The organism is Haladaptatus pallidirubidus (assembly GCF_020700235.1).
GTDB lineage: Archaea > Halobacteriota > Halobacteria > Halobacteriales > Haladaptataceae > Haladaptatus > Haladaptatus pallidirubidus.
The window spans coordinates 401,015-458,685 of the sequence record NZ_CP085307.1 but is presented as its reverse complement, the minus strand read 5'-3'; the positions used below and the strand labels follow the sequence as shown (position 1 = coordinate 458,685).

Below are 57,671 nucleotides of genomic sequence, written 5' to 3'. Positions count from 1 at the left end.
TCCTTGATGGGATGGAACTCGAGTACATTTACTCGCCGGATGCGCTTCAGGGAACCATTGCTTGGAATCCCGAACGAATCATGGAAGCAGCCTCATGCGAACACTGCACCGTCCTCATCCACGATTCTCTTCCCGATGGAGACCGGTGTGGCCTCGGTATCGTTGACGACCGAGCTGGCATTTGTTGTCATGATGCCGAAACTGGTGCGCTCCGGGCGATCATCGATACAGACGCTCCGAAGGCCCGCGAGTGGGCTATCTCCGCGTTTGAGCGCGTCCGTCGGGATGCCAAGCCAGTCGATTCGGACTTGTTCGAGGCGCTCGTCTCCTCAGATCTCACCTCGTAGGATGTTCATTTAGTCTGTCTTAGTACCAATTTTTCACACAGCGAAATATTTCACAAGACAGTTACATATATTTGGCAAGCATAATAGACATTGAGTAGCATGGCCACTGAAAAACAGATACAGAACGCATGGAACGAGATCAAACAGGGCTTCGTTGTTCCCCTCGTTTCCCCGAAAAGGGGCTTAACAGATGTAGGCCTCCAACACACGGGCTTCCATTTGAGGGTGAGGAGTGAAGGCCATTGAAACGAAGAGAAGACATGACTGACAGTTACAACACTATCGTTATCGGCGGGGGCCAGGCCGGACTGGCTACCGGTTACTTCCTGCAGAAAGAGGGACGCGATTTCATTATTCTCGACGCAGGTAAGCGAATTGGTGATGTCTGGCGGAACCGTTGGGATTCGCTTCGCTTGTTTACCCCTGCTCGCTACAGCGGACTCCCGGGAATGCCCTTCCCAGCCCCACCCCACATTTTCCCTACCAAAGACGAGATGGGCGACTACCTGGAAGCGTACGCAGAATATTTCGAGTTGCCGGTTCATCTAGACGTACGGGTAGACCACCTCACAAAGGAGGGGGAACGGTTTCTGGTGAATGCAGGCAATCGACATTTCGTGGCCGAAAACGTCGTCGTTGCCATGGCAACGCATCAAATCCCCACAACACCTGACTTTGCCGATGAGCTGGATCCCGACATCGTTCAGTTGCATTCCAGCGACTACCGTAATCCCTCTCAGCTGCAGGATGGTGGCGTCCTCGTCGTGGGAGCGGGTAACTCCGGGGCCGAAATCAGTCTGGAGGCCGCACACGAGCACACTACATGGTTGTCAGGACGGGACGTCGGGCGCATCCCATTCCACATCGAGTCGGTTGTCGGACGGCACCTCGGTGTCCCGTTTGTGCTGCGTTTCCTCTTTCATCGCGTGCTGACAGTGGACTCGCCCATCGGCCGCAAGATGAGACCAAAGTTTATCTCCCAGGGTACCATACTGGTGCGAACCAAACCCGCGGACTTGGCTGAGGCCGGTATCGAACGGGTTCCGAGAACAGTTGGCGTACAAGATGGCCTACCCACGGTCGGGGATGATCGTGTTCTGGAAGCGGCGAACGTGATCTGGGCCACAGGATATCGTTCTGATTTCTCGTGGATCGACCTCCCGATCTTCGAGGGAGATGAACCGGTAGAGCCAAACCACTATCGCGGCATCGTCGCTGACGAACCAGGGGTGTATTTCGTCGGGCTATTATTCCTCTATGCGGCATCATCAGAAATACTCTGTGGAGTTGGAAGGGATGCGAAACACGTAGTCGAGCACATCGCATCCCGGCCGCCTCACGGATCGAGATCATCCCAGATCCGTACGTAGTTGATCTCTGGAAGAGACAAATACTGCGATGGCGTGACTGGCTCTTATCCACTCACGCTCATTGATATGTAGTGATTGTTGAAATTCAAACGCTTTAGAAACGTTTCCGACAAGTAGCTGTGTGCGCTTGCAGAAAGCGTGCTGCGAACGTGGTGTGGACGCGTGTACCCCATTGCTTCTCCCGTTATGTCGTCTAGTGTGACAACGTACTGGTGCTCAGCGGGGTTGTCGTGGCTCTCATTGGCGACTTCGACCAGTCGGGGCTCTTCGATGGCGACGGAGAACTGTTCGGCCTGTGCGCGTTTCTGTACCCTCGCGGCGGCTTTACGGGCGATGAATTGTTCAATTGTTTTCTAATGACGAACGGTATAGAGGCTCGCTTAGCGGTTCACGAGTTTGTAGGGATCGGCTCCTTCGGGCAGCGGGCTCTCGTATTCGTGGTCGGCTGACCGCTCTTCGAACTCCGCGCGTGCCTGCTGGCGGAGTTCAGGATCTTCGAGCAGATCTGCGAGTGTTGCCGCGATCGTCTTTGCGGCGAACTCCATCCCAACGGTTCCCAAATCCCTTCCAGCCGCCACGGCTTGCCAGGAGTGAGCAGGCGTCCCGACAGGCCATGTCGCAGCCCTGAACCGGCCGAGCGGGACATTCCACGAGACGTCGCCTGAGTCCGTCGAATAGGAGCCAGTCTGTCCCTCGTCGGGCGCATTGATGGGCCGGGTAAACATCGCCACCTCACGAGCAGCCTCGCGCTCAGACTCGGGGATGTACTGCAGGGAATCCTCTACGTCACCAAGGGTTTCGCGGAGCTCCGCGGCGAATTTTTCCCGCTCGTCGTCAAGCGGGAAATCGGCATACTCCATGTTCTTACGGATTGCGTCGGCGAGGGTGTGGTTCGGCAGGACGCCATACATTCCGGAGGTTTTCGTCGCGGTAAGGTCAGTTCGACTCATCTGGGCAGCTGCCGCAGCGATGTCGCAGACCCATTCGGAGATGCGCTCGACCTCCACTCGCTCTGGCGCGCGCACGAGGTACTCCACACTTGCCTCGCCCGGGACGACGTTGGCTGCGGAGCCGCCGTTGTGGATGACGTAGTGGATGCGTGCGGCGTCGGATATGTGCTCGCGCATAAACTCCACGCCCGTGTTCAGAAGCTGTACCGCATCGAGCGCGGATCGCCCGGATTCAGGTGAGGCCGCGGCGTGAGAGGTCTCTCCTTGAAAAGTAAAGTCGAACGCGTCGACAGCGAGACAAGACCCCTTTCCGGGCGCGTTGTACCAGCCGGGATGCCATGAGATGACCGCGTCCACATCGTCGAAGGCGCCGTTGCGAACCATATACATCTTACCACCACCGGCCTCCTCAGCTGGCGTGCCGAAGAAGACAATCGACCCAGACAGGTCACCGCGATCTATCGAACGCTTGATGGCGATAGCTGCGGCGAGGCTGCCAACGCCGAAAAGGTTGTGCCCACATCCGTGGCCAGGTGCATTCACCTCGACCGGTTCGCGTTCAGCTTTCGCTTGCTGGCTCATCCCCGGCAGAGCGTCGAATTCTCCCATAGTACCGACGACGGGGGTCCCCTCTCCGTATCTGGCAACGAAGGCGGTCTCAATGCCGCCAACACCAGCCGTCACTTCGAACCCTTCCTCGCGTAGGGCAGATTGGAGCCGTTCGCTTGATTCGGACTCTTGTAGCGCCACCTCAGGGTTCTCCCAGATATCTCGTGCGATTAACTTCAATCGACCGCGTTCGGCCTCGATGGTGTCGAACAGCGTCTGCTTCAGAGATTCGGGCTCTCGTTCCGACATGTGTTACTATTCACAGAGGACGGCAAAAGAGTTCGCGCACCGGCAGTCGGGGACATCCAGTGAGAACGGGGTTTTCAGCTACGATACGCTCTGATACGGGCTGATACGCAAAAATTAGAAACGTGGGGGCCGTTTTTTCGTAACGATTCTCGACAGGCCAACAAAACTCATTTACAAAACCCACACTAATGGGCAGTAACGAGCGCCGAGCGCTCTATACAGCACTATGCAAGGACAAAATCAACAGCAGGCATACGATCGAGGCACGTCAATTTTCTCCCCGGACGGTCGACTTTACCAAGTTGAATACGCTCGCGAAGCCGTCAAACGGGGCAGTGCCAGTATCGGCATTCAGACGAACGATGGTGTGGTGCTCGCAGCCGAAATCAATACCCGATCACCGCTGATGGAATCATCGTCGGTCGAAAAGCTCCATAAGACCGACACGCACATTGGTATTGCATCTGCGGGCCATGCTGCTGACGCTCGCCGACTAGTAGACAAAGCACGTCAACACGCACAAGTTGAGCAATGGCGCTATGATCAACCAATTGATGTCGATACGCTCACCACCGCAGTCTGTGACGATATTCAAGAACATACACAGCAAGGTGGCACACGGCCATTCGGTGTTGGCCTTCTTATTGGTGGGATCGACGAAGACGAACCGCGGTTATTCGAAGTAACTCCGGCAGGGACAGCATCCGAATGGAGGGCAACTGCAATTGGTGCGAAGAGTGATGACCTGAAAGCTACTCTCGAAGAGCGGTATGGAACCGATCTATCGCTTGACGATGGCATTCGTGCCGTTCTTCAGGCTCTTGAAAGCGTGGCTGAAGATGAATTTTTAGCAACGGACGTCAGTGTTGCAACCATCGACACCGATTCAAACCAGTACGAGATGGTAAATGAAGAAACAGTTGCAGAACACCTCAGTGACCCTTCAACGTCCGGTGAGTGAGCACAGGTAGTAGGTCATTCTGGAGATATAATACTCTCTCAAGGCTTCTACCTCGGGTTTCGGACACCCATGTAAGAGAAGCTTCTCGGAGGCTGTTTTGATTAGTATGGGATACTAACCAGGGTACGCGCTCAATATCCGACCAAGAGTGAGGATAAAGACTCGAGAAGAACGCAGCAATCCGCGGAAATCTTCCCCGTATCTATCCTTGATCGCGAGAACGACCTAGTGGTGTTCAGTGGGGTTCTCGTGACTTTCATTGGTGAGTTTAGTCAGGGTCGCGGTCTGCGATCAGATCAGTCTCCATACGGGCCTTTATCGCCACCGAAGCCTGTTTCCATCATTTCACATTCGCCATTTGAATTGATGAGGAGTCTTCCCTGATACCCGCAGGTTCCGTTATTATTGTACTTACACCGCGTGCATCGGCATTCCAGCGATTTCGCTGAGTCTCGGTTTGCCATGTAGACTGTTACCATTCCTATTCGTTTGACTTTTGTCCTTCTCAGGGTACGATACTCATATCCGAATCATCCGTACTCTTTCCGACCGGCGCTCTTGAGGTTCTCGTGAGCGTGTCTTGTATTGGGTGTATGAATATCTTGTGCAGAAATGCTGTTCCAGCGATTGTGCTTCCGTTCTTATCGAACCCCCCACCATCTATATGTTTGTGAGAACTGTGATAACCAGAGAAAAACTTGCGTTCGCCTTCGGCATGATGTACCTGTGGATCGTAATGATCCTTCTCGGAGCGATCGTATTCGAGACGTTCATCGTCTATCCAAACATCTTCCATACCGTTCCGGAATCGTTCCAAACAAGTATGGACTTCATGGCGGTCGCCGGTCCGAGTGATTTCTTCCCACCCGTGGGAATGCTTGCGGTTGTTACTGGAATCGGTGCCGTGAGCTTGAGCTGGCGCGAGAAGAGCGTTCGTTATTGGCTCCTAGCAAGTGTACTACTCCTGATTATAGCGTTATTCATACTGTCGGTGTTCTTCTTCTGGCCACGGAATACCATCATGTTCGAGGAAGGAGTAGCCGAACATTCGGTTGCAGTTCTAAAACAAACTGCATGGGAGTTCCAAATGGGACACTGGATTCGACTTGGGACGAGTATTGCAACGTCCGCTTTGGCGTTCATCGGGGTGTTGAAGTTGTACAAGCGCGTAATTGTATCCCGACGAATGGAGCCCCCTGCGTAGTCGAAATCGGCTTTTATACGAATATTTCGGCAGCCACGGGGTGCCGAGTTCGTAGAGATGATGACGGTGAATTATCGGTAGTAGATTCAAATCTGGACAATTGTCCTTCGTCAACACCTTCCGAAGTTGTCGTGCTGTTTGCTTTTTCACCCCGACTGATACGGTGATATTGAGAATGAGTCCCTTCCACAGAATGACGATCTCCATTCGATCACTGATCGCCCGAACTAACACAGAAGACCCCGCTTCCTTGAAACCCACCAGTTGGGCGTCTACTGCAAACGGTGGGAGTGACCAACAGCGTTATCTAGTGTTAGATGTTACCATCTAACATAGAGTTAAATAATATCAAATATAGTGGATATTCATGGATGACGAAGACAAGAATCAGGATGCAGAAGATGAGGTGGACGTAGAGGTACCAGAGGAGGGCAAACGTTCGCATAGATTCGGTCTGGGATTTGGCCTGCAACCACTAACGGATTTACTCGGCAGTTTGATCGAGATAAACGTCCGCGATTTACCGCCCCCGGAGAGCGCAACTGACCGAACGACGAGTAACGAGCAGAATAGAAAACAGCACCGTATTGAAGCGAACCGACGTCGGAAACACAGCTATCTGAAACGTACTTCGACAGCCAAACGATGCCGGATCGACGCCCGCATCACCGATGACGTGTTACTCGTTGTTGCTGATCTCCTGGGTGTGACCGAGGACGAACTCTCTGTCGGTATCGGCCGAAGTGCGAATAAACTCCTCATTTGCCGAGAGAAAGGTGTTGTTGGGCAGGTTGAACTCCCATGGGAGTCGCCTGAGGTGACGCACGCTCGGTTCAACAACGGCGTACTCGAAATGCACGTTCGGCCCGAGGAAGTTTGACCTACCAGGGTTAGTTATATTCTCATCTGTCAGTAACATCGACATTCGTGAATATTCGACTGTAGATTATAAAACATCAGTTGAGGATACGCTGACCTGGAAAGTCGAGACGCATACTGAACAGCTCACGAGCGACGACGAGGAGTCTGCCGATACAAATAGGCTGCCCGGACCTCGATTTTGGGGGTTTTTGATGGTAATTTGGCGATAATCGAACGCCCAAAAACACCGTGTAGTTGCACATCGTACATGCGCTATGCTGTCTGTGACCATCGACGACGCCACCATTCCTATTCTCGGTCTGGGAACCGCCCCGATGACTGGCCGAAAATGCCGTGTGGCCGTCAAGCAGGCGCTAGAGTTGGGCTACCGGCACGTAGATACCGCACAGATGTACGGTAACGAAGACGCCGTCGGAGCGGGTATCGCGGCTGCTGCTGTCGATCGTGCAGATGTTTTCGTGACGACGAAACTCAACCGCAGCAATTTGGCATCCGAAAAAGCGCTCTCGTCGGTCGAGGCAAGTCTTGACCGGCTTAACATGGCGTATATCGATCTATTGTTGATTCACGCGCCGAGTAACCGCACTCCAATCGCAGAGACTATCGAGGCGATGAACGACCTGCAAGAGCGTAGTCTCGTGCACCATATCGGCGTCAGTAACTTTTCGGTCAAGCAAACAAAGGCCGCGATAGAGGCGTCGGCGACGCCGCTCGTCACGAACCAAGTGAAGTACAATCCATACAATCGCCAAGACGAACTGCTCGAGTTCTGTATCGACCGGGATGTGAGTCTCACCGCATACACACCGCTGGCAAAAGGCCGTGTTGCGAACGACGAGACGCTTGTCGCTATCGGCGAACGGTACGGCAAGACCGGCGCACAAGTCGCGTTACGATGGCTGCTTCAACAGTCGAATGTTATCGCAATTCCCAAAGCCTCGAGTGCCGAGCACCTGCAGGAAAATCTCGACGTCTTTGACTTCGAACTCACTGACGAAGAGATGGATGCGGTCTTTGCCGTCGAAGGTGGGTTGGTTGATCGTTTCCGAGGATTGTTCCGGGGGTGACGTCCATGCATGGCCTGAACGTCCCTCTATTGCGTTTAGAAGAACGAGTGAGTATACACTCATCTGAATCGATGCGGGATGATTTTTTACAAATAATATACTGTTTGCTACAAATACAAATTGGGTAGAAAAAGGAGAACGTTAGTACAGATGAGGAAATTTCCCAGCCGTCGCTCAAACGACGTACCATGTTGCGCAACCTAGCCGCGGGAGCAATTGCTACGATGGGAGTTCGCGGATCCGCGTCTCTTTCGCCCGCAAAGTGTGACCGATGAGCGAGCACTCTCCGGAGAAGACGACCGTCTGCAGTCGATTCGCAATGCGGTGTTCGCCGGTGAGGAGCACGCGTACCGAACAACATATCGACGATGTGCAGTCGACATTCGACCGCAGACCTGCCGATATTGAATCAGGCCTCGACGTCGACAATGTTGCCCTATTTCAGCTTCGGAAGGAGCCGGAAACCGATCGCCAATTATTTCTCGTCATGTTCTGTGTCGCGGACATACTCTCCCGGGAGAGGGGACGACACACTGGCACGGTTCGTCGGAAACGTGATCGATATATCCACAGATCGGTTGTCCGATCGAGTTTGTTGGGTTTTCTCGAGGCATAATTACCATATATTGGATTATATAATATATACATTTTCGAATTTTATCGAGGTATGTCAGACGTTCGTCTAACGACAGTCGGTGAACTCACATATATTACAAATGGTATTGCCATCCTAATACCAGTTGCGCCAGCAGCAATCGTACCAGCACCGATAAGGAATGGTGGCAATTGTTAGATGGCATGCAGCGGAATCAATGAGAACGCATTCTTTTCGAATTCACCGAAGGAAAGGGGGGAATATCAGTAGTTTGGTGACCTACATACCCTATACTGGACAACGATAGTTCATAAATTTAAGAAATAGGGCTATTTTGCTGGGGCACATAACAATGATGGACACAGAATATGTTCCGGGCTAAGATTTATTTCGATTTACAAAAGGACTGCATTTTGAGCGAAATCACATCACTAAGCGATCAGCCGTTTAATGTCACACAGGAAGAAGTCCGGGATGACTATTTTATCACTTTCGTAATTGAAGCGGGTGAGGAACAAACATTACTTAAAGAAAAGCTGGTTGCATCAGAACAAGTAAAATCGGTTGAAGCGCTTGATGAAAGTCGATTACTCGTGACGAAAAAATCGTGTGGAGCGCTTCCAATCATCCGCCAGAACCATGGGATGCTAGATGGGATGGATAAAGTCAACGGTAGTCAGCGGATCTTTGATATCGTCGTATTCCGACGTGAAGACTTGAAAAGGATAATTGCGGAACTCTCCGAAATTGGTTCAGTAAGTCTCGGTAAATTATCTCCGTTTGAATCTCAATCACGACTACTTTCTTCTAGACAAGCAGAAGTCATCGAACTTGCTTTGGTGTCGGGATATTTTGATTGGCCTCGAAAAATCGAAGCACAGGATTTAGCTTCGGAGCTAGATATTGCGCATCCCACGTTCCTCGAGCATCTCCGGAAAGCAGAAAAAAAGTTGTTAATTGATGCACTCGAAAAGAAGACACAATCTGCTACTGCTCCAGCGGAGCGGAAGTTTATACTCAATAATAGTATTTAATGACCCTACGTGTGTAGGGACAAAGTAGACTCTCCTCACATATGTTAGTATAGGTCATGGCAACTAGGAACATGGGTCGGCGAAGGTTTCTCCGACTAACCACCGCTGGAACTGCTGTGGGGCTAACGGGATGTTCAAGTATTCTTTCAGGAAGCAATAACAATAGTGATGGAAAAGGAAAAACGATTTCCTATCTTAGTGACCGCGGCGATTCGAAACAAGTCATCAACGAAATCATCGGTGAGTTCGAAAAGAATCATGACTATAAAGTGAACGTTACGTATACATCAAAAGGGACATCAACAGATCAGCAATTACAGAAAATGGTGGCCGCCGGCAACCCACCAGATCTTATTTTTGATACTTCTGCCGATGCATACCGATATCAAAGAGACGGTGATTTGGCAGCAATTTCGAATGTTGTCCAAGATAGTGAACTCCCAGACCCAGTCAATGTGGATGGGGAATCATACTTTGCACCGACAATGGTCGAGCCCTTGATGTTCTGGTATCGAAACGATCTCTATAGTTCGAATCCAGAATCCTGGTCTAAGTGGGAGACGGAGGCGAAACAGGTCTCTCAATCTCATAACATCAAAGGGTTTGTTACTCAATCTGGACAGACAAATAACGCAGACACGCAGATCACACAATATCTGTGGCAAAATGATGTAGAGATCTATAACGGTCCATCTGATAACATCCAAGTCACCATCGACGACGGTGCTAATCGGCGGAAGGCAGTCGAAACCTACCAGTGGCTGAAAACGATGAGCCAATACTCCCCCAACGGTAGTGGATGGGAATGGGGAGATGCAATTGAGGCGCTCCAGCAGGAAAATGCAGCAGCAATAGCAAGCGTCGGCGGGCTACCAATCTTAACCATTGCTGAGAATCGCCCAGACTTAGTCGAGAAATTGTCCCCATCACCGTACCCACATCCAGAGGGCACAAAGCGGAGCAAGTGGTGGGCGTATATGGAAGGACACGTCGTTCGGAATGATGGAAAGGCAACCGAGGGTGCAAAGGCCTTTGCCGACTTTTTCTCAAAGTCGGATAAGTTCATGGATTTCGTCCTTTCGGCACCGCTGTTTCAGTTCCCCCCCACGCGGAAGGGACTAAACAGCGAAGCGGTCAAGAACAACGAGACGATTCAGAACCACCCAGCGGTGATGAAACTCGTAAAAGAGAATTGGGACTCGTTCTCGACGATCTTGGCGACCGGAAAGGACGGGGCACCAAATATCGTCGCGGCTGATGCATACGGTCAACAGTTGCTCGGACAATCGGCTGACCAACTTCTTGTTGGTGGAAAGTCTCCCGAACAGACGGTGGATTGGGTCGCAAAGCAGCTACGGGGGTTGAAGAATTAATGAGTATGGAAATACGAACTGTCCAAACTCGACGGTTTTTCGGCGGACGTCGGTTCTTACTGTTAGTCTGCTTTCTACCGCTTGTAATATTTTTCACCGTTGTTTGGGTGCTCCCGATACTCTATGCACTCAATATGAGTCTCTTCTCCAATCCCACACAGGAGGCTGCGTTTGTTGGGCTCGCCAACTATACTGAATTATTATCGAGTCCTGACTTTTGGTCATTTCTCTGGAATAGCGTTGTCTATGCCCTTTCCACGACAATTCTTAGTCTCTTAGTCGGACTTGGGCTCGCACTTGTCGTAAATCAGCGAATAAAAGGTCGAAGTATACTACGAACGATGATGATATTTCCCTATTTGATCCCAACACTAGTGGTGATCTTCCTATGGAAATTCATCCTCGATCCAAATGTGGGAATCCTCAATCAGGTTCTCGTCGATGCTGGGCTCCTTGCCCAGCCAATTGGATTTTTCTCGTCTCTCAAGTGGGCGATGGCAGGAGTTGTTGTGACGAGTGTCTGGAAATTTGGCTCATTCTCGTTTTTCATTCTTCTTGCCCGCCTTCAGGCAATTGATCCCGATTTGTACGAACGAGCGCGAGTTGAAGGTGCCACTACGTGGCAAGCGTTCCGTGATATCACGTTCCCGCATCTGAGGGGTGCGATTCTTATCATACTCCTCGTCCGTGGGATATGGATGTTCAACAAATTCGATATTATTTGGCTCTCAACAAACGGAGGGCCACTAAATACAACAACAACCCTCCCAATCCGGGTTTACCAGCTCGCCTTCAACGAGGTAAACTTCGGTGGTGCAACAGCACTAGCTGGAATAATGTTTTTCCTCCTCGCGATTGTCGCAACCGTTTACTTTCGAGTGTTCAATCCGAGTGAGGAGGTGGGTGCGTAATGGCTACCAGCTCGAAGGGCGCGGGAAGCTTTGTTTCTCAGAAGAGACAACAGCAGATCAAACGAGTTGGAGTCTATACTACAGCAATTCTCGTTTCTATCTTCGTCACAATTCCGGTCTACATCATGCTCTTGTTAGCGTTCCAACCACCTGAAGTGGTATTCTCTGGAGGACAAGTGAATTTGATCCCACAGATACTGTCATTCCAGAACTTCAACGAGTTGCTAACCACGACAAAGACAGTTCGATATATGACCAACAGTATCATCGTCACTGGAAGCTCAATGGTTCTCTCGACAAGTATTGCTGTCACGGCCGGATATGGGCTTACTCGGTTCGATTTCCGTGGTAAGAGCCTCACTGCACGTGCGGTTCTTTTCTCGTATATGTTCAGCCCAATCGTACTCGCCATCCCGTTGTACGTGCTTTTCTACACGGCAGGACTGTTGAATAGCTATTTCGCACTCACGCTCTCGTTGACAGCGATTTCAACGCCCTTTGCGATTTGGTTGATGTGGCAGTACTTCCAAACCATTCCGATTTCGCTCGAAGAGTCGGCATGGGTTCGGGGAGCAAGTCGGTGGCGCACGGTTCGAGATGTTGTCTTGCCGGTGGCTCGGCCGGGCTACATTTCAGCCGCGATTTTTTCGTTCGCAGTCGCGTGGAATGACTTCACGATGGCTCGAGTCGTGATGAGTAGCGACAATATGTACACGATTACAGTCGGCGCAAGCTTGTTCCTTGATCGGGTATCTGTCGGCTGGAGCGAGACAATGGCCGTCTCGTTTCTGATGTGCATTCCACCCTTCCTAATCGCATTGTTCCTTCAAAACTACCTGCTCCAGGGGTTCAGCGTTGGAGGTCTTGAGTAATATGGCAAAATCAATCCACCTTACAGACGTACGCAAAGTGTTCAAATCCGGCGGTAAAGAGTTCGAAGCAATTGACAACCTCTCCCTCGATATCCCGGCAGGATCCTTTACGACTATCGTTGGGCCCTCCGGCTGTGGGAAGACGACAACACTCCGAATGCTTGCAGGGTTAGAGACGCCAACAAGTGGACAAATCCACTTCGGGGAGGAGGAGGTGACCAATCTCAGGCCACAGGAGCGAAATATTGCAATGGTTTTCCAAAGCATTGCACTTTACCCACATATGAGTGTTCGTGAAAACATTGGCTACGGATTGAAGATCGCAGGAGTTTCACAAGCCAAGCGCAACGAATCAATCGAAGAGGCCGCCCGAACGCTGCAAATCACGGATCAGCTTGACAAAAAACCAGCTGAGCTCTCTGGTGGTCAACAGCAGCGTGTCGCCCTCGGAAGCGCCTTCGTTCAGAACCCTGACGTGCTTCTCTTAGACGAGCCGATGAGTGATCTCGATGCTAAACTAAAAGCAGAGTTGCGAGTCGAAGTTCAGCGACTCCACCAAGAACTCGATACGACTATTGTCTATGTCACGCACGATCAAACGGAAGCGATGACGATGAGTGATAACGTCGTCTTGCTTAATGAGGGTTCCCTTGAGCAGTTCGATCCACCGAAAACCCTGTTCGATTATCCGACGTCAGAATACGTTGCCCGATTTATTGGGACACCGTCGACGAATGTTCTTGAATGCCGGATAGAAATCATCGATGGGGTACCCGCGGTCACAGGTCATGGACTAGAAATCCCATTACCAAACCAGGATCTATCCGCGTTTACTGGTGACGATATCAAGATCGGGATTAGACCACAGTATCTTTCGCTTGGAACTGGTGACCACTCAGTCGAGGCGACAGTTGAGGTTGTCGAGCCCCTTGGAACGGAGTCTGTAGTTCATGCTCGTACGCTCGATGATACACGATTAGATATTGTTTCTGCTGCCGCCGATGATCTCGCACCTGGGGAGTCGATTGCAGCATCATTCGACAAGGATCATCTTTATTTCTTCGATGCGGACGGAGCAACGCAACTGTTCGGTGAAGAGCTTACTGAAAACCAATCACAAGCACAATGGGGGTCAGAACAATGACAACCGATAACTTGCCACTTTCTGATATTACCGTCCTTGAGCTGGGCCATATCGTTGCAGGCCCCTTCTGTACGCTCACACTCGCCGATCTCGGTGCAGAAGTGATCAAAATCGAAAACCCAAATGGAGGTGATGCTGTGCGTGATTCAAGCCCGACTGGAAATAGCTCGTTCAACTACGTCAACCGTGATAAAAAGAGTCTAACACTGAATCTGAAGGCCGATCGCGGGCATGCCGTATTTATCGACCTCGTTAAGGAAGCAGACGTTATTGTTGAGAATTTCGGGCCGGGCACGACTGATCGACTAAACATCGGCTATGCTGATTTGAAAGAGCACAATGAACAGCTCATCTACTGTTCGATTAAAGGTTTTAATCCAGGACCGTACGAGGACTATCCAGCACTTGACCCGGTTGCAGAGGCAATGAGTGGCTTAATGAGTACGACAGGTAATCCCGGACAGCCACCCGTCCGTGCCGGAACAAGTATTGCTGACATGGCTGCATCGCTGTATGGCGTAATCTCTATCCTTAGTGCGCTTCGACAGCGGGATACAACAGCCTCGGGACAGCATATCACGGTTCCTCTGTTCGAAAGTACGGTTGCGCTGATGGGCTATTGGTTAGCATATACACAAGCCTATGACGATATCCCGGATTCTCTCGGTGCAGGGCACCCGAATTGGTCGCCGTATGACGTTTTCAAAACCCAGGACGAGAAGTGGGTTTTCGTGGGGCCGTCGTCAGAACGTCAGTGGAAACGGCTTTGCACGGAATTTGACCTTCCATTTGATGATGATGAACGATTCGCTACAATCGAGGATCGACGGCAAAATGACGACGAACTAGTAACATTACTTCAGGCCGAATTTCAACAGTTCGACCGAAAAGAGCTTGTTTCTCGACTCCGTGATGTGAGCGTTCCGGTAGCACCGGTGCAGAACCTCCAAGAGGTTGTCGACGATCCTCATCTAAACATGACTGATGCACTTACAGAAATAAACACTGTAGAAGGGAACGAAACAGCGATTCAAGTACCTCGATTTCCGGCGCAAAGCACTGGATTTCAGCAGGGAAAAAATCGAGACCCTCCACAGTTAGGAGAAAATACGATCGCGATTCTCACCGAGTTCGGATATTCAGCAGAAACAATCGAACAACTGGCGTCAGATCAGATTATCTGACATCCTTCGCGAGTGCAACAGCCTCTTTGAGGTGAAGATCTTTATTTTGATTTTCGAGTTCGCTAAGAAGGAGCTCGATTCGATTGTCAGTCGGATCCAGATTTGCTCGTTCTAGTAATTTCTTCGCTGCCCCTGTTCCCGTTGATGGCCCAAATAGCAAGTGTCGTTGCCCGCCGAAATCTGCAGGGTCAAACGGTTCGAATGTGGCTGGAGTATCTAGCATCGCAGCCGTATGGAGGCCAGATTCGTGTTCGAATACTCCCTTCCCAAGTATTGGTTTCTGTGGTGCAATGTCCTCGTCAAGGATATCAAGAATCGATTCGAGTGCGGGAATCAATTGACCTTCGTCGACACCGAGCGCGGTAAAATCGGCTTCCCGAGATTGGGCGATAACAAACTCTTCGAGGGCAGTGTTTCCTGCTCGTTCTCCAACACCAGCAACAGACACGTCGATTTTACCAACTCCATAGTTGCTCGCTGCAAGTGCATTTGCCGTCGCTAAGCCCAAGTCATCATGAAAGTGAACTCCGATTTGGGATAAGTCAGTAGCGAGGTCAGTGAGCGTTTCTTCGACCATCCTCGGAGTTTGCGATCCGACGGTATCGGCGATTGTAACGTAGTCTGCATTTACACGACTAATTATTTCGTTCAAGAAACCGGTCTCTGTTCGAAATCCATCCATTGCGGAGAAATGTACCTCACGTCCAGTTTCGTGAGCGTAATCTAGGGAGGCATCGATACGTGAGAGTAGTTCTTCTCTATCCACACCAAGGATATGAGAGCGCTGTAGATCACTCGTTGGAGCGAATAAGTCAATAACATCAACTCCCGCATCTGCTGCTGCATCGATATCCTTTTGAATTGCACGCGCAATACCAGTCGTTTTTGCCGTAATATCAAGATCGGCACAGACTTCCTTTGTCTGGGAGTCAGCGACAGGAAACCCAAGCTGGATATATTCTATACCCAATTCTGACAGATTTTCTGCTACAGCTATTTTTTGCTCGGTGGTGTACGTATATCCGGACCGTTGCTCACCTTCACGGAGTGTAATGTCTAACAGTTCCATAGAATATGATGTCGGAGAGACCGTATAGACTTTCCGAGAAATAGATGTTTCACTGTACATTTTGTTAGCAACTCGGGGAATAACGAGAGAAGAACCTCATTCACCATGTTATCAATTGGAATATCTCGATGAAGAAGGGATTTAGCGCCTGTATTCAGTTAAAGTAGTGCTGTTTATTTAACGATTGTCCTTATAGTTAAACGGCATCTATTTGACACTGTGTTTAATTCGAAATTCGTAAGCGATTATCAATCGAGAAATCCGCGAAGCAACGTCCGTCGCGTGGTATTGCGCATGTTTGAACATTTGACGTGACATAAATGAAAAGAGTGAGACGGAATTAGGCTGGCGATTCCTTCCGACCCGTGCGCACGCATTCTTAGAACCGGAAGCCACCGAGGCCGTAACCGGAAGCCACCGAGGCCGTCATAGTCACAGCCTTCTGATTCGACATTGTCTCCGTCCAATGGGAACGCCGTCAGCGTACCGTTATCAGTCGCGGTTTCGACAGCAGCCATGTGCTTACAGAAGGCGGAGCGGTGGACATAGTGCAGACACGTGCAGGCCATCAACTTGCCGGTCACGTCGTCGAAGGAGACGACGTACTGGTGGTCTGTGGGATTCTCGTGGCTCTCATTGGTGACTTCTACGAGTCCGGGGGCATCGACGGTGAAGGAGAATTGCTCCCACGGTGCGCGTTTCTGTGCTGTCTCGGCAGCTTCACGGGTTGCAGCGGGTTCGTACGCAGAAGATTTGAGGAACCAGCTGGAGCGATTCACAGTAGGAGTAGAACGTTTGAACGAAATATTCAAATATTCAGATAGCGAATATCTTCATACGGGAAGGTGATTGTACCTATAATTCGCCCCGTAGTGAATTGGTCAACGAAAGGCACTAAATGGCCACTTCAGACAGATAGGCAAGGAAGGTACAGGCACGAATAACATCCATGCCCACATTTACCGAAGAAAAGAAAAAGCAAGTCCGTGAATCGCTTCGTAACACAGGATATGAGCTGTTTGCTCAGTACGGTATACGAAAGACGACAATTTCAGAACTCACAGAAGCCGCAGGAATCGGCACTGGGACATTCTACCAATACTATGACTCCAAAGAAGAACTATACGTAGACATCCTCGAAGAGTACAACAAGGAACTAATTCCTCGATTACTCCAAAATTCCGTTGAGGCCTATGACGACCCAGAAATGGCCATAGCAGCGTTACTCGAAGAGACTCTAGACGAGTTTGAATCGAATCCACTTCTCAAGCAAATCATTATCGAGGATGAAGTAAGTTACATACGTAATCAGATCTCTGCTGAGGAAATCTCAGAGAGGAGAAATAGTACAATAGAAGTCTTCCTTCCATACATTGAACACTGGTACGACGAAGGGAAAGTCGTAGGGACGGATCCAGAAAGTATTGCACATTCGATTCGAGCGGTTGCTCGCATTGCTCACCAAAAAGAGCAAATCGGAGAGGAACGATATCCCAAAGTTCGAGATACCCTTATCGCTGCCGTTGCTGCGGGACTAACACGCGACAGTGATGTGACGGAGAAGTCCGATGACTAACCGTGGAAAAATCCGCTCCAGTACCCCGTACGTTATTTCCTTGAGTGACTCGGAAGCGACTACGCATGACCTTGTCGGTGGGAAGGGAGCGAATCTTGCACAACTCGTTGCAGCAGGGGTTCCAGTCCCGGAAGGGTTCTGTGTGACCACTCATGTGTTTCGAGAGCTTATCGACGATGAGCAAACTAGAGAGTTGATCGATGAGATTTCGGAACTCGATCTGGAAGATAGCGCGGCAGTTTCCGACAAAGGGGCTGCCCTTCGTCATCGAATCGAAGAACTCAACATCTCTACGGAAATTCGAGAAGAGATAGAGAGTGCCCTTAGCAAGATTGGAAATGGATCCGAAATAACATACGCTGTCCGTTCAAGTGCAACAGCTGAAGATCTCCCAGACGCGTCATTCGCCGGCCAACAAGAAACCTCACTGAACGTTCAAGGAGTGGAGGATATCGTTGACAGTATCCGATCTTGTATGGCAAGTTTGTTCACTGACCGTGCGATTGCGTACCGAACCAAGAATCAGATACCACATGACGATGTTGCCCTTGCAGTCGTCGTCCAGCGGATGATCAACCCAGAAGTATCCGGCATCCTCTTCACCGCTGATCCAATGACCGGAAATCGTTATACTACTACTATCGAGGCTGGACTCGGTCTTGGTGAGGCATTCGTCTCGGGTGAGGCAACCACCGATTCGATCCGTGTAGACACACAAACTGAAGAGATCCTTGATTACGAAATAGGTGATCAGCAAATCGCGATATATCCACATCCAGAGAGTGGAACAGAGACAATTGAACTGCCACTATCCAAGCGAACAACTCGTGTACTGACTGACGAGCAGGTTCGGACTCTAGTGGCAGTGGGGAAAGAAATTAGTAATCTATTCGAGTCGCCACAGGACATCGAGTGGTGTCTCGAAGACGGAGAGGTGTACGTCGTCCAATCTCGTCCAATTACTTCACTGTTTCCCGTTCCGTCGCCCGGACCAAAAGATGATCAGCTTCACGTCTATGTCAGTTTGGGGCATGCGCAGGCGTTCGCCGAAGCGATGCCTCCTCTGGTTCGGGATATCTGGATGGCATATACGCAGACGACATTCGAGGAGTTCGGATTTGGAAGTGACACGCAGTGGGCAGCAGAGGCAGGTGGCCGAGTTTACATGGATGTCACGAAGCTACTACAGATTAGAGCGCTTCAGGATCTCCTCCCGAAGCAATTGGCTGCAACAAGTGAACCGATGGGAGCAGCACTCGAAGATATTGTACATCGACGTGGTAACGAGTTTTTCACAAAGCGGTCAGCAACTGAGAAATTAGCTGCAATTCCTGGACTCGCTACTGCAGCATGGACAGGAACGAAAACGAGTCGACCACTCCTCATAGCGATGGCAAGTGGTTTCCTTGGGGCCTTCATTGGTACACCGGCTCCACCGGAGAGTGAGGAAGCCAAATGGAAAGCATGGGGAATGAATATCGCTACACAGGTGCGTGCTCCCGACAACCTTGCAGAACGCTCTCATGCTATTTTCAATCTTCTTGACGAGGCAATCAAATTCCCGTCGACAGGTCCGTTGTTAGCTGCAATAACGGCAGGAATCTGGTTGGAGCAAAGATTCCCAAATAACGCTGAAGATGTCAGCGCTATCGAGAGAGGCTTTCCACACGAATTGGTGACGCGGATTAATCTTGGACTTGGTGACCTTGCAGACATCGCTCGCGACAATCCAGCGGTTGCCGATGCACTGCAACGAGATGCGTCTCTCGAAGAACTCAAATCCGTGGAAGGGGGTGAGAATTTCATAGCCGCACTGGATAAGTATCTTGACGAGTTCGGACATCGTGCGACAGGTGAAATCGATATCAGTCGTCCACGCTGGAGTGAAGACCCATCTGGGTTGCTCGCGACAGTTCGTGCAAACCTCGAATACGGGGAAAAAGAAGAACACCGTGAACACATCCGAGAATTGGAAAGTGAGGCTTCGGAGGCAGCAAAACGACTTGAGGAACTAGCCGATCATGGAGTTCTCGGGTCGGTTCGAAAACGACTGATTCGCCAACTCATTCGAACCTATCGCGGCTACATTCAGACTCGTGAGTATCCAAAACAAGGTTCGGCGTATATGTTTGCTTCATGGCGTGATACCTTGTGTGATGTTGGTGAGCAATTTGTCTCAGAAGGTAAGCTAGCTGATCCGGACGATGTCTGGTTCCTTCGAAAAGAGGAATTGTTCGCTGCGCTTGAGGGTGGTTCAATAGACGTCAACGTCAAGGACCGACGTGCAGAATTTGAGCGCTATGCATCGATGGACGCACCACCGGTATTGACGAGTGAAGGTGAAGCTCCGAGCGGACATATCAAGCGCACAGATGTGCCCGATGGGGCTCTTGTTGGAACCGGCGTTTCAGGCGGTATTGTTGAAGGAGTAGCTCGAGTAGTTCGAGATCCTGCAGAAGAAACGTTTAAAAAAGGAGAAATTCTCATCGCGCCGTCCTCCGACCCTGGTTGGACGCCGCTGTTCCTGAACGCAGCAGGAATGGTCGTGGAAGTCGGTGGCCAGATGAGTCACGGGGCTCTCGTTGCACGCGAATATGGCCTGCCGGCAGTTGTTTCGGTTCCCGAAGCTACACGTCGTATCGAAACTGGTCAACGAGTTCGAGTCAATGGAACGGATGGGTTTGTTGAGCTGTTAAAGTGAACCGCTAAACTGGCGATGTTTCATCCGCACTCATCGGCCTTCATTTATTATATTCGCATGAGTGATATCAGGAGATACTACATCAGTTCAGTGGTCTGCGAGTGGCTAAGCGGCTTGATCAGAGTAGCCACACCGTCTATATGACGAGCTTTGTCAGGAATACAGTGGGCCATGTCGTTATGGTGATTATCTCTGCGTTGCTCATCGTCCTATTCGGTGGCGGTGGTAGTGCAAATCAGTTCAGTATTGTCCCAATGAGGCTGTCCGAACGTGGATTCACCATAGCGCCCATGAATGGAAGACTGGCGGCTATTGATCTGACTGATATGCGGGTTCGACTGTAACGGTTTCATTTAGTTCTTCTTCCATTGCTGGCTCGTGGCAATGGCAAGCCCATTCCGATAGAATACGAATATAGTTCGATAGAAGCATGAAATGAAAAATCGCCTGGCACTGATCGCTGTAAATTTCCCAACTCAACAACTATCCCTAATGTTTTTTGTTGTATGACCCGACTAGGGGGTGGAATGCCATTAATAGAAACCGAAGGAGTAAATGTCATACCGGAATCGGAACGAACACGAGGGTTTTGGCAAATTTTCACCATTTGGGCAGGTTTCAGCATCGTTATTACCAACTTTCTGCTTGGATCGTTGACCGTCGGAGCAGGGTTGTGGATTGGTATCGCGGCCGTAGTCATGAGCATCCTACTGGTCGGAATTATCGTCTATTATGGAACGTATATCGCCTCCGAAGAAGGAACCGCAGGAACAACAGCCATGCGCGCAGCGTTTGGTGTCAACGGTCGTGCGATCCCCTCGTTGGCAGTTGTACTAGCTACGGTCGGTTGGTTTGGTGTTCAGACCGGCATCGTCGCGGCAAGTACCCAAGGAATTCTCACCAATTTCGGTATCACCTTCCCGTATATGTTTGAAATACTCGCGCTCGTTCTTGGGCTGCTGATGGCGTCAGTCGCGATTTTCGGGTATGAGTGGATCGAGATACTGAACAAAATTGCAGTGCCCATCATGACCGTTTTGCTCGCACTTGTGGTGTATCAAATACTCACGCAGTATGGTCTCAATCTTGCAGGTAGTGGGGGGAGTGGAATGTCATTCTGGGCGGCACTGAATATTTTCCCTGCGGCAACGGCAGCGTTCTTTATCGTTGCGATGGACTACGGTCGCTATGGCACGCCTGTTGATCCGAAGCAACCGTCGTGGGGCGCGACACTTGCGTGGATCATTTTTGGGATCGCATTAGCGGTTATCGGCATCCTGGCAGCGATCGCGGCAGGTGATTGGAACCCGGTGAATATCATGGTCAAACTCGGGCTTGGGTGGGTTGGACTGATACTTCTCATCGCCGGTTCGTGGACAACAAACGTAACCAACGTATACGTCGGTGGAATCGCTCTCTCTCAACTAACGGGGATGAAACGTGTGACTATGACGATGCTCACAGGTGCCATCGGAACAATACTGGCAATCATGGGCATCTTTAGTTTTGGTGGGATTGATGCCTTCTTGGGAGCACTGACGATCACACTCGTTCCGACAACCGGCGTGATGCTCGTTCACTATTATCTGTTTGAACACGGGATCGATGACCAAGCACTGTTCCAACATGGCGGAAAATACTGGTACCTATCTGGCTGGCATCCTGCTGCCATCATTGCGTGGTTTGTTGGTGCGATCTATGCAATCTGGGCAAACGGGTGGATCCCAGGTTTCGCAGGCGCACCTTATCTCGTTCCAGCGCTCACGAGTGCGGTCGTTGCTGGCATCATATATTATAGCCTTAAGAATCCTGTCGAGGAATGGATTCGTAATCGATCTCCGACTAGCACTCGAACGGCTGATTAAACGAGAAATAATCCCCTTTATCTGTCTCTGTCAATCAGTTTGCCGCTGGGCTCGCTTGCGATCAAGTGCAGAACCAATTTACCAGCAACGATTATGCAAAAGCGGAACGAGAATACTAGTATGGAGTTCGGGGTATATCTCAATCAGTATGGTGATCGTCGAACTGACTTTTCGTTCGAGGAGATGATAGAACAAACAACCGAACTCGAAACACTTGGTTTTGACACCGCAGCAGTCGGCGAACGCCATTTCTATGACGATGGTTTCTATGACGTCTTTTCCTGTCTCACAGCTATGGCTGCTCGAGTCGATCAAATCGATTTGATGGCGAACATCATCATTCTCCCCATCTATCATCCGATCCATCTCGCCGAGCGCATCAGCGCCATCGATCAGCTGATGAACGGGAGAACTCGATGGGGTGTGTCCCTCGGGTATCGCGAAAGCGAACTCGTGAATTTTGGTGTCCCAATGGATCAGCGTGTTCCGCGGTTTATCGAAGGGCTGGAGATTCTCAAGCGACTGCTGGAAGGAGAGCGCTTTGATTACAATGGAGAGCACTACCAGTTCGAAGACGTCTTTGTTCGGCCTGCGCCCGTGCAGAATCCTCGTCCGAAATTTTGGGGTGGTGGGAATGCCACCGTCGCGATCAAGCGGGCGGCCTATCGCTGTGACGGGTTCACTGCCGCAGTAACCATTCCAGAGGAACTCGAGCGCGATATTCAATTGTATCGTGAGTCACTGGAAGATTTCGGCAAGAATCCTGATGAAGGTGACGTCACAATTATGGTCGATGGCTATGTTGGTGAGACGACCGAAGCTGCCTACGATGCGGTCGATCCATATCTACTTGATCTCACTGAAAAATACATCAAATGGGGGAATCCGGAATTCACGGGACGGCCGGACTTCGATGACATTGAAGAACAAACAATGATCGGAACGGCCGACGAAGTAGCCAAGATGGTTGCGACATACCGAGATATTGGCGTCGACCATTTGATCTTTCGGACACAGTTCCCGGGAATGGATGGGCAAACAGGGATGGACAGTGTTCGTCGGTTTGCAGACGAGATCCTCCCGCGATTTCAGTCGTAGACGGACGATCAGTGACTATCCACCCTTGTTTCTGGATTGTGGCCGTCAAACACCGAACGTGCGCAGGCTCATCGATACAGTTCAGTAGCGTTGGCAACCCAATCGAGATTTCGTTCCGGCAACAGCCCGTAATTGTAGAACGATATCCGTGGAACGTCCTCGTCAGCCAGCACATCAACCATTTCCGCCACCGTTTTAGGATCATGAATGGCCGGATGTCCAGGAAGTATTCCGACATGCAACTCCGCATCAGGGGAGAGAGTGCGCGCCGTTCGAAGCTCGTCAAGAACGGCCGTCGTTGAGGACTCGTAGGCGGTAATCGTGATAAAATCGAGGTGAGACGACAGTTTCGAAAGATCCGCCCCCTGCATCCATGTGTCTGCGACAGAGATCAGGCCAGCATAGTAGCCGAGATCGGCATCGACAATTGCACGAAATTCCGCAAACAAATCTGCAAGGGTGTCAGTTCGAACAGCAGTGTATTTGATGACGTTTGGGTGTGCACAGAACCAGCTGGCGAGATCAAAATCGGCGGGAAGTGTCCCCTCGGCAATCGCGTCAATGGTCGCGACGCAAGTTTCTCGAGCAGCTTCGGTGTCGACACCGGCACTCGTTGCGATTGCTTGGCAGTGATCGCAAAAGCAAAGTCCGAAGAGGAATTCTCCGAGATGGCCGAGATCCGTATGAAATTTGTCGTGATGCCAGCCGAAGCCACGGCCATGAAAGTAGTCGAACGATTCGAGTTCGATCCGCTCGAAGGAGGCTCGCTCATCGAGATCGGCTAAGAGCGAGCGAAGATATTCCTGCACATTAGGATTTGACGGGCAGAGCCCGAATGCTAGTGAATCACCGTGTGGTGTCTGCAATGTCGCATCTGGATACTCCAAGCCGAGTCGTGAGTTGTGACACCCGACTGTCCAAGAATTGAGCGTCAGATCCGTTGTTGTGATCGCATCACCGATTGTTTCCAGCCAATCGTTTCCATTCATCCCTTCATATGGAACCGGCGTGAGCCGACCGTAGCCGTCGTTTGGCTGGAAATAAGAACTGGCACGGGCGAAGAGCGTACGACGCTTTGGGTTATGGGGTAGGAACGCCTGTACGTGGTGGTAGTTGGTCGCCAGATTGACCTCGCTAACACCGATCGTCTCTAAACGGTCTGCAACGTTTTCGACACCCTCGTCGAGCAGGTCCCAGGGGTAACACCAGGCTGCAAACTCCATAGACCAGCTTCAACGATCTGCGTATTGAAACTGTCCTGCAACACGAGTGTCGATCATCCGGCATAAAAATACTCTCTCGGGTGATTCTGGCGCACGAGTTTTCAAGGATCCTCTCGTATAGAGTAATGGTACCTATGCGCATCGAACGAGTAACTATCCATCAGTATAATATCCCCCTCGAAGAGCCGTTTGTGACCGCGCTTAATCCGATTCCCGAACTAGAGCGTGTACTCGTTGAGGTTGAAACCGACGTGGGAATTACTGGGCTGGGTGAGGCAGCGCCCGCCTATGAGGTGACTGGTGAAACCCAACGATCGACCGCAGCTGTGATCGAGGATATCCTGGCACCGCTCGTTCTCGATACGAACCCACTCGACATTGAACGGATCGTGGGTGATATGGAGGCCCTCGTTGACGGCTCGCGAACAGCTCATGCCGGGATCGAACTTGCACTCCAAGACATCCGGGGGAAAGCTGCCGAAATGCCGTTGTACCGGTTGCTCGGTGGGAATGCCACGGAATCGGTGATTAACGTGCCCAAGGTACTGTCGATAAAAGATCCAGGCGAGATGGCAGAGGATGCGGTCGATGCTGTCGAAGCTGGATACAAGCAGATAAAAATCAAGGTAGGCGACAAGCCGGAAACTGATGTCAAACGGGTAGAGAAAATTGCCACAGCAGTGCCGGAATCTGTGAGTCTCAAAGCGGACGCCAACCAGGGGTGGGGTGATGCAAAAACGGCGCTCCGAGCACTTCAGGGAATCTCAGACTATCTCGACGTGATTGAGCAACCAGTTGCCAAGGAGAACGTCGAAGACCTCGTCACACTCCGTAATCGTGTCGATATCCCAGTAATGCCAGATGAGTCCGTCAAAACTGCGAGCGACTGTCTCGATCTCGTGAACCGTGGTGCTGGGGACATCTACAATATCAAGTTGATGAAGACTGGCGGCATAGGAGAAGCAATTAGGCTGAATACCGTCGCAGAAGCCGATAACCGACCTACCCAGCTCGGGTCGATGGTCGAAGGAGGTGTCGGTACTGCTGCCGGAGTACACTTTTGTCTCGCCTTTGAGAACGTTATTTGGAACGAAATGGTCGGACCGTTCATGACGACAGCAAACGTAACTGACCTCGATTTTACGGTTCCGGAAATCAGCGTTGAGGGCCCTGGACTCGGGATTGAAATCGATCGCGACAAACTTGATGAACTACGGACCGATTGCACAGTCATTGGGAGGCAATAAGCATGACAGGAAATCGATTGGCCGACCGTATGTCCGCAGTCGAACAATCACCGATTCGGCAGATGTTCGATCTCGCCAAACGAGCAGAGGCGGCCGGTCGTGACGATCTCGTTCACCTCGAAATTGGCGAACCAGACTTCGATACTCCTTCCCACATTACTCAGGCAGCCTTTGACGCAGCGACCGCTGGTGCGACTCATTATACCTCGAATGCTGGACTCCCAGAGCTACGCAAAGCAATCGCCCAAACGACCGATTCGACCCACGGCTTCACGGTTGACCCAACCACGGAGGTCCTCGTTACAACCGGCGGGATGGAAGCACTCGCGCTTGCGATGCTCGTGACGGTCAATCCGGGAGATGAAGTTCTCCTTCCGACACCCTCATGGCCAAATCACCGAACACAAGCAATTCTGGCCGGTGCAACGCCGATTGAAGTGGCACTCGATCCCGATGATGGATTTACACTCGATCCCGAACGCGTAATTGATTCGATGACTGATCGGACCGCAGCGGTGATGTTAGCGACACCATCGAATCCCACGGGCCGGGTGTTCGATCCAGACGCCGTTCGAACGGTAGCCGATGCCGCAGCAGAACGAGATGCGTATGTAATTGCCGATGAAGTGTACAGCCGATTACTGTATGGTGAGTACCAGACAGGGATCGCGGGCTATGTTGATTCTCCGGATCACGTTCTGACTGTCGAATCTTGCTCGAAAACGTTTGCAATGACCGGTTGGCGTGTTGGATGGCTGTTGGGTCCCGAAGATGTGGTTTCTGCAGCAACCATACTGCGAGAGAGCACGACTGCCTGCACGTCAACCATCTCCCAACACGCCGCGATTGCGGCACTCACCGGTCCGATGGACGAGGTAGAAGCAATGCAACTGGCATTCGAAGAGCGGCGTGACTCTGTAGTCGATCGTATAGCGGATATTGACGGGGTTTCATGTCCACCACCTGAAGGTGCCTTCTATGTATTCATTGACGTAGGCGATTTCGGCGAATCGAGTCTCTCAATGGCGAAACAAATCCTTGAGGACTACGGGGTGGTCACTGCACCAGGGTCAGGGTTCGGGGGAGCTGGTGAGGGACAACTGCGGTTGAGCTTCGCGAACAACTTGTCTCGAATCGAAGAAGGGCTGGATCGTATCGAAGCATTCGCGGCCGATAATCGGTGATGGTGAACGAATTTGACCAGTTGTTAATCGTGATCGAATTGAGGAGAGAAACAATCATCTCGTTATCAAAGTGGGTTCGAACAGATGGTCAGGAAAGGAGCTGAGTGAGTGCTCCCCGGTATGTTTCGGCAGTCGCTGTGAGATCCGCGATCTGAACCGACTCATCGACAGTATGGGCGTCGTGTTCGATGCTGCCGGGTCCGAATAAGACAGTTGGTATTCCCGCGTCGTGGATGAGAAAACGGGCATCGGTCGCCGCGTTAAATCCAACTGCGTCAGCAGAGACACCGTCTGTTTGCGCTGCGCGGCGCAGCGCATCGACGAGCGGATGATCTGGAGAGATTTCGGCCGCACGGGCAAAGACAGTGCGATCAACCTGGACAGACACTGGCTTGTTATCGAAAATAACTCCATCGAGAAGTTCCTGGAGGCGGTGGTCGAAGCGGTTCGGATCAGTCTTTCCGGGATGGAATCGCCAGTCAACCGTCGCAGTCGCCATGTCTGGAACTACATTCGGAGCGATACCGCCCTCAATTTCGGTGACCGTTATAGTCTCTGGAGCCAATGATGGATGATGCTCTTCTCCACGAAGGCGATCATCTAACGTCTCAATACGATCTAACACATGGTTCAGACCTGTAATAGCGTTAATCGCATCGTCTGGACGACCGGAGTGACCGCTTTCGCCACGCACCGTTAGGTTGTAGCGAGCAACCCCTTTTTGCGCAGTACAGATCTGAAGGTTCGTTGGTTCGCCGATGATGGCAGCATCAGCATCGATACCTCGATTAACGAGTGTTTGCATTCCCGCTCCGTTTGTTTCTTCGTCAACGACAAACGCGATTATCACTTGACCCGGATCGTCAGTCGTTTCGTAGTACGCTTCGGTTGCGAGTATCTTCGCTGCGAGCGCTCCTTTCATATCAGCGGCGCCGCGGCCGACGAGACGCCCATCACGGACTATGGGCTCATATGGATTAGCGCTCCAGTCGGCCGCATGTGCTGGAACGACGTCGGTATGTCCGGCCAAGAGAACGGAACCGTTTGTGGGATTTCCCACACGAGCGACGACGTTTGGTCGCCTGGGGGCGACCTCGTAGAACTCAATATCGAATGGTACTGGAGACGATTGTAGACGTGTTTTTAGATAATCGCCGACACCGTGCTCGTTGCCCGGGGGATTCTCGCTCTCTTGTCTAATCAGATCGCTCGTGAGTTCGATGATTTTCTCATTCATTGGTTGGGTTATGGTCTCGCGCGTTGATCGTATTGCACCCTTTCGTCGACGGCTACTGGTCTGTGTAGACTGCGTAAAGCAACAAAAGAAATAGAATCGGCATTATGTGGCACTTCGGTCATCCCTTTGCATTTCGACTGATTACTATTAGTGATTCTCGATAGAATTCGGATCCTTCACTGTTTGGTCGCTTCTGAAGTGGGTTTGTAGCCCATCATAGGGTGGTGAGGTTCCCCCACGTGAGGACACTGCCAGGCGTTATACGGATGATTGGGCGCTCTTCTAACGCATGAGTCGCATACTGCGCATACTTCTGCCGTAATGAGGTAACCGCCGGAGCATGGTCTGATTCGCTCGGGAGAAGGTGGGTCGCAGTACCACGGATTTGAACCCAACCGAGTTTCGACCAATCTTCGGTATAATGATCGATGAGAAGATTCACGCGGGGGTTTTCATTGATATCTCGGCTGCGTTGCAGTGTTACTGCCGAGCGCTTCTTTGGCTTCTCATCAATAGGTGTGACAATTGTCTCGTCCAGCAGGGCAAAACAAACAGGTACTGAATGTGGTCGGCCGTCGCTGTCGGCCGTTGCCAATCGCCCAATCCGTGCGTGGGTGATATAGTCGCGCTGTTCCTTGTCGAACATACGAAATTTACGGCTGCGGGCAACAAGAGAGTGCTGTCGGTGTAATGATGTGGTACCTTCCTGCAACAACTGGTTTAGACGCTTTTCTCTGGGAAACACATCGCTAGTTCCTATTCTCGACGCGAAGTGGCCATTGCGCTCGCCAGAGTTGTGTTGTTCGAGGTTACAGACTGTCTTCGAGCACTGATAGCGTAGAATTCGACTACTACAATCTTCGCAGACGAGCCACCAGTTCGTCGATTTGAACCGCTCGCAGTGCCGCGTTGTGTCGAGGGTGTCGGTTCAACGCTGGAGCGCTCGCCGTAGTTCGCATCGCCGAACTCGTGGGACTGCCATGCGTTAATCAATTCGTGGCGAACGGTTTCGCTGCATTGTTCCCAGCCCTGCGAGTCGTAGCCATCCCTGGTGAGCGAGATCGTAATCTCGTCTATTACATGGATGTAAAAGAATACCGCTCAGGCCAGCGGGAGAACACTCGAAAAGACGAGCACAGCAATGATACCAGTCACGGAAATGACCGTTGTGAGTGCAGTCCACGTCTTCAACGTTTCCGCTTGTGTAAGTCCTCCAATTTCTTTGACTAACCAAAACCCAGAATCGTTGTACCAGGAACAAATGTTTCCACCAGCACCGATCGCCATCACTAGATATGCTGGGTGGACAGTGAGCTGTCCCGTCAGTGGAGCCATAATTCCTGCCGTGGTAAGCATGGCAGCTGTCGCCGACCCCTGTGCAATGCGGACAATAGCGGCGATGAGCCAAGCTGTCATCAACAAGCCAATCCCAATTCCCTCGAGACTGCTCGCGATGTAAGAACCGATTCCGGAGGCAGCGAGCAAGGCGCCGAACGCCCCACCCATCGCAGTAATTGCGGCAATGTTTCCACCACTTTTCAGCGCTTCGGTGAGCTCTTCCTCCCAGAGTGAACGCGAGAGGTCGGACCATCGGAGGTAGGTAAGCGCAGCTGCGATTGCTGCAATGGTCAATGCAACATTTTTGTCTCCGATGAATGCGACTACCGGCTGCAAACTCGAAAGTGCTGGAGCCGTTGATTGGAAGGTGTCAACAACAGTGTATGAACTGACCAGCACGATCGCGAGAATGATCGGAGCAGCTGATTCAAGCACTCCCGGAAGCATCTTCGTATCGCGATTCGCACGTTCTTCGAGTTCACTCGTCGTTGTCCCCATCGCATCGCGCAGCGGGATAGTGATTCGGCTATTGATCCAGCGCCCGTAGACAAGACCACCCATGATAGCCGCCGGAAGCGCCACCATAACGCCGACGAGCATGGTCATTCCAAGGTTGACACCAATCTCGCTCGCGACGGCTAACGGTCCAGGTGTTGGTGGAATGAAGACGTGGGCTGTCGCAGCACCAGCACCAACAACGACGAGATACAACGCGTAGTTCTTCCCTCTCCGAGCACGCATCGAGCGCGCAAGTGGCGCCAGAAGGTAAAACACACTGTCGAAGAACACCGGAATTGCAAGAACAGTACTACTACTCCATAGTGCAATGTCAGAATTGTCTTTGCCAACTGCTGATTGGAATGTACGGACAATGCGCTGAGCAGATCCACTTTCCAGCATCGACTTTCCGATAACAGCGGCCATCAGAATCGGAATACCGATTCCCGCCATTCCATCTCCAAATGCAGTGGCTGTCTTTGTTGCAGCGTCACCAAAAGTGAAGTCCGCAACAAATACTGCATTGAGGAGCCCGACTCCGAACGCAGCGATTGCTAACCCGATAAACGCCGGGAGATCCCAGACAACCAATAGGAGGATGACTAAGATCAGTCCGACGGCGAACGTCAGGAGTGGACTGTGTGCAAATTCAATTGCCATGTGTTACACGGCGTGATCCTTATTGTATATTGAAAACCTTTTCCTTTTACTGAGGGAATTCAGTAAATACATCCAAAATTAGCCATATATACTGTACTTTAATGTAGTTTAAACTGTTATATATGGAACATACACTAATTTTATTATTCCCGATGATACCAATGATATATGGAACATGCACTCGCCGTGATTGAACCAACGGACGCGGCAAAGGAGCTTGTAACTGAAGCAGGTATTATTGCAGAATCTCTAGACGCTACTCTACTCCTCACACATGTAACCACTGGGAAGGAGTATAGTGCTCGTCGTGAAGCTATGGAATCGCTCATGAGTAGCTCTGCAAACTATACCGCTGACGATGCTCAGGAGGGAGCGGAGCAATTTGCAAGTGATATGGGTAGTGAACTCCTCACAGATCGTGACGTCGAATATGAAGTGAGAGGATATCTTGGGAATAAGGCTACAAAAATCCTCGACGCTGCAGAGGAGTACGATTGTGACCACATCTTTCTTGCAGGCCGCCAGCGCTCACCAACCGGAAAAGCCCTATTTGGCGATGCAACCCAGAGGGTTATCCTTGATTTTGATGGGCCCGTTACCGTGGTTACTGATTAACGCGTAAATAGCCTACTTTCACGCTTCGTACAGTTTCGAGATTGATCAACGTTCTCTGCAATACAGATGTTAGGTTGATTGATTGCAGAGCGAAGCAAAATTCACTCGTAGATATTTTCTAGTGGACGTCTGCCAGGATGAGGAGAACGCTGAGTCGACTCACATCACGATACTTGCGACCATCCATGTGAGTAGGAGAATGGCTCCCCACAGGAGTAACTGAAATAGCAGAAACAGTCGAATTTTGAATGCTGACTAACTTGGTCCTATGTTATCAATACTTATTACTCAGCGGATATTTGTCATTTCGAATCACACCAATCGTAGACAGGTACTACTGCTGGAATCCCCTTGAAAGGGAAGCCCTGCTGTTTACGACGGGGAGGATTTCACGCAGTCACTTGGTCGGCAAGACTATCGACATCCTCGAGATTATCGGCCATTAAAACCAACCGGAGTCGAGGACGTCCAACATCAATTGGGACTTTCTCTGTGTCGATCAGGTCACGATCCTCGAGTCGTGTTTTTGTCCGGGAAAATGTTGCTTTGCTTGCGACTCCCGTGTCCTCGCCCCATTTACTGATGTCATAGAGCAACTCATTGTTGTTCGCCGCGACCAACAACGCGATTGTTACTACATCAAGGTCATCGTCTTCACCTGGTACCGTCTCAACCGATTCGAGCATCATCATAAAGTCGTCTTTGACATCATCCCCAAATTCATCGCTGAGTGTTTCTTGTACACGCGATAGCGGTGGCATTCGTACAGTGAATTCGTCACCCGTTTCCCACTCGTCCATAAATGTAGTTCGCACGTTCTCGACGAACGCCTCATCCGTGGAATGGAGTCCGGTCAATTCATCATCTAATGTTACTACTGAGACAACTTGCTCGTCACTGATGAGAAGTGAACTCCGTGCAATATCAGTCGTCGTCCGAAGTGAAAGAGTTCCTTGATCGATCAAATCTGCGATTTGACTCGCCAGGATGAAATCTTCGACAGCTGCTTTCAACAAATCGGGGGTCGCAAGTACCTGGAGGTCAGGGAGTTCATCGTCAAACTCGGTTGCCGTCAGAATCACTGTTCGAAATACATCCGATGCAGGGTTCACCACAAGGATTGTGTCTGCATCTTCGAAGAGTGAGCGGGTCATCTCGGCGAATTCCTGATCAAGGACGCTAGCTTCTGAGGACATACTCACATATGGGGAAACGGACATTTTTGTTCTAATCCCATTACTAATTGGCAAGTGAGAGCTTAAACTAGCGAATGAACAGCTTAGCTCGGGTAGGGAGCTCTATGAGATTTTCCCTCGTAGCGTTTTGAATTGCTGCAGAGGTAACGATTGTTTGCCGAACATGGTATATTTTCAACATTTATTGTTGGCATTCTCTCATGGCTGTAGCTCTACCGTAATCTCGTCAGCGGTTTGCTGGGCCGTTGTCAGCTCCCCTCTTCTTGTTGTTTAACCGGTCGGCGCTTTAACTTGAAGGAGTCTACGACCCAGCGAGCGGTATTGGCCGGAAATTCAGACTCTCGTATTACTGCGAGAATATCATCGCCACTTGCTTTTTCCGCAAATCACCCCCGATCATCACGCTTACTCTCGGTCATAGCACATAGTATCTTAGCCTTCTCTTTAAACCCGACTCCTATGTGTAATTCTGCAAGTTCAAAACGATAATACTGTATCTCACATAGGACATGGTGACAAAAACGGTTTCCTCGGGCGTGTAAAATGGTCGAAGTCACCACCGAGAGCCACGAGAACCCAAGCGTTCGCCAGGTGTCTATTCCCCGCCAAGATCGCAAGATGATTCCAAGGTGGAGCACTGTCACCTGTACCAAGCCACGGTCCATCGAACACGCTGTCGAACTTCCGTTGCGTAATATTCAAATACTCTAACATAACGGGGCGCATAACAATATTCGAATAGCTCATTGGATAATTTGCAAGCGTCGCAGGGGTGCCGATTCCCATCGACCCTAACCGCGGCGCTTCTGCCCAACGAACCGTATCTCACGCCAAGTCGTTTACCTGGTCGTGTCGTTTCCCGGCACGACCGTACCGCTCTCTGGAGGGGGTTTCCGGAAGCGAGGAACGGGTAGCTTGTTGGTAAAAGCACCATCGTCATGCGGAGGTTCTCGCATGCACCGATGGCGGCCACTTAGTGGCCCCGGTGGTTCGATTCCACCCCCGTTCGTGTTTTCCCTTACCAATTGTGAACGATTCACCACTGTGGCGTCAATACTCTTGGACACCACTTCAGCACTGACCTACTATTAGGGTGGTATCGCGGCCGCGTTTGGGTATCAATACGTCATTCTTGTTCATCGCTCGTCTATGACCCTATCTTTAATCAGCGAGAGAATCCCGCCGTTTACGGCGGGCGTGAATCGCGTAAGCTCCATTCCACAAACCACGACTACAGCATACCGAATACCCCACGGAGTAAGCTTTAATATATTTGGCCGAGTAGATATCGGTGAGGCCAAATGAAGTACAACCTGCAAACCGGGTCGCACACCGTCTATGCGCTCCAATATCACTTTGTGACCGTTACAAAGTATCGCGCAGACGTACTCTCTGATGAAATCAGCGAACGTATTGGAGAGGTAGTGAATGACCTCGCAGGCGACTTTGGCGTTGAAATCCAGAACGTGAACGGTGGAAGCGACCACATCCACATCTTGTTCACTGCGAAGCCAACCACCGATATGACGAAGTTCATAAATTCGATGAAAGGCGTCACGTCACGGAAAATCCGTAGCGAATACCCCGAAGTCAAACAATCGCTCAAGGATTCGTTCTGGCAACCGGGGTATTTCCTCGCAAGTACTGGGCAAGTGAGCATTGACGTTCTTATGGACTACGTGGAGAATCAGTGATGTCGGAGACAGCAACCAAAACGCTCCAAGCGACATTTGCCCCACCGACCACTCACAAGGAGGAGAAGCTACAGGATACGCTCGAAACGTACCGCGAGGCGTTGGACGAAGCGTTCGATTCAGGCGCGGATACGATGGGTGGCGTCAGTGACGTTGTGACGCCCTACGACTTACCGTATCAAGCTAAAGCCGCGCTGTGTAGCTACGTCCCGAAGCTCCGCAAAACGTACAACGCTCATGAAATTGACAATGAGCATCCGCTTCGACTCACGAACCAAGCCGCGAAGTTCGACCACTCGGACGAACGTGAATACAAATTTACGTGGTGGGCACCGCGACCGGGGCGTGGTACGAACTTCTGGATTCCACTTCGGATTAATCCCGAGCAGAAATCGCTGTGGTTCGACTTGCTGAACGAAGACGCAAAAGCAGGTGAGATACGGCTACAGAAACATCGGAAAAATTGGGTACTTCACGTCACCGTCGAGTACTCGATTGACGAACCATCGACGGACGGAGACACCACACCAATCGGGCTTGATATCGGTGAGACTGCGCTAATTACGGGCTGTGCCCTCAAGCGCGGTACGCCGACAAGACCCATTCTTTGGAGTGGCAAACGTGCGAAACACCTCCGCAAGGAGATGTCCACCACGCTTCAGCGACTACAGAAACGCAATGCAGAGTGGCGAATTGACGAACGGTTCGGCTACTACCAGAACGCACTCACGGACATCGTGGAGAAAGCCAGCCGCGAAGTAGTGGAGTACGCTACTGGTTTCGAGAATCCGATAATCGTGATGGAGGACTTGACGTACATCCGCGAGCGGTTAGATTACGGCAAGTACATGAATCGGCGTCTTCACGCGTGGGCGTTTGCACGATTGCAGGGCCGCATTGAAGACAAAGCCCGTGACGCTGGTATCCCGGTCGAATACGTCAATTCCGCCTACACAAGTCAAACGTGTCACGAATGTGGCCACATCGGAAAACGCGGTTCGCAAGCGGAGTTCCGATGTACGAACGAGGAGTGTCACGTTTCGACGTTTCAGGCGGATATCAGTGCCGCCGCAAGCATTGCTCAACGGGTTGACCCGTGGGGAGAGAGTTGCACTTGGAAAACGTGTGACGATGACTCGCCACGGGATGGGAGCGGTTGTGACACCGCCGTAAGACCACCCAAGCGGAGCGCACCTACGCAGATGACGCTTGGCGCGTATGAGTCTTAAAACCTTACCAGCCAGTCTGGTATTCCTCTTGAAGGGGAAGCCCCGCCGTTTACGACGGAGAGGATGTCACGGATTTTTATTGCGAGTCGTCTATGCTTTCGTCTTGTTGTTTTGCATTTTCAGCGGGAGACGCTTGGTCAGCTGCTGAAGTTTCTGTAGGGGATTTTAAGTCTCGCTGTTCAGATCCATCTCCGTTCGTCGTTGCATACCAGTTTTCATTTGGATTTGGAATTGGATCGGTTGCAGTTGCTTGTGGCGTCAATTCGTGTCCGTGTATTAATTCCGATAAAATGATGCGGGTACTATGGACGAACAGTACGAGTAGAAGCGGCCCAAGGAACAGTCCATACCAACCGAATAGTAACGGACCAAAGATATATGCGAATAGCACGAGGCCAACGTGGAGATTCCGACCGGAGATGTACGGCCGCAATATTATTTCGGTGAGCCCATCAACGATCGTGGCTGTAATGAGTAGAAAAGCCACGGGGAACCAAATATAGAGTGGTTCTGACACCAATGCAATGCCTGCTAGATAAAGCCCGACTGGAACGTAGATGAGTTTCATTCCAACCACTGGAACTAGACTTGCAAGCCCCGTCAATAGCCCGAACATAACCGCTGCTGGAATAGCAAGCCCAGGAGGAGCAACCACATTGAGGGCCATATACGTGATCGAAGCAATGATAGCTACCACAAAGGCATTCAAAATATTGCCGAAGTAGATCGTCTGAAGATCAGTATCAACTGCCTCTAAGAAGGCGTGTGTTGCACTGTCTGAATTGCTAATTTGTGATGTGAACCAATTCGCAAGCTTCTGATCGTCTCGAAGAAGATAGAACGCAATCGCGAGTGCAATGAAGACGTGTAAAAGACCGACGACAATTGCACTCAGATATCCACCTGCTGATGTGAGTATCTTACTCATTGTCTGTGGACTGAGATACTGCGTAAGTTGCTGGGGATTTGAAAGCCACTGCTGCAATACTACCTGTGGATCCTGTGTCCCAATAACACGCTGCAGATATGGCCCAAGAAGTAATTGATATTGATCCAAATTTGACCCAAAGAGTTCATTCACCTGGTGAATACTCACGAGTACAGTATACGCGATCAGAAGTAATCCTGGGAACGCCAGCATACCGAGAGAAAGCCCGGCTGCGAGCGTTGGAGATCCCACACGATGTGTTAGCTGCCGGTACACGGGCCGCGTTGCATAGTAAACAAATAATCCGAGAATGATCGTACCCACGTACGTGTAGAGGATGTAGACGAAAAGTACGCCGAGGATGCTAAAGATCAACCACCAGGCGATCCTTTCCCGGTTTTGAGTGTTGTCGTGTTCCACTCATCAAACTTAGCGAGGCAACATCGTAAGTACAACGACTGGCACATTGCGTGATGAGGTCAATAGAAAAGCGATCGTTCACCATAGTGAAACGAGGCATACTGTGACACGATCAGCCGTGCACCGTGCGTCGGTTTCCGCTTGGCAAGTTAGAAAACCAGTAGATGGATGTCGCGGCTATCAGCACTCTATAATGAGTTCAAAACGGCGATTTTGCTCGATGCATCTAAGAAAGAAAGTAAAAGTAAATATCACTCGAGAACGGTGTGGAAAACAGGAGAGAAGTAGCTATCGACTCAATATCCTGGTGAAAGGATCCCAAACAGTCCTGGATTGATTATCTTACAGCTGAGGTTGATCGCATAAACTCCATTCTGGAGACAACCCAATTTAAGGATCTCTTTTCAACGGTTCGACCTGCCCTTGAAGAACATATTGAGAGCCTATCTGGTGAGTTCAAGCCGGTTATCGATCGTATCGATCAGTCGCTAGATATAGTCCTAGTCGACCCAGAAACGAGCGCCGTGACTGGATTGCTCGACTGGGGGCTTGGTCTCGCTGCGACCCCGGTCTATGACCTTGTGTTCGTCGAACAGAACTTAGGAGGTGACTACTGGACACTCAATCCAGAAACTCCGAATCATCAGATGACGATTCGATCAGCGATGCTCAATGGCTACCGCGAAGTGGGCTCCTCTCGATCATCGAACAGTTCCACAAAAACCATGAGTGCTATGCACTGTTCTCGAACCTCCACTCGATGCTCAACTTCGAGAACTGGTTCGATCAAGCTGCGACTAACTCCCCACGTGAGATGGCCGCCGATTCGCTCCGAATGAGGTTTGAGATAGCTGTGAGCTTTCGAAAAACATGACAATTAACCTCCCAATCAACTGCGCGGTCGCACATGAAGGTCAACGGCATGCTATCTACGAATCATTTTCATCATGAACGCTGTCCCTGATCGAACGAGAGAAATTAGTATCACGATGACTACGATTTATCCATATTGTGGAAACGAAGCAGTCAAGAAACGCATCACGAACAAACAAACAGAAAATGGTACAGCTAGCGCTATTTGTCCAACCTGTGGCTCAACATATCTGTTTTCCTATCTTCCGTTGCTATCGCTAGGGGTGCACCAGGTGCTGGGAAGACGATGACAGCGCGGCAACTAGCTGGGTCAGTTCCTGCCGTGGTTCTCGAATCGGACCTTGTTGGTGATATTGTTGACATGGACTGGACGACATATTGTGAAGCATGGCTTCGAATCTGTGCGTATAATCATCAGTTTGGACGATCAGCATTGCTCGCTGGGTCGAGAATCGGTCGCCCTGAGAAAGTAGTTGATAACTCTGAAACTTGTTATTTCCCCTCCATCGAACGCTGTATTCTCGTCTGTGATGGCGACGTACTTGCAGAGCGATTGTGTGAACGGCCCCAGTGGCGAGAGAATCTGGATTGGATTGACGCGCACGTTGAGCATAATCGGTGGTTCCGTGAACGGAGCCCAAATCACGACTTTACCGTGGTCGACACAACAGACCGCAGTATTGAGGACGTAGTGACGGTTGTCAGGGAATGGGCTGAAAAGATATTGAGTGACGTCCCGTCGTAATCCCGTGATTTCGTTCGTGTACTATCAACCGTTCGACGAAATTTCGAAATTTGCTACTAACCTCATAAGCGGAAGTGAACTCCCCCTGGAACCCCGAATCGATCGATGTGCAGCTCGGGGTGCAGGCGTAATCGGGAGTCAGGGCCTGATCGGAAAAGTCCAACAATATGAAGTTTTCAGGAGTGATGGTGGTCCACCATGCCGTCTCAAGTGCTCACGCGATCAGCCAGACGTCGAAACCCACTCCCCAGGACAAATCCAAACGCCCCAAGGACAATCCCTGCTCCTATAGCTGCATTCCATACCCTATTAAAGACCGGAAAAGGGAGGGAGAGACGGTAGATATGGCCGCGAGGAAGTTCCAGACAAAGAGTGGGCTGGCAGTCACGACTGCAAACAGTACACAGATCACAAAACCGTCGTTCAAATAGCGTAAATGGCTGTACTCACAATAATCATGCTTCCACAAAACGCGACCGAAAGTCCCCCTAAGATACTCGCACCCAACCCTCCGAACACTCCTGCAAACCAGGCAACTCCCAACAGAAGCATTCGGACGGAAATCGTTCGATTCTGCCCGAAGAGAATGTGTGTCGTGCGTGCTTCCATATGACGGAGATGTTTCTATTAGACAATAAGCTTCGTGAACAGTGAAATATCCCTTTTACACTTCTCCACGCACTCATTAAGCAAAAGTGGATTCACCCACCACCGCGCCCTCGAGGAAGCATGAAACCTATCCCTGCCAGTGAGCAATGTTTGACCGTCGGAACGGACAATGAAGCTGCATCGAGAATGAGACGCTTGGTGGATAATCTCCACCAGTCTGGCGCTTGAGGCCGAAAGTTTCACCGTATTTTCGATGATCTTGACGATATCGAGGAGTAGTGTTCATGAGGTTCTGTCCGACGTCTCCACCCCCGGATCATGTGACTCAAACCATTCTGTGAGCGATTCGAGCCGGTGAATTGCCCGACCAGGGCGTGAGATATTGTGGTGCTCGTCCTGGTAAACGATAAGTTTTGCTTCGACACCAGCTCGTTTTGCGCTGATGTAGAGCTGTTCGGCTTGTGATGGGGGGGTCCGCGAGTCGTTTTCCCCAGCGGTAATCAACAATGGCGTGCCAACCTGGTCGATTTCACGGAGACTCGACATCGTCTGGTAGATCTCCTCGTTCTCCCACGGCACACCAATATCATTGACATACCATTGGTGCATATCCCCTGTACCAAAGTAGCTGTAGAAGTCATAGATGCCGTGCTCGGGAGCCGCGGCGGCGAAGCGATCGTCTCGGGTCACAACGTGTAGTGTGTTGATCCCGCCCTGCGACAAGCCTGATACGAAGAGGCGAGTCGGATCGACCCAGCCCCGATCGATCAGATTGTCCACACCCGAGATAATATCGTCAGCCTCCCGCGGGCCCCAATCGCCCCGAATGGACTCTGAGAATGTTCGACCATACGATGTCGAGCCGCGGTAGTTCACATTGAGCACTGCATACCCTTGCCCAGTCCAGTACGCGTATTCAAAGTTGAAACTAGGCGCATCATACACTGTGGGACCACCGTGAATGTGGCAGATCAACGGAAGTGCTGGCGACGCATCATTCTCCTGGTCGACCTGTTCAGGAAGGTAGACCAACCCTTCGACCTCGTTACCATTAGTGTTCTCGAAGCGAACACGTTCACACAGCGGAAGGGATGTGTCGGTAAGGAGGTCATCGTTCAATTTGGTTAACCGTGTGGGCTCGACATCCTGATCGATGTCTGTCGTCTCGATCGTGAAGACGTCCAGCCCCTCATGTGGGTGGCTGAGTACGATCCCCGTTGTGTTGGGGCTCGCGTCAAAACTTGTAATCGTGCGATCGCTGCTCTGTGAGGCGAATACACGTTCTGGTGCGTCCTGGTTCGCGTCGAGGCGGACCAGTCGTGTACATGCCTTGTCACCGATCGGTACCAGGAGGGTATCATCGGCGATCCATTCAGCTGTCCCATTCCAACTAACCGTCCGATCGAGCGATTCTGACACCGACCGTGTCTCATGCGATTCAACATCTGCGACGTGGATCTCCATTGGACGATAGAAGTTCGCCGGATGCCGCACGCAATACGACAGAAGTGCTCCGTCGAGTGACCATCGCAGCCCCTGTGCTATGACGTCACCGTCAGTTAGTGTCTGTCGGTTAGACCCATCCGACGCAATGGTGTGCACGTCGAGGGCGTAAGTTTCCTCTGGGTTTTCCCCATAATATGCAACGTAGGCGATCTGATCTCTAGATCCCCACGTGGGTTGGAGTCCGACACGCGGTTCATAGGCTCCTTGACCGTATGCGTTGTCTAGACGGGTCACCTCTCCGCGAGTGGCACCCTGTACGTCGCTCTCAACGACGAAAAGGTACGTCGTCACGTCATCGAGAAACCCAGCTCCGTCTTGCTTGTGTTGGAGCCGTGTGATTTCGTAGGGTTCGTTGTCCTCGCGAAGACCGTCAAGGTAGACTTGCTGGGCATCGGTGGGATCACGCGCAGACACAACGAATCGATCTCCGGTTGGTGACCAGTCAAACTCGCGTACACCTTCTTCAAATGCTGTTACCTGGCGGGCGTCGCCACCCATGTCAAGGTCGAATGTCCAAATTTGAGACTTCGGCTCTTCGTTTTCCAACCGGTTAACAGCATCTTCAGCGTTGTCCGCATTTTCATCGTACTCAGCGTCACTATTCCTGCCAACTATGAGTGCGACATCTCGCTCACGAGTTGCGAGAAACGCAAGACGGTCACCATTCGGAGCCCACTTTGGAGAAGTCGCATCAGCGACACGAGTCAATCGGTGAGGCTCTCTATTTCCATCCGTGGATGCAACGAACAGCGAGCGGCGATACTCGTCTTCGTCCGGATCAGACTCAGTGACGATGAAGGCCATGTAATCGCCGTCCGGGGAAACAGCCACATCGCTTGGTCGCCGAAGATCGTATAGATTGGGTGGTGTAAGTGGGTCAGACACGGATGGAATATGGGTACTCATATTAATAGCCGTATCTATGCGAATTTTGAGTGTGACTGTTATGTCCGCCAAAAATATTATCGAATTCTTATATATGGTCGATCAAAGTTGGTCTGGAAATCAATGCTGTTGGTGCCTTAATCGTTGGAGAGGAGGGAATTCTTGTGAAAAGCTCTGGAGCAATCTTCGACCGACTAGAAGTCACTGTCCACTCCGAAATCGAAGCGATACGAAAAGCGTTTGCAGCACTCGAATCGTCCCAATTGAATGGATACTGGCTTTACTCAACTCACGAACCATGCCAAATGTGTATAATTTCCCACTTTTGGGCGCCCAGTTAGATGGCGTCGTGTACGCTGCGACTAATGCCGATATACCCGACAATTGGGGCACGATATTCTCCACGATGGGCGCCAGTGACATCCGCGATACTGATCGCTTCAATTACCACCTCTCAATGCTTCGAGAGCGATTTGTCCGTGAAACCGACGACGGGTATGACCTCGGGCATGCTGGTGAGTGGGTCATTCTAGCAGCTGCTGATGTCGATCCCGAGAATACTCGTGTACTCGCCGAAGCAACCGAAGGCTCAGAGAATAATGTGTGCCCAGTCTGTAATGAGAAGGAGTGTAACCGACTTATCCACGTTCATCTTGCCAGGCGATAGCTGACATTCGTCTTCTGGATGCGACGTATCGTCTCCGAATCTAGTAGACTAACTCACAGATTGAGATCCAGTATTAGAGGTGAGTTGCGGTCGCCGATGCGATCTCAATACCGATTAGTGAGCTTGGCGGCTCACCGGTGAGGGATTGGCGATAGTATTCTGGCCATCTCTTCCCACTACACCGTTATCAACACGTACGGAGCTCCTAGCGCCGTTTACGGAAGATCAATATTACCCAGAGGTGAATTCACCAAGTCCTGATTGTTCGTGCTCCCGTGGCTCAATGACCGCTGGATCATCGTGGCTCGGATTGTTGACTTGCGTCGAGATCTCATAGGCAGCCAAGTCATCACGAGAATACGGTTGGCACAACGCTTCGCGCTCGTCTGAATCAGCCGAAAGCCAGCGATCTTCATCATCACTCGCAAGCACAACAGGCATGCGATTGTGGATGGGTTTCATCACCTCGTTGGGTTCGGTCGTCAGAATGGTCACACAGGGAATCGCTTGCTCGTTATTCTCCCAGACTTCCCAAAGGCCAGCCATTGCGAAGGCTGGAGTGTCCTCGCGATACACGCGATACGGTTGTTTCGGCCCACCGTTCTGTTGTTGCCATTCGTAGAATCCCGACGACAGGACAAGACAGGGCCGTGACTCCCACGCATCTTGGAATACTCGTTTTTCATCCGCTGTTTCGGAGCGAGCATTGATGATTCCTTCTTCGGGCTCGTCAGCCCAGAATGGAATGAGTCCCCAGTGGTACTGGTCGATCTCGTCGGTTGCCTCGTTCGTGATGACTTCTAACGGCTCTCCAGGAGCGATATTGTATCGCGGTGTATACCCGCCATCAGTGACGATCCGTGCGTCGAAGCGGTCTTCGAGGTCGTGTTGCTGGATAAAGAGTGCAGTTCGCCCACACATAGCTCAGATATGTGCTACAGACCCATCAACGCATCGGGGAAGAGGCAGTCGAAGCTATTCTCAACATGTGGTACGACCGAGAATCACTTGTGGAATCCCCTGGTCGGAACTATCCTCTTAGCCCCTGACCTTTGGTTTGACTTTGGTCTCATTGCCTCTGCCATTCTACCACACATTATTTATCATATATTAAATACTACATAGATATATAATAACAATAATACCATAGGTTTCAGTTACAGATAGTCCACAAGGCACGTGAAGCTGATTTTCTGCTCCCTATCTCATAAGTGGTAGACTCGGTATGTTGCCGTCCTTTAGGGAGCAAATTTTGTAAACCAAACGTGCAACTCCTTCAATAGGAAGTCAATCTTGGTGAGTTCCAGCTAGAACGAATAGTAGTATGAGAACAATGGTGCTGAAGCAATGGACAGTTGGCTCAATGGTCGATAGATCTAATTGGATTCTCTCGAAAAGGACTAAGATGACACGAATTGCATTGATTGCTCATGACGAGGAGAAACCGGAGATCATCGATCTTGTATATGAGTATCAGGAGATGCTTTCGACCATCGATTTAGTTGGGACAGGGACGACTGGCAAACGCATTACTGAAGAGACTGGATTGGAAGTCGAACGAAAGAAATCGGGACCACTTGGTGGAGATTTAATGATCGGTGCTGAAATTGCTGAGAACAGCCTCGATGGCGTTGTATTCCTCCGCGATCCTCTTACGGCTCAACCCCACGAACCCGATATTTCCGCGCTGTTGCGCATTTGTGACGTGCACGACACACCGCTTGCTACGACCCGTTCCTCTGCCGAGTTCCTACTGGATGGTCTAGCTCGCCAATTTGATTGAGTTCGACATCGCAGAGGGTGGAGCCACGAGGGGAATCTTCTGAAACTTCGAATGCAACGATAGTCGTTAAAAACTTTGCCTGAGATTATCAACTCTTTGCACTGCTTTAATGAGTAGTATTGTATCCAGTAGATGATCAGCTTGTATTATAAGTAAACTACCCCGCCCTACTCGCTCCCTTACGCGGTGCGCTCGGTCGCTCCTTGAGGGCGGGGCTTTGGCCCGTCACTGGGTTCCAGCCCCCGACCCCGTGCGGGACGCGGCTCGACTACATGGCGGCAGGACAGGCACACGGAGGGGATTCCTGCGTGGTTTTCTGTCCCGTGGTCTTCGTCCGAAGCCGCCTCACATCGATTTAATTCAGCGTGTTCCTCGCGTTCAATCCGTGGGACTGTTCTGTGCCACGTTTCACGGTCGTCAGTTCCGCTGTTCAGGGCCGGTCTACAGCGGCCCCTACCAAGCGTCCGTTTTGGCCGCTTAGTAGTATTGTACAAAACGCCACGAGAGAGCCTCACTCTTTCGATACGGGCGGAAGAAAACAAAGACGGGAGTTTCCTCCCCACCCTACGCGCGAAGCGCGTTGAGGATGGGGCCTCCACTCCCTGCATTTCAGGTGAAATCAGCCCGGTCGCCGCCCTCCAGGAAGCAGATCTCGTTTGGACGATGAGCCAGCATTGTCCAAATTCCAGATTGGCCACCTCTATCGTCTCAGATTTGAAAGAGGCCAACAATATTCGAATATTGTCGATACGTTGCCTTCGCAACCGTCGTTGCTGTATTCAGCCGCTGTCTCCCGTAGGTATCACAAGGAGTGATGAGCGAATGAGACGAAGGAATGAATGTTTGAATTCCTGAAGCTAGTCACACCACTCGACCTCGGATAGCCACCCAGAGACGACGACTACACCGCGTTGGCAGCTTCGAAGGCGTTGCGAACCCCATTGCTCGGCGCGAGTACGTCTAGTTCGTGTTGGATGTTCAAGTCCGAGTCCAACTCCCCACGACGTTGCAGGGCGGCCAGTCGAGCGAGATAGGAGAGTCGGAACAGCCAAACGACGTGATCAACGTCATCAGCTGATTTGATATGGAACGTCGTCGCGTTCGAGTCTGGAACCACGTGGTGTTCCTTTGTTTGACCCTCCTCGATCAGCTGGTCTCGGAGCGGTTTCGGATACTCAATATCTGCCAGTTTGGGTGAAGATGACCAATTTCGCTGCCAGCGATGGTGAAGTTCGTTGAATTGAACTGGCCTTCGCCCAGTTCGATGTGTGGCCATGACACGACCACCTCGATGATCTGATCGCTCGGTCCCAAAGACCGAGCGGACTCGTCGTCTTGCATGTCAAGCACCCTTAGGTACCATAGGGTGGGCAACGAGATAGCTGTTGTTCGTCGCTAGACCTCACGCGAATTGTCCGTCGTACTCTGGGTATCCTGTACGTGGTTCGTGGAAAATCCTGCCAGGACTGGAGCTACCCTCTCCGGCGCGACCCTGAGAGACTCGTCCTCAAGCGTCCGTCGTGTCGCGTGCGATATCGTTGTCTCTAGCGCGTCGGTCGATGGCTGCTAAGCCGGTTCGGGCAGGGAGACCGACTGGTTCGTATGGAACGATGTGACAGAACAGACTCCAGGGACCAGATCAAGTCCTTCGACAAATCCTGTTCGGACGAGTGACTTTAGAACAGACGCCAAGCTGTTTCGGAAATCGGTTTGAGAAGAACCTCTATCGTGTCGCAATGATAGTAACCAATAACCTAGCATGATCGGTATTTTGGAAAAGTAACTGTGGTGTTCATTATCGAGGTGTCACGTCTGTCGCGCGTTTCATTGGGAGCATCGCGATCACACCAAACACCAGATCGAAGACGAGGAGACCGATGATTGATGGCCATCGTTCAGCCCAGATCCATCCATCCGAGCATAAGCGTTCGAACCGTCTCGACGCCGTCGGTCGCTGAATTGAACGCGCTCACGATTTGCATCCACACAGGGAGCAAGGTTTCCGGGAGGAACGCCGTGCTTACGAACAACAGCGGTAGCGCAAGAAAGTTTGTGACGAGAATCGCTACGTCCTCATTCTGGGTTATCAGCGCGACAATTTTCGAGAGCGCAGCGAACCCGAGACTGAACAGGAGCGCGATAGCAATATAGTTCAAAACAAATGCATGTGCAAGGTATATTCGTTCGCGTCAGTGGTGTCGAGAGTGAGAGGCACACTGCTGACCGGTCGACAGCTACTGGATGGGGGAGATACGAATCAGCTCCACCGAAGAAATAGTCGATAATCTCCTCGCTTTAGGAGATCCAGGCGCGAATTGAAAGGATGACGGGAGAGGTCAGCGTTATAGAGCCATCCATAGGAAAATATAATCAAAGCTGTTGGAAATATAAACGGCTACGGTATACTGATTCCATCAATCAATTGCCCTTCCCGTGAAGGGCGAACCAGCCAGGATCGACTTCAAGAGGTTCGAGTCCTGAGCGTGAGATCTATCGGTTATCATACCCGCTTATTCCGTAGGAAATGTGGTCTCCCATCGGGAGTTTCCTAACTTCCCTTCCTGTTCAACCGCTTGTAAGTCAATATACTTCCTTTCACAGAATTGACTGACGACGATATTCTTTTTAGGGAGATCAATTCACCAGTAAAAAGGAGACGCCGATCAATCCCTTGTCGAGTTCTTCGATTCCTTCATCGGAGGACGATTGCAACATAATCGAGGGCGATCAGTGTGGGTCGGTGCCGATCTTGTGAGCGTGCTCAGCGGTCACAGATGGTACACCATTCGAGGAAGGGTAGGTGTGCTGGCCATGCTCTGACGTTGGTTATTCGGCATCGGGTTTTGATCTGTCGTGGTCACATCTGCCGCCAAACTCACAGGTACATTGAACCGCTAGAGAACTTGCGCCAATACGTCTCGGAGAAGATATGGGTCAAGACCGAGCTCTCCAACCAACCATCAGTGCTATCGATGAAAATAAAATCATCGCTTATTGGCTTGTAGCCCGGCGGTTTCAGCGCCTCAAGCGCCCTTCTTGTTCGGGTACAAATTGAACTCGAATGATTCCTCTTTGTCGCCACTCCACTTGTCGAGATATGGTGAATACGTGGTTATCTCCGCATTGTATGTTTGTGTGTTTACCGTCAAAAGGCGGAACCAGCCATCCCCACCGTTATCGATCGTTTGGTAATCCATGAACATCTGAGTGGTACGATTGCCTTTTGCATGGGCAGTACGTCGTGCAACGTATGGGCCAGTGATATGGTGCCCAGAGTGAACATTCGCAAGATTCTCGTGGTACCGCAATTCAGATTGCCACATCTGCTCTCCGTTGTTATAGTTGCTGCCTTCAGGGAGGCCTCCACCTTCGTACCAGTTCGGGGCGAAGTTGTCGTTCGCATCCGTTCTGGTGCCGTCGTGATACGTGTATGTATGTGTGACGAGAATCGCCGTCGCGTCAGCATAGGTTTCCAGAAGTTGTCCGGCCCACTTCAACGCCGCGTCACGCGGTCCGAACTCCAGCGTGAGGAAGAGAAATCGTTCTCCATGGATCTCTTGGAGGAAATACGCGTTTTCGGCATATCCTTCGAACGTCCCCCAGTCGAGGATCGTCTCGTTGCTCTGTGTGATCTCCTTGTAGCGGGTCGCCGGGAACCGACTGCGGAAGGTTTGGGGATTTCGAATATTGTCCGCGTCGTGGTTCCCAAGCGACAGCACGGTTGGGACATTCGCGTCGTCCATTCTGCTGATTGCATCTTGTGCAACATCCCATTCAGCATCGTTGTCTGATCCGTAACTCTGCACGATGTCCCCTTCGTGCAGAAACATCTGGATATTGTACTGCTCCTTATTATCGGCGACCCACTGTCCCATCTGCTCAAAGATGCCATTATCCTGCTGTGCATAGTACTGCGTATCCGGGAAGATCGCAATGCTGAACTCGGTGCTAGAGTCGACAGTTGGTTCGCTACTCCCACTCGCACGCTGCGCTGCAGTTCGGTGACTTGCCGTGAGCCCCAGTCCGCCAAGGCCGCCGACTAACGCCAGTGTCTGGCGTCGCGTTGCAGACGGTGCGTTCCGCTGATTCGATTCTGCGGCACTCTCTGTGTGCGTTTCTGACATCGATTTCGCAGATGAATGCCTGTTTGATAGCCCTTTATAATAATGATATTTACGAGAAATAATACTCTATAGAATACTGGGCATCTCGTCCAGTTCCACATCGTCGAACGGTTGGCGTTCGACGCACAGCAGTACCTCGCGGATCGCGAGGCTGGAACACTTTAACCCATAGAGAACTACTATACGGGTGAACCGATTCCGCTCTCGGAGAACCAGCAGGGCTGGCACGGTTTCGTCGCTGCCCGCCCCAACGAGATTACTCAAATCAAAGCCCATTTCGGCGAAATCGAGGCAGGCGGGGTGTCGTACTTTGCTGACTACGAAGGTAAGTACCCGTGGCATTGCTACATCCTCGAACATGAGGATCACGAGATGATGCGCCCCTACGTGGTCGGATAATACACCCTCCGACTTCCATTGCGATTCTTTGATGAGGGCACTGCTTCAAGCGTATTGCTAACTGCTTATCGCGACTTGCACTACAGACTCAGATAGTCTGCTTTACTCCATACTAAATCGCCACTACGGATGTGCGCCCACGGCCAATTCGGTGAAAATTAAAAGCATGACTTTCGCAATTGGACGAGTTCATTGGCAGTCAGAGACATTTCCCTGGCAGTGTGGCAGGACGATAACGCTGCTGCAATCCAAAATCGGCGTTGAGAGCGACCCTGAAGCGAAAGTCAACCCCTGTCGAAACTGGATTAACGCTAATTTTCGGGGCGCGGAGCAGCCTTCTGGAGCGCGGTCTCGGCGATGTTGCCGCCGTAGTCCGCACTCCGGAATAGTGAGTCCACGACGAGACTCAGGTTCTGGGCACGTTGGGCGTCCATCTCGCGGATGAGGTCGTCCACGGCGCGGGTGTACTCGTCGATGCCACGGATCTGTTCGAGGGCGTCGTTGGCGAGGCGGATGGCCTCCTCGCCATCGTCTTCGAGGAGGGCGTCCATCGCCAATTCCACGATCTCGGCGGATTTGGTGTGTAGCTCTTCGAGCGAGTCGGCGACTTCGTCTGGAATCTTGTCGAGTTCGGACGAGAGTTGACCGATTTTGGCGGCGTGATCCGCGATGCGCTCCAGCTGGCGGGCGCTGGAGTAGTAGTTGAAACAGGTCTCGCGAGACAGGTCGATGTCGGCGGCGGTGCTGGGATTGCGAAGCACCGACCGGAACACGCGCGAAATCATGAACCAGAGTCGATCCACATCGTTGTCTCGCTCGATGACGTCGGTGGCGAGGTCGTCGTTGTTCTCGACCAGTGCCGTCACCATGTCATCCAGCATCGTCACCGCGACGAGGCGCATCCGGGTGATGGCGTTAAGAACCGACAGCTCCGAGGAGTCCAGCAGGTCTTGCACGACCACCCGGTCGCTGGTTTCCTCGATGATCTCCAGACCAACGAGGCCCTGCGTAGCGTCACGAACGGTTCGACGCTGATTGGACGTTACCTGAGTTGCTTCGAGGTTGATGATGTCGAATCCGCTGACGTACAGCGTGAACACGGTTCGCGTGAGCTGCGATCCTTCGAGGTCAGTGATGTCGACGGTCCCTTCGACCGTGTCCTCAGCCGTTCGGGGTGAGAGCAGAAGCGAGTCGCCCTCGGGATGGAACTCGACCTGGTCGCCCGCCTCGATGCCGTTCTCGGTTACCCAGTCCTTGGGAATCGAAACCGTAAGCGTCGACCCGCCTGTGGCCTGAACCTTCCGTGTCTCCATATCTCGAAGCCCACTGTGAAACCCGATAAAGCCACTCAAATACAAATACAAGTAACGTACCGATGACATACGGCCACAGTAAATAGAGGCGTTGAAGATGATGACGGTGCTCGGCACGTGGCGCGTCTGGGAGAGGCCAGCTGCAGCGTGTGACTCCCACGGTCACCGAGGTCGACACGAAGCACACTTTCTCCTCCCCTACAATCACCCGATCGAGGAGCACCTTGCTCGCCTCGTGGAACCTAACGACTCCGCCCTCGTCCCGGACGGTGGATGGGTGCCAGGCAGGGAAACCCAGAGCGCCATCCAACCGGAGACAAATACGGTCTCGGCAGAACCGTCAGCCGATGAACTATCGTCCTCCCTGCAGCACTCCCAAAAGCGGAGATGGCGACGGCACTCCCCGAAGCGGGTGGGATCTATCTCTTCATTGATCGGGCGATAGGGCCATTGTAGGTACCATTCCGGGAATTGGCGCCTGGTTCTCGCTTGTGTCTAAGAGTGCATTTGCCCTTGTCGGTTCGGGGCATACCTCCTCCTGCTTATCAATATCTCAACCGGTTTGCTTACATTCGTTGGGATTGGACTTGGGGTTCTTTTCCCCATCGTCAATATTGTTGGTGTCAAGCAAGCCGGTCGATTGCAGGCAGGGATCGTCAGTTTTGTTCTTCTCGTACTCAACCATGATGTCTGTGAGAAATAGTGTCACACTGTGCGATATCAGGCTCTATTATAAACGTTCATGCACGCAACTTCTCGTTCTTAACGTGATGTCAGATGAATTTACTCGCCGCGATGCAATTGCTATGCTAACGATTACTGGCTTGGGAGGTATTGCAAGCACCCCAGCGACAGCCCGTCTGGGGAAACGTGATGACGAGCACGAGGATGAACCAACGCTCAACCGCCTGGCAACCACGGTTCGAGATGCAGAAATCACCGGGATGTATCTCACCCAACCCGGCCAATTTTTCTTCAACATCCAACACCCAAGCGATGCGAACGACAAACCGTATAATAAGGGCACTGTCGGAGCACTCGTCAACACAAATCTGAACACGCTTCCTCAGGATTTCGCAAGCGTACAGGTTCCCGACAACAAAGAAGAAGCAGAAACGGTTCACACTGCCGTCGGCCAGTATCAAGCGCTAGCGAATGGTGGCGACGAGACCGATAACGGAAAGAAACTCGGTATCCCATATTCGGCGGACGGTAAACCGATGACGGACGGGAACAGCCCCGATTATAACGGATTCATCCCCGGCGATCATCCGAACGAGGGCTATCTTTTCACGAATTGGGAGACGCGACCTGGGATGGTTAGCAGACTCCACCTTCGAATGCGCGGTCGACAGGGAAAAAGCACGAATCACCAATGGGAGGTTCTCGGGAGCCAGAACCTCAACTTCCGTGATGTTGAAGGCACCTGGAACAACTGCTTCGGAACCGTTACGCCATGGAACACACCACTGTCCTCCGAAGAATACGAGCCGAGTGCCGCCCAGTGGTACAACCCTGTAAACGGCGCGCGCGAGCGAATGTCGGAGTATCTTGGCCGTACGGCGAATCCGTATCGATACGGCTATGTCATCGAAATAGATGAACCGACTGGCGATGCAACGCCCGTCAAGCAATTCGCAATGGGCCGATTCTCGCACGAGAACGCTGTCGTGATGTCCGACCGGCAAACGGCGTACCTGAGCGACGATGGCACCGGGACGGTCTTTTTCAAGTTCGTGGCGGACACCCCCGGCGATCTCTCCGCCGGGAAGCTCTACGCCGCGAAAGCAACTCAAGACGCCGGAAACGACGTCGCTACCACAGGGTTCGATCTCGAATGGATCGAACTCGCCCACGGCACGAACAAGCAAATCGAATCGTGGATCGCTGAGTATGACGACCAAGAACCGGGAGCGAATGTCGATTACATCAGTGACGAAGAAGTTAGACAGTGGGCGCGTGGAAATACAGACGATGATCGAGCTGCGTTCCTCGAGTCCCGGAAAGCGGCCGCCGCGAAGGGTGCGACGAACGAGTTCCGCAAGATGGAAGGGGTAAACATCAAGCGGAACGCCAAGCCCGGCAACTATCTGTACATGGCGATGTCGAATACGAACAAGACGATGCTCTCAAACGAGGATGCATCGTCTGGTAACGACGACCCGCAAGACGAAATCCAACTCGAGGGCAATGAGTGGGGTGCAGTCTATCGGATGCAACTCGGTGCTGACTACAACGTAAGTCGAATGGAACCGGTCGTGACGGGAGGGCCGAACGCGAACATCTGTGGTGGATGTCCCTACGATGCTCAGCCTAACTCGGCGAGTACTGTCTGCCAAGACTGTGAACACAACCCCACAAAGGAGGACGAGAGTGGCATTGTGGGTAAGGGCATGACATCAATGAAGCAGGCATTTTCGAGCCAAGAGAGCTATGATCCCGAGAATACAATCTCCGAGCCCGATAATATCGTCGTGATGGACGATGGTCGAGTGATTATCGGTGAGGACACCGGTAATGAAGGCCACGACCCGCCGAATATGATCTGGGTCTACAACCCAAATTGACCGTTGCTCCTTAGAGTCCTCAAGACCAAACTCTGACTTCCATCTTACCAAAATTACATTATATATAATAAAATATATTAGTATATGAGAGAAAAACTATACTAATCTGAATGGATTGTTGGTTCCTATTTATAATATCTATTCTCTTGAAGGCACATTTTAGTGAGAAGACATTTACATTTCTGTATAGTACTTTCCTAAATAATTTTAATAAATTAACAAATAATTATACAACGGTGTATACAGATATTATTTATTAGTATGTAGTGGAAACTTTATTTTTATCGACTACCAATATAACGTCTATCAATAGATATCTATTATAAACGCTCTTATTTTCACGTTTAGATTTTTTGCGTGGGTAATATGACAGAGCCTGATGGTAACAATAAGATGGATACTCAACAAAACAAACTTCTCTCCTCAAACCGCCGTGAATTCCTTCAAACGGCAACGGGTGTGGCTGGACTTACGACGTTCGGAACGATAGGACTTGCTACAGCGAAAAATGACAACAGCAGTCAATTGAGCGACGATCCGTTCACACTTGGTGTAGCTTCTGGTGATCCTCTTCCGGACTCGGTTGTACTTTGGACGCGTCTCGCACCAGAACCACTCCAAGCTGATGGTGGGATGCCAGATAAGAAGGTACCAGTCGCATGGAAAGTGGCTACTCGTGAAAACATGCAGCAGGTTGTGAAAGACGGTACGACGCACGCGCGACCAGAACACGCTCATTCCGTGCACGTTGAACCCGAGGGGCTTGAATCCAATACAGAATACTATTACCAGTTCCGGGTTGGAGAAGACACAAGTCCAGTGGGCCGGACAAAGACTGCCCCAGCACCTGATTCGGATATTGACGAACTGAACTTCGCATTCGCATCCTGTCAGAACTATCCATCTGGATATTACACCTCTCATCAGCACCTTGCTGAAGAAGAGCTTGACATGGTTTTTCATCTCGGCGACTATATCTATGAAGGGGGGTCGCAGGGCTCACTAGACCGAGGCCACGAGCCGCCACGAGAAATCAAGAGTCTAGCCGATTATCGTATTCGTCATGCACAGTATAAGACTGATTCACACCTCCAAGATGCCCATGCGGCATTCCCGTGGTTCGTTACATGGGATGACCACGAGGTCGCAAACAATTACGCAGACGAGATTGATGAAGGAACCCCACCCGAAGAGTTCCTCAAACGGCGAGCAGCTGCCTACCAAGCCTACTGGGAGCATCAACCGATACGCCGGTCGCGGATCCCTGATGATTCAGACATGCCGCTCTACCGTCGATTTACGTTTGGACAGCTGGCCGAGTTCAACGTTCTTGATACTCGGCAGTATCGTGATGACCAGACGCATTCCAGCGAAGAGGCAAAAGATCCTGAACGGACCATTCTCGGTGACGAACAGGAACAGTGGCTGCTGGATGGGTTTAATGAGTCTGCATCCAAGTGGAACGTCCTTGCGAATCAAGTTCCCGTCGCGGCGACGGACGAAAATGCGGATCCGACCGAAGTGGACTTCGGTGGCGGTGACAAATGGGACGGATATCGGGCCGATCGGCAAACATTACTTGACGCGATGGCTAATGATGCAGATCTTAATCCGGTCGTCATCACTGGTGACGTTCACCGCAACTATGCCTACAATCTCAAAGCCGACTTTTCGAATCCGGATTCCGAAACAGTGGGTACCGAATATGTGGGTACGTCGATCTCCTCGTTTGGAGACACGTCTGGACTCACTCAATACGGCCCATCGGCGGGCGAACCATGGCAACGATTCTATAATGTCGATCGTGGCTACGTCCGGTGCACGCTGACGCCCGAGCAGTGGCAGGCCGACTATCGAGTCGTCTCGACCGTTGAGGAACAGAGCGCGACGATCGACACCCTTGCGTCGTTCGTGACCGAGGCTGGCAATCCAGGGGCACAGCTAGCCTCTGAACGACCAGAGGAAGAACCCATTGAGATCACTGATATTCGGCCAAATCAGGAAGGAGATCTCAACAACGAGTACGCTACAGTGAAGAACGAAGGTGATTCGGAGATCGACATGACGGACTTCATCCTCAGCTTCGAAGGCGGACGCGGACAAAACTATACGTTTGGTGATGTCATCCTTGGAGCAGGCGAGACGATCACTGTCCGGAACGGAAGTGGCGAAGATACCGAATCGACCTTCTATACTGGATGGGACGGTGCAGTCCTGAACAACAGTAACCCTGACACAGTAGTCGTTGCCAACGACGAGGGCATCATTCTCGACGAAGAATCCTATCAACCGACCTAAGATCGATGATAGTCGGTGATTAGATTTTTTGATGGATGAGTGGCGGAGACAGGTAGGAATTGCTTGCGGAACTGGCTCCTGTAATACTCGAACCTGACGCCAGCCCCGCTACGTGAAGTATTCTTTTAGTCAAAACGAACCTTTGTAATGCAATAGGATCTCAATTTCACCTCTGTTTATAATTTGTACTATATATTGGTAATATAAAGAATCATATTGTCTTATTCGAAATATTCACCAGTATGAAGAAGCGAGACGTCAAACCTTGAATTCGCTTGAGCCTTGCCGATTACTCTGAGTTAGCATTAACTTCCATTGAGAATAGCATACACTGTTTCTCCATGTTCCGAGTAATACTGGCTGAAAGTGGGATGTCCTGTAAGTGATATGAGACGAATGAGGATATTACTAATCGATACTGTGTGACTACTACTAGCTTTGGGGAGGACGCGACAGTGACTTTATTAGCTCTCATTTAAATTATAAGCAACAGTGGGAATGGTTGGCTCGACGCCCTCATGGAAGCGACTATTCCCATCGAATTACTACGAGACAACGCGAACTAGTGCGCGTTCAGTATTCGATCTCATTTCAACCAGCAAAGCTTCTTTTGTTCAACTACGAGTTAATCGGATGAGTTATCGCTCGATGGCAAGTTACTCATGGGAATTTCCGTCCGCGTCATCAGGGAATATAGATATGCAGCGCACTGTACTTTTTGAGATTCGAAACACATCTTTAATACCATTGCAATTCAGTGATCTCGTACCGACTTGAGTGTTCCATCGCGTGATAAGCACCCGACTGGTAGCAGCCCAATCCTACGAAGACAGTAGATATACTGCATTAGTATAACCTACTAACTAACGAATACGGTTTCAATCCAGAGTACTAGCTATTATGCAGAATAAAGAAAAGAATCTTGTAATTTAGATGTTATTTCCTGAGAGTTATCATCAGATGGATTTGTTATACGGAAAACGTCAAACATCCATGATTCCATAAATCACTCTTGACTCCATAAGCAGTACATTTATCATCGAACATATATTAATAAAATAGATATAAATTGAGAAATGTCATATATATTCACTAACAAATTTATTTTTATTATATGATTTGCATACAAAAATACTGGATATTTGCTCAATTTGACTTCCAAGTATCGTTTTAGCCGAATAATTCCCGTACCTGAACACGCGAGGAATTCTCACGTTGATTTTGTGTTTTCTCTCTAGAACTAGTATGAAAATGTATTTTTTAAGTAGCGGTTCTCGTACTCGGATTCACGATTCAGTAGCGGATTTTTACCTTATAATAATTAAATGTTTGCTCTATCATATATCATATTCCAAGGAATAATGTCATCGTAATTGCCATGACAATAAATCCAGCAACCATTGCGACGGTTGTGTATCCGAGAATGTCGCGAGCTCGGAGTTGCGCAAGTGCGAGTGCGGGTACCGCCCAAAATGGTTGTATCATGTTTGTAAGCTGATCACCCATCATCTCGATGACTACAGCGGTATAAAGGGGCATTCCGAGTTCACGGGTTGTTTCGAGAAGAATCGGTCCCTGTGCAACCCACTGACCACCGCCTGACGGAACGAAGACATTGATAATCCCGGCGCTTATCAGACCGAGAACTGGCCACGTGAGTGGTGTTGCGATATCTGCAAAAAACCCTGCAATAGTCGCGGCGAGCGCTGTGCCAGTAAGGAGCCCTGCGATCCCAGCGTAGAACGGAAATTGGAAGAGGATGCCCGCCACGTTTTCAACGCTGCTATTCATCTGGTCGACGATGGCCTTCGGCGTCACCCAAAGAACGATCGCACAGAAAATGAAAAAGGCGTTAATGGTGTTGAGATTGATCGCACCCAGGCCACTCTGGACCACGTCCGAGAGGAAATAGTACGCAGGGAAAATGGCAATGATCAGCCCAAGTAACCGTGAGTGATTGAACCGATCCGCCATTGTGGACTGCGCGATCCCGCCATCAGTGGTAACTTTGGTATCAACAGATCCGTCTTTGGTCGTCTGGAGTCTGGTTTCGATCTCGTTGTATACGTTGTCCGGGAGTTCAGTGATATTTTCCAGTTTGTCAGGGTGGAGACTACCCATAACTGATGGGATGATGCAAAGTAATAACGCTACAGTGACAATGTTGACAGTACTACCGACCGTTTGTCCCAGAGGTATTCCCTCTTGCGCATAGTCCGGAAACGTCGACGGTATCGCACTCGGATCAGCCATGATGAGTCCGCTTGACGTTGTAATTCCTGAATGCCAAATCATCAATGCAGTGTATCCTGCCGCGATCAACAGCGGGTAGTGCAACTTGAGGCCCTTTTGTTTGCCACGGTATGCGACTTGGCGTGCGATGACCGCACCGACGATTAGTCCAATGGCCCATGAAATGAGACCAGCAACCATCGCCACAAATGAGGTCAACGCAACTGCAGTAAACTGAGAGTTCGGTAAGTCTGCAATTCGACGAAGAAATCTCGACACTGCTGGCGATTTTGCGATTGCATCACCGATCATCAGTGTCAAAGAGAACTGTGCCATAAACACGAGCAACGTCCACACGCCGCCAAACCACGCATCCATCACGCCAGTTGGCGACGTACCGACGAGTAACGCACTCACTGCCCCGATTAGAGTGAGCAGTATGACCAAGACATATGGATCTGGTACATACTCCATGGCGATGTCAGCGAACGCTTCTCCCATTCGTTTAATTGGGTCTGTAAAGGCCATCCGTAACAATAACACATGAACAATCCTATATAATGTTTTGGCATGTTATTACATAACATAAAGCTTCTTCTCAACCTGAATATCGAAGATACAATAGAAATACACTATCGGAGTTGTAAACTGAAATTTGAAGCAAGATAGACTCCCATTTAGGTTCATTCAACTAATCGATTTAGTAGTGGATTTACCAATTGTTGGGGGCGAGTGCATCTATCGTCCGGAGTGTCAGTTCATCATCAGCCTGTCGCGGCACCGTTAGCATCGGTCGATCGATGATACCTTTGTTAATAATATTCCTGAGTCGTTCAATAGCCGTGTTTGGCGTGCCAGCAACGGCAAGGGAGTGAACCATTTCCTCAGTGACCGCACTACTGGCTTTCGTTCGGTTACCATTTTGCCACGCGACAGCAATTTCGTCTGCCTCGTCAGGAAAAACGGTCGCTACAGCTCGCCGATAGCCTTCGCCACTACCGATATAGTATGCGAGATGGCCGCGGACGGCGTCGTAGGCTGTCCCCTTGTTTTCACTCACAGCCGCAGGAACGTACGGTGCGACAGTGATCGAATCCGGATCTCGTCCGCGCTCCTGTGCCGTGTCGGCGATCACTTCAA

The 57,671-nt window shown here is 50.9% G+C and carries 45 protein-coding genes and 1 pseudogene (2 of these 46 running past the window's edge); 28 read left to right on the top strand and 18 right to left on the bottom strand.

All coding sequences use genetic code 11. From position 1 onward, the window contains the following. Positions 1-347 carry the 3' end of a helix-turn-helix transcriptional regulator gene (locus LIX15_RS31860; RefSeq protein WP_227778858.1) on the top strand. It extends 478 nt beyond the left edge of the window, so only the last 347 of its 825 coding nucleotides appear in the window; its start codon lies beyond the left edge, outside the window; the stop codon is at positions 345-347. A 260-nt stretch (positions 348-607) separates the two neighbouring features. After that, the gene (locus LIX15_RS31855; protein WP_227778856.1) at positions 608-1,717 is read left to right on the top strand and encodes a flavin-containing monooxygenase; all 1,110 of its coding nucleotides are present in this window, start codon (positions 608-610) and stop codon (positions 1,715-1,717) included. A 380-nt stretch (positions 1,718-2,097) separates the two neighbouring features. Here the strand turns inward: LIX15_RS31855 and LIX15_RS31850 are convergent, their stop codons facing one another. Beyond that, entirely contained in the window at positions 2,098-3,525 is a 1,428-nt protein-coding gene (locus tag LIX15_RS31850; RefSeq protein WP_227778855.1) for an amidohydrolase, read from the bottom strand. Between the two features lie 226 nt (positions 3,526-3,751). On the opposite strand from LIX15_RS31850, the gene psmA reads away from it, so the two are divergent. The 10 genes from psmA to LIX15_RS31800 all read left to right on the top strand — a co-directional run bounded on the left by psmA (position 3,752) and on the right by LIX15_RS31800 (position 14,752). Then, positions 3,752-4,486: an archaeal proteasome endopeptidase complex subunit alpha gene (gene psmA, locus LIX15_RS31845; protein ID WP_227778853.1), complete on the top strand. Its 735-nt coding sequence runs from the start codon at positions 3,752-3,754 to the stop codon at positions 4,484-4,486. A 664-nt stretch (positions 4,487-5,150) separates the two neighbouring features. Then, positions 5,151-5,690, top strand: coding sequence for a DUF1772 domain-containing protein (locus LIX15_RS31840; RefSeq protein WP_227778851.1), 540 nt, complete (start codon positions 5,151-5,153; stop codon positions 5,688-5,690). A gap of 367 nt (positions 5,691-6,057) precedes the next feature. Continuing rightward, positions 6,058-6,570 (top strand): gas vesicle protein GvpH, encoded by a 513-nt coding sequence (gvpH, locus tag LIX15_RS31835; RefSeq protein WP_227778850.1) that lies wholly within the window; start codon positions 6,058-6,060, stop codon positions 6,568-6,570. 256 nt (positions 6,571-6,826) lie between these two features. Then, complete coding sequence (locus tag LIX15_RS31830; protein WP_227778848.1) at positions 6,827-7,639, top strand: aldo/keto reductase; 813 nt, start codon at positions 6,827-6,829, stop codon at positions 7,637-7,639. A gap of 1,008 nt (positions 7,640-8,647) precedes the next feature. Next, complete coding sequence (locus tag LIX15_RS31825; RefSeq protein ID WP_227778847.1) at positions 8,648-9,268, top strand: helix-turn-helix domain-containing protein; 621 nt, start codon at positions 8,648-8,650, stop codon at positions 9,266-9,268. Between the two features lie 56 nt (positions 9,269-9,324). Beyond that, positions 9,325-10,641 (top strand): ABC transporter substrate-binding protein, encoded by a 1,317-nt coding sequence (locus LIX15_RS31820; protein WP_425556830.1) that lies wholly within the window; start codon positions 9,325-9,327, stop codon positions 10,639-10,641. Continuing rightward, positions 10,641-11,552, top strand: coding sequence for a carbohydrate ABC transporter permease (locus LIX15_RS31815; protein WP_345413416.1), 912 nt, complete (start codon positions 10,641-10,643; stop codon positions 11,550-11,552). The genes LIX15_RS31820 and LIX15_RS31815 overlap by 1 nt, the downstream gene beginning before the upstream one ends. Continuing rightward, positions 11,552-12,424 (top strand): carbohydrate ABC transporter permease, encoded by an 873-nt coding sequence (locus LIX15_RS31810; RefSeq protein ID WP_368410745.1) that lies wholly within the window; start codon positions 11,552-11,554, stop codon positions 12,422-12,424. Before LIX15_RS31815 ends, LIX15_RS31810 begins: the two co-directional genes overlap by 1 nt. A gap of 1 nt (position 12,425) precedes the next feature. After that, positions 12,426-13,568, top strand: a complete 1,143-nt coding sequence (locus LIX15_RS31805; protein ID WP_227778840.1) for an ABC transporter ATP-binding protein — start codon at positions 12,426-12,428, stop codon at positions 13,566-13,568. Further along, positions 13,565-14,752, top strand: coding sequence for a CaiB/BaiF CoA transferase family protein (locus LIX15_RS31800; protein ID WP_227778838.1), 1,188 nt, complete (start codon positions 13,565-13,567; stop codon positions 14,750-14,752). Before LIX15_RS31805 ends, LIX15_RS31800 begins: the two co-directional genes overlap by 4 nt. On the opposite strand, the gene LIX15_RS31795 is transcribed toward LIX15_RS31800, so the two are convergent. After that, positions 14,745-15,821: a LeuA family protein gene (locus tag LIX15_RS31795; protein ID WP_227778836.1), complete on the bottom strand. Its 1,077-nt coding sequence runs from the start codon at positions 15,819-15,821 to the stop codon at positions 14,745-14,747. The two genes, LIX15_RS31800 and LIX15_RS31795, sit on opposite strands and share 8 nt — an antisense overlap. Positions 15,822-16,069: 248 nt before the next feature. After that, positions 16,070-16,600 carry a hypothetical protein gene (locus LIX15_RS31790; protein WP_227778834.1) on the bottom strand — a complete coding sequence of 177 codons (531 nt, stop codon included), beginning with the start codon at positions 16,598-16,600 and terminating at the stop codon, positions 16,070-16,072. A gap of 170 nt (positions 16,601-16,770) precedes the next feature. Here LIX15_RS31790 and LIX15_RS31785 point away from each other — a divergent pair, with 170 nt between their 5' ends. The 4 genes from LIX15_RS31785 (at position 16,771) to LIX15_RS31770 (ending at position 23,061) form a co-directional block, all read left to right on the top strand. Continuing rightward, positions 16,771-17,397 carry a TetR/AcrR family transcriptional regulator gene (locus tag LIX15_RS31785; protein WP_227778832.1) on the top strand — a complete coding sequence of 209 codons (627 nt, stop codon included), beginning with the start codon at positions 16,771-16,773 and terminating at the stop codon, positions 17,395-17,397. Next, a complete protein-coding gene (locus LIX15_RS31780; RefSeq protein WP_227778831.1) occupies positions 17,390-20,098 on the top strand; it encodes a phosphoenolpyruvate synthase in 2,709 nt (902 codons plus the stop codon). The genes LIX15_RS31785 and LIX15_RS31780 overlap by 8 nt, the downstream gene beginning before the upstream one ends. 527 nt (positions 20,099-20,625) lie before the next feature. Then, on the top strand, positions 20,626-21,963 hold the full coding sequence (locus LIX15_RS31775) for a purine-cytosine permease family protein (RefSeq protein ID WP_227778829.1): 1,338 nt from the start codon (positions 20,626-20,628) through the stop codon (positions 21,961-21,963). A gap of 120 nt (positions 21,964-22,083) precedes the next feature. Then, positions 22,084-23,061 carry an LLM class flavin-dependent oxidoreductase gene (locus tag LIX15_RS31770; protein ID WP_227778827.1) on the top strand — a complete coding sequence of 326 codons (978 nt, stop codon included), beginning with the start codon at positions 22,084-22,086 and terminating at the stop codon, positions 23,059-23,061. 68 nt (positions 23,062-23,129) lie between these two features. On the opposite strand, the gene LIX15_RS31765 is transcribed toward LIX15_RS31770, so the two are convergent. Further along, positions 23,130-24,284 (bottom strand): hypothetical protein, encoded by a 1,155-nt coding sequence (locus LIX15_RS31765; RefSeq protein ID WP_227778826.1) that lies wholly within the window; start codon positions 24,282-24,284, stop codon positions 23,130-23,132. Positions 24,285-24,364: 80 nt separating this feature from the next. Between LIX15_RS31765 and LIX15_RS31760 the strand changes: the two genes are divergently transcribed. Continuing rightward, entirely contained in the window at positions 24,365-25,531 is a 1,167-nt protein-coding gene (locus tag LIX15_RS31760; RefSeq protein WP_227778825.1) for a mandelate racemase/muconate lactonizing enzyme family protein, read from the top strand. Positions 25,532-25,533: 2 nt separating this feature from the next. Further along, positions 25,534-26,715, top strand: a complete 1,182-nt coding sequence (locus tag LIX15_RS31755; protein WP_227778823.1) for a pyridoxal phosphate-dependent aminotransferase — start codon at positions 25,534-25,536, stop codon at positions 26,713-26,715. Positions 26,716-26,803: 88 nt separating this feature from the next. Here the strand turns inward: LIX15_RS31755 and LIX15_RS31750 are convergent, their stop codons facing one another. The 3 genes from LIX15_RS31750 to LIX15_RS31740 form a co-directional block, all read right to left on the bottom strand. After that, entirely contained in the window at positions 26,804-27,952 is a 1,149-nt protein-coding gene (locus tag LIX15_RS31750; RefSeq protein ID WP_227778822.1) for a M20 family metallopeptidase, read from the bottom strand. A gap of 214 nt (positions 27,953-28,166) precedes the next feature. Further along, positions 28,167-28,598 (bottom strand): TIGR03668 family PPOX class F420-dependent oxidoreductase, encoded by a 432-nt coding sequence (locus LIX15_RS31745; RefSeq protein ID WP_227778820.1) that lies wholly within the window; start codon positions 28,596-28,598, stop codon positions 28,167-28,169. Between the two features lie 455 nt (positions 28,599-29,053). Beyond that, positions 29,054-30,448, bottom strand: coding sequence for a GntP family permease (locus LIX15_RS31740; protein ID WP_227778818.1), 1,395 nt, complete (start codon positions 30,446-30,448; stop codon positions 29,054-29,056). Positions 30,449-30,616: 168 nt separating this feature from the next. Here LIX15_RS31740 and LIX15_RS31735 point away from each other — a divergent pair, with 168 nt between their 5' ends. Then, the gene (locus LIX15_RS31735) at positions 30,617-31,063 is read left to right on the top strand and encodes a universal stress protein (RefSeq protein ID WP_227778816.1); all 447 of its coding nucleotides are present in this window, start codon (positions 30,617-30,619) and stop codon (positions 31,061-31,063) included. 389 nt (positions 31,064-31,452) lie between these two features. Here the strand turns inward: LIX15_RS31735 and tbsP are convergent, their stop codons facing one another. Then, the gene (tbsP, locus tag LIX15_RS31730) at positions 31,453-32,259 is read right to left on the bottom strand and encodes a transcriptional regulator TbsP (protein WP_227778814.1); all 807 of its coding nucleotides are present in this window, start codon (positions 32,257-32,259) and stop codon (positions 31,453-31,455) included. A gap of 1,301 nt (positions 32,260-33,560) precedes the next feature. Here tbsP and tnpA point away from each other — a divergent pair. Both tnpA and LIX15_RS31720 read left to right on the top strand, forming a co-directional pair. Further along, complete coding sequence (gene tnpA / locus LIX15_RS31725) at positions 33,561-33,953, top strand: IS200/IS605 family transposase (RefSeq protein ID WP_227778813.1); 393 nt, start codon at positions 33,561-33,563, stop codon at positions 33,951-33,953. Beyond that, entirely contained in the window at positions 33,953-35,182 is a 1,230-nt protein-coding gene (locus LIX15_RS31720; protein ID WP_227778811.1) for an RNA-guided endonuclease InsQ/TnpB family protein, read from the top strand. The genes tnpA and LIX15_RS31720 overlap by 1 nt, the downstream gene beginning before the upstream one ends. Positions 35,183-35,258: 76 nt before the next feature. Here LIX15_RS31720 and LIX15_RS31715 read toward each other — a convergent pair whose 3' ends face one another. Together LIX15_RS31715 and LIX15_RS31710 are read right to left on the bottom strand one after the other, a co-directional pair. Then, positions 35,259-36,530 (bottom strand): AI-2E family transporter, encoded by a 1,272-nt coding sequence (locus LIX15_RS31715; RefSeq protein WP_227778809.1) that lies wholly within the window; start codon positions 36,528-36,530, stop codon positions 35,259-35,261. Positions 36,531-39,039: 2,509 nt separating this feature from the next. Further along, positions 39,040-41,094: a S9 family peptidase gene (locus LIX15_RS31710; protein WP_368410741.1), complete on the bottom strand. Its 2,055-nt coding sequence runs from the start codon at positions 41,092-41,094 to the stop codon at positions 39,040-39,042. 110 nt (positions 41,095-41,204) lie between these two features. Between LIX15_RS31710 and LIX15_RS33570 the strand changes: the two genes are divergently transcribed. Then, positions 41,205-41,489 carry a deaminase gene (locus LIX15_RS33570; protein ID WP_368410766.1) on the top strand — a complete coding sequence of 95 codons (285 nt, stop codon included), beginning with the start codon at positions 41,205-41,207 and terminating at the stop codon, positions 41,487-41,489. Between the two features lie 65 nt (positions 41,490-41,554). Further along, positions 41,555-41,815 (top strand): DUF7347 domain-containing protein, encoded by a 261-nt coding sequence (locus LIX15_RS31700; protein ID WP_227778806.1) that lies wholly within the window; start codon positions 41,555-41,557, stop codon positions 41,813-41,815. A 231-nt stretch (positions 41,816-42,046) separates the two neighbouring features. Here the strand turns inward: LIX15_RS31700 and LIX15_RS31695 are convergent, their stop codons facing one another. Beyond that, on the bottom strand, positions 42,047-42,736 hold the full coding sequence (locus tag LIX15_RS31695; protein ID WP_227778805.1) for an SOS response-associated peptidase: 690 nt from the start codon (positions 42,734-42,736) through the stop codon (positions 42,047-42,049). Positions 42,737-43,220: 484 nt separating this feature from the next. Between LIX15_RS31695 and LIX15_RS31690 the strand changes: the two genes are divergently transcribed. Beyond that, positions 43,221-43,598, top strand: a complete 378-nt coding sequence (locus LIX15_RS31690) for a methylglyoxal synthase (protein WP_227778803.1) — start codon at positions 43,221-43,223, stop codon at positions 43,596-43,598. Positions 43,599-44,499: 901 nt separating this feature from the next. Here LIX15_RS31690 and LIX15_RS31685 read toward each other — a convergent pair. The 4 genes from LIX15_RS31685 to LIX15_RS31670 all read right to left on the bottom strand — a co-directional run bounded on the left by LIX15_RS31685 (position 44,500) and on the right by LIX15_RS31670 (position 48,064). Then, complete coding sequence (locus LIX15_RS31685) at positions 44,500-44,874, bottom strand: luciferase domain-containing protein (protein ID WP_265338469.1); 375 nt, start codon at positions 44,872-44,874, stop codon at positions 44,500-44,502. Between the two features lie 619 nt (positions 44,875-45,493). Continuing rightward, entirely contained in the window at positions 45,494-45,754 is a 261-nt protein-coding gene (locus LIX15_RS31680) for an ABC transporter permease (RefSeq protein ID WP_227778801.1), read from the bottom strand. Between the two features lie 867 nt (positions 45,755-46,621). Next, positions 46,622-47,722, bottom strand: a complete 1,101-nt coding sequence (locus LIX15_RS31675; RefSeq protein WP_227778800.1) for a metallophosphoesterase — start codon at positions 47,720-47,722, stop codon at positions 46,622-46,624. Between the two features lie 66 nt (positions 47,723-47,788). Continuing rightward, a complete protein-coding gene (locus LIX15_RS31670; RefSeq protein WP_227779311.1) occupies positions 47,789-48,064 on the bottom strand; it encodes a hypothetical protein in 276 nt (91 codons plus the stop codon). Between LIX15_RS31670 and LIX15_RS33565 the strand changes: the two genes are divergently transcribed. Then, entirely contained in the window at positions 48,023-48,121 is a 99-nt protein-coding gene (locus tag LIX15_RS33565; protein ID WP_227778799.1) for a multicopper oxidase domain-containing protein, read from the top strand. The genes LIX15_RS31670 and LIX15_RS33565 overlap by 42 nt on opposite strands. Before the next feature lie 311 nt (positions 48,122-48,432). Here LIX15_RS33565 and LIX15_RS31660 read toward each other — a convergent pair whose 3' ends face one another. Further along, positions 48,433-49,434, bottom strand: a complete 1,002-nt coding sequence (locus tag LIX15_RS31660; protein ID WP_227778797.1) for a phosphate uptake regulator PhoU — start codon at positions 49,432-49,434, stop codon at positions 48,433-48,435. Between the two features lie 354 nt (positions 49,435-49,788). Here LIX15_RS31660 and LIX15_RS33940 point away from each other — a divergent pair. The 3 genes and pseudogenes from LIX15_RS33940 to LIX15_RS31650 all read left to right on the top strand — a co-directional run. Then, a pseudogene (locus LIX15_RS33940) lies at positions 49,789-50,104 on the top strand (amino acid permease); the annotation flags it as partial. Positions 50,105-50,204: 100 nt separating this feature from the next. Beyond that, on the top strand, positions 50,205-52,001 hold the full coding sequence (locus LIX15_RS31655) for a PhoX family protein (protein ID WP_227778795.1): 1,797 nt from the start codon (positions 50,205-50,207) through the stop codon (positions 51,999-52,001). Between the two features lie 366 nt (positions 52,002-52,367). Next, positions 52,368-54,299, top strand: coding sequence for an alkaline phosphatase D family protein (locus LIX15_RS31650; protein ID WP_345413382.1), 1,932 nt, complete (start codon positions 52,368-52,370; stop codon positions 54,297-54,299). A gap of 1,344 nt (positions 54,300-55,643) precedes the next feature. Here the strand turns inward: LIX15_RS31650 and LIX15_RS31645 are convergent. Together LIX15_RS31645 and LIX15_RS31640 are read right to left on the bottom strand one after the other, a co-directional pair. Then, entirely contained in the window at positions 55,644-57,059 is a 1,416-nt protein-coding gene (locus LIX15_RS31645) for a TIGR00366 family protein (protein WP_227778792.1), read from the bottom strand. A gap of 184 nt (positions 57,060-57,243) precedes the next feature. After that, positions 57,244-57,671 carry the end of an LLM class flavin-dependent oxidoreductase gene (locus tag LIX15_RS31640; RefSeq protein ID WP_227778790.1) on the bottom strand. Its footprint extends 553 nt past the window's final position, so 428 of the gene's 981 nt are visible here — the last part of the coding sequence; its start codon lies off the right edge, out of view; its stop codon occupies positions 57,244-57,246.

Coding starts and splice junctions, on each gene's coding strand:
- LIX15_RS31685 (WP_265338469.1), bottom strand. CDS start 44,874: ATGGCCACACATCGAACTGGGCGAAGGCCAGTTCAATTCAACGAACTT.
- tnpA (WP_227778813.1), top strand. CDS start 33,561: ATGAAGTACAACCTGCAAACCGGGTCGCACACCGTCTATGCGCTCCAA.
- LIX15_RS31670 (WP_227779311.1), bottom strand. CDS start 48,064: ATGCCACGGGTACTTACCTTCGTAGTCAGCAAAGTACGACACCCCGCC.
- LIX15_RS31740 (WP_227778818.1), bottom strand. CDS start 30,448: ATGGCAATTGAATTTGCACACAGTCCACTCCTGACGTTCGCCGTCGGA.
- LIX15_RS31735 (WP_227778816.1), top strand. CDS start 30,617: ATGGAACATGCACTCGCCGTGATTGAACCAACGGACGCGGCAAAGGAG.
- LIX15_RS31810 (WP_368410745.1), top strand. CDS start 11,552: ATGGCTACCAGCTCGAAGGGCGCGGGAAGCTTTGTTTCTCAGAAGAGA.
- LIX15_RS31720 (WP_227778811.1), top strand. CDS start 33,953: ATGTCGGAGACAGCAACCAAAACGCTCCAAGCGACATTTGCCCCACCG.
- LIX15_RS31830 (WP_227778848.1), top strand. CDS start 6,827: ATGCTGTCTGTGACCATCGACGACGCCACCATTCCTATTCTCGGTCTG.
- LIX15_RS31695 (WP_227778805.1), bottom strand. CDS start 42,736: ATGTGTGGGCGAACTGCACTCTTTATCCAGCAACACGACCTCGAAGAC.
- LIX15_RS31850 (WP_227778855.1), bottom strand. CDS start 3,525: ATGTCGGAACGAGAGCCCGAATCTCTGAAGCAGACGCTGTTCGACACC.
- gvpH (WP_227778850.1), top strand. CDS start 6,058: ATGGATGACGAAGACAAGAATCAGGATGCAGAAGATGAGGTGGACGTA.
- LIX15_RS31755 (WP_227778823.1), top strand. CDS start 25,534: ATGACAGGAAATCGATTGGCCGACCGTATGTCCGCAGTCGAACAATCA.
- LIX15_RS31800 (WP_227778838.1), top strand. CDS start 13,565: ATGACAACCGATAACTTGCCACTTTCTGATATTACCGTCCTTGAGCTG.
- LIX15_RS31645 (WP_227778792.1), bottom strand. CDS start 57,059: ATGGCCTTTACAGACCCAATTAAACGAATGGGAGAAGCGTTCGCTGAC.
- LIX15_RS31840 (WP_227778851.1), top strand. CDS start 5,151: ATGTTTGTGAGAACTGTGATAACCAGAGAAAAACTTGCGTTCGCCTTC.
- LIX15_RS31700 (WP_227778806.1), top strand. CDS start 41,555: ATGGGCGCCAGTGACATCCGCGATACTGATCGCTTCAATTACCACCTC.
- LIX15_RS31805 (WP_227778840.1), top strand. CDS start 12,426: ATGGCAAAATCAATCCACCTTACAGACGTACGCAAAGTGTTCAAATCC.
- LIX15_RS31660 (WP_227778797.1), bottom strand. CDS start 49,434: ATGGAGACACGGAAGGTTCAGGCCACAGGCGGGTCGACGCTTACGGTT.
- LIX15_RS31820 (WP_425556830.1), top strand. CDS start 9,325: ATGGCAACTAGGAACATGGGTCGGCGAAGGTTTCTCCGACTAACCACC.
- LIX15_RS31780 (WP_227778831.1), top strand. CDS start 17,390: ATGACTAACCGTGGAAAAATCCGCTCCAGTACCCCGTACGTTATTTCC.
- LIX15_RS31765 (WP_227778826.1), bottom strand. CDS start 24,284: ATGGAGTTTGCAGCCTGGTGTTACCCCTGGGACCTGCTCGACGAGGGT.
- LIX15_RS31785 (WP_227778832.1), top strand. CDS start 16,771: ATGCCCACATTTACCGAAGAAAAGAAAAAGCAAGTCCGTGAATCGCTT.
- LIX15_RS31770 (WP_227778827.1), top strand. CDS start 22,084: ATGGAGTTCGGGGTATATCTCAATCAGTATGGTGATCGTCGAACTGAC.
- LIX15_RS31775 (WP_227778829.1), top strand. CDS start 20,626: ATGCCATTAATAGAAACCGAAGGAGTAAATGTCATACCGGAATCGGAA.
- psmA (WP_227778853.1), top strand. CDS start 3,752: ATGCAAGGACAAAATCAACAGCAGGCATACGATCGAGGCACGTCAATT.
- LIX15_RS31795 (WP_227778836.1), bottom strand. CDS start 15,821: ATGGAACTGTTAGACATTACACTCCGTGAAGGTGAGCAACGGTCCGGA.
- tbsP (WP_227778814.1), bottom strand. CDS start 32,259: ATGTCCTCAGAAGCTAGCGTCCTTGATCAGGAATTCGCCGAGATGACC.
- LIX15_RS31745 (WP_227778820.1), bottom strand. CDS start 28,598: ATGTTCGACAAGGAACAGCGCGACTATATCACCCACGCACGGATTGGG.
- LIX15_RS31675 (WP_227778800.1), bottom strand. CDS start 47,722: ATGTCAGAAACGCACACAGAGAGTGCCGCAGAATCGAATCAGCGGAAC.
- LIX15_RS31650 (WP_345413382.1), top strand. CDS start 52,368: ATGACAGAGCCTGATGGTAACAATAAGATGGATACTCAACAAAACAAA.
- LIX15_RS31655 (WP_227778795.1), top strand. CDS start 50,205: ATGTCAGATGAATTTACTCGCCGCGATGCAATTGCTATGCTAACGATT.
- LIX15_RS31690 (WP_227778803.1), top strand. CDS start 43,221: ATGACACGAATTGCATTGATTGCTCATGACGAGGAGAAACCGGAGATC.
- LIX15_RS31750 (WP_227778822.1), bottom strand. CDS start 27,952: ATGAATGAGAAAATCATCGAACTCACGAGCGATCTGATTAGACAAGAG.
- LIX15_RS31815 (WP_345413416.1), top strand. CDS start 10,641: ATGAGTATGGAAATACGAACTGTCCAAACTCGACGGTTTTTCGGCGGA.
- LIX15_RS31855 (WP_227778856.1), top strand. CDS start 608: ATGACTGACAGTTACAACACTATCGTTATCGGCGGGGGCCAGGCCGGA.